Source organism: Luteolibacter rhizosphaerae, from assembly GCF_025950095.1.
GTDB classification, from domain to species: Bacteria; Verrucomicrobiota; Verrucomicrobiia; order Verrucomicrobiales; family Akkermansiaceae; genus Haloferula; species Haloferula rhizosphaerae.
Window position 1 is genome coordinate 1 of sequence record NZ_JAPDDR010000018.1, and the last position, 56,890, is coordinate 56,890.

Here is a 56,890-nt window from a genome sequence, read left to right on the forward strand (position 1 = left end):
CAATCCCGTCGTTTGATCCGCGACCACGAGGTAAGGATCGAACATTCGGAAGCGCTGATCTATCTCTCCATGACCAAGCGCATGCTCGCAAGAATCGACGCCTGACCATTTTTCAGACAGCTTCTTAACAAAAAACGGCCGGGCGATGTGCCCGGCCGCTTGATTTCGAATCGGTATCTCCGAGTTTCCTCAGCCGATGACTTCCGGCCACTCGGTGTGGAAGAACTCGCCGCGCGGCCTGTCCGTGCGCTCGTAGGTGTGCGCGCCGAAGAAGTCGCGCTGGGCCTGCAGCAGGTTCGCCGGCAGTACCGCGCTACGATAGCTATCGTAGTAGCCGAGCGAGGCGGAGAAGGCGGGCACCGGGATGCCCGCGAGCGTGGCCAGGCTGACGACCTCGCGCCAGTTCTCTTGGAACTCGTTCAGGAGGTCCGTGAAGTAGGGAGCAAGCATCAGGTTGCTCAGCTCGGGATCCTTGCGGTAGGCATCCGTGATGTCGTTCAGGAAGCGGGCGCGGATGATGCAGCCGCCGCGCCAGATGGCGGCGATCTTGCCGAGATCGAGGCCCCAGTTCTTTTCCTTGCCCATGGCGGCGATCAGGTCGAGGCCTTGGGCGTAGGAGATGATCTTGGAGGCGAAGAGCGCGTCGTGCACCTTCTTCACCAGCTTCTTCTTCTTCTCGTCGATCTTCGGCTTCGGTCCTTCCAGCTTCGCGCTGGCGGCCACGCGCTGGTCCTTCATCGAGGAGAGGATGCGGGCTTCCACCGCGGCGTTGATGGTGGAGATCACCACGGCGTTCTCCACCGCGTTCATGATCGTCCACTTGCCGGTGCCCTTCTGGCCGGCGGTGTCGAGAATCAGGTCGACCAGCGCCTTCTTGGTTTCCGGGTCCTTCTGGGCGAAGATCTTCGAGGTGATCTGGATCAGGTAGCTTTCGAGGTCTCCTTCATTCCATTCGGTGAAGACCTCGGCCAGTTCCTCGGCGTCGAAGCCGGCGGCCTTGAAGATGTTGTAGGCTTCGCAGATCAGCTGCATGTCACCGTACTCGATGCCGTTGTGGATCATCTTCACGTAATGACCGGCGCCAGCGGGACCGATGTGGGTCACGCAGGGCTCGCCATCCACCTTCGCGGAGATGCTCTCGAAGATCGGCTTCATCACATCCCAGGTCGAGGCAGGACCACCAGGCATGATGGAGGGGCCTTTGCGCGCGCCTTCTTCACCACCGGACACACCGGCACCAATGAAGCGGAAGCCCAGATCGCCGAGCCACTTGTCGCGGCGCTCGGTGTCCGTGTAGAGCGAGTTGCCGCCATCGATGATGATGTCACCCTTGTCGAGCAGCGGGATCAGGGACTCGATCACGGCGTCCACCGGACCACCGGCCTTGACCATGATCATGATCTTGCGCGGGGATGCGAGGGACTGGACGAACTCTTCCAGCGACTTGGCACCGACCAGTTTCTTGCCGGGATGAGCGGCGACGAACTCCTCGGTGACGGAAGTGGTACGATTGTAGACGGACACCTGGAATCCACGGGACTCCACGTTGAGGACGAGGTTTTGGCCCATCACGGCCAGGCCTACGAGGCCGAAATCGCTGTTGCTCATGGTGATGAAACGGTTCAGGAAACGGCGGGGGGTGTAGGGAACCCCGGCCTTCGGTGCAACCCCTTGTTGCCATCATGCCATGCATTCCCCACATTCGCGCCGTGAACTTACCGAATGCCATCACCGTCTCCCGCCTGATCCTCACGGCGGTTTTCGTGGCGGCGGTGGGTTTCCCCGGCACCACGGGCTACATGATCGCGCTGATCACCTTCTCGGTGGCAGCGGCGACGGATTGGCTTGATGGCTATCTGGCGCGGAAGCTCGGGCTGGTCACGCCGCTGGGCAAGCTGCTGGACCCGCTGGCGGACAAGATCCTGGTGTGCGCGGCCTTCGTGTATTTTTCCGCCCAGCCGGTGAATGGATACCACTGTCCGGTGTGGGTTACCGCCCTGATCATCGCGCGTGAGTTCCTCGTCACCGGACTGCGCCAGATCGCCGTAGAGGCAGGGCAGGTGCTCGCCGCGGACCGGCTGGGCAAATGGAAGACGACCTTCCAGCTCACCTTCTGCATCACCGGTCTGGTCTGGCTGACCTTTTCCTCGATGAAGGATGCGGGTGCTTTCGGTAGCTTGCTCCGTGATTGGGCGAATCCCAAGTCCTGGCTAATGCCGGTCTCCCTTTGGACGGCTGTGGCGCTGACCATGATCTCCGGCGCGAACTACGTCTGGAGCAGCCGCAAGCTGCTGGTGGCGGCACGCTGAGATTCAGATCCCGCCCCGTTCGGCGGCATGGATCAATTCCCTGCCGATGAAGCTAAGATCCAGCCGAGTCACCGAATCGCGAAGCCGCTCCGGGAGGGTATCAATCCCCATGCCCTTCTCGGGTGCAGGTTCTTGTTTCAGGCGATAGGGCCCCTCAAAGAGCTTCCAATCGAAACAGTAGATCGCGCGATGGCACCGGCTGGTCAGAAAGTCGGATTGTCCCGAGAGACCGGCTTGGATTCCGATGAGTCCCAAGAGTGCTTCCTGATCCCCGGCTGCCCGAAGGGCCTTGGCCGGAACCGGGCCGTATCCGGCCGAACAGAAGATTGCCAGCTGGCCCGAGATGTCGGCAGCCACCCAATCAAACTCCAGCCCGTGATACTCGTCGGTCCTCACGAAAAAAAGATCAGCGGCGAGCGTCCTCGGCATCCTTGGCCAAGCGGGCCTTGATCTGCCCGACAACCGAATCGAAGGCCAGTCCCTCTGCATCGGGCTGGCGGCTTGAGGAAACGAAGCGGGGGATCAAGCCCGGCGGCACGCCAAGCCGGGCATCCAAGCGGCCGGGATCCACCTCCGGATGGAGGTCCGCGCGGTGATACTGCAGCGCGAGCCCCACCGAGTGGAGGTCATAGCCGTTCCGCTTCGTATTGTCCGAGAGCCGCATGAGGCTATCCCAGGTCGCTTGGAACCGTGCCGGGTCCACATCGACCACGAAAACGATGCCGGCCACCTCCCGGAGGAGAAGTTCCTCCGCGGCATTGTATTCCACCGTTCCGCTGAGCGAGTGCGCGGCCACATGTAGGAAACGCCCGTCCGGCAGGGTTTCCGCTTCCGTCCACTCCACCCGGTGGACGCGGATCGAGCCCACCTGATGTTCCCGTACCGTGGCGGAAGAATAGCGGGCCGCCACTGCCCGCAAGATTGCCAGCTTGCCCGTATCGGCCGCCCCCGCGAGGGCGACCTTCACCGTGACTTGCCGGCCATCTTGTTGCACCGTCATGCGGACGGAGTGGCTTACAGTCGGCCCAGTTCGCGGGCCACGATCATCAGGGTTTCACGCACGCCGGGAGCGAAGCTGCCGTCGTTCTGCACCGCCAGGATCACGCCGCTCTCGCGGATGAATTCGATCGGCACGCTGCCGCAGTAGAGCTTCACCTGACCCACGCCGAAGCCGAGGCCGGCGATCACGCGCTTGAAGGAGTCCACCGTGGCGGTGTCTGCGGCCGGGATGCGCGCGACGTGGCGGATGCCCGGGAGCGAGCGTGCGCGCTGCAGGATTTCCTCGGCGCTGAGTTCGCGGTCCACGCCGAAGATGGCGCGCAGTTCGAGCTGGCGGATCGAGCGGGAGTCGGACTCGTAGGAAGAATCGGTATCCATGGTGGCTGGGGCGGGAGTGCTGGCAGGTGCCGGGGTCGCGGGAGTGGCGGCGACAGGCTCCGGAGCGGGCGCGGGCGCAGGAGCCGGGGCTGGCTCGGGAGCAGGCGTGACCACGGCGGCAGGAGCCGGTGCGGGAACGGCGGCAGCCTGCTGGACCGGGACAGCCGGGGGCACCGGCGGGGGCTCTTGGGAAAAAGCGAAGGGAGAAGAGGCGGGAGCCGCCGGAGTGGCAACTGCCGTGGCGGGTGCGGCGGTCGCGAAAGGAGAGGTCGCCGTTACAGGCGCCTCGAAGGGCGAGCCAGCGCTCTCCGCCGCGAAAGGCGAGCGGGCCTCGACCGGCGGCGGATCGCCCGCGGCCGGACGACGTTCCGGAAGCTTCACCGGGCGGCCCGGCTCCGGGCTCAGCTTCGGCGGGTTCTCGTCCCGCAAGGATGCGAATGGGGACTCCGGCTCGGATACTACCGCGAAGGGGCTGGTCGCCGGGCCGTCATCCGCGACGGCGAAGGGGCTCTTGGCGGGAGGTGCAGGCGCGAAGCCTTCTTGGGGTTCGAAAATACCGCGGCTGCTGTTCATGGCTTCGGACTTTGTTAGAGGAATGGTGCGATCCGCCGCGTCAATAGCTTCACGAATGCCGAAAGTCGAGCATCCAAATACCGGATCTCAACTTGCATATCTCGTTTCTCAGAAGGGGGATCGGGTGAACCATGTCCTATCGCTCACCACGTGCCCATACCCTGATTCCGTAGGGTGCCGGTGTGCCCTTCAGCCCAGGCCCAAGGCCTTCAGGAAGTCCGCCGCGCGGTAGTCGGGGCCCACGCCTTCCAGCAGGATGGCGCTGCCATCGCTGTTTTTCGTCCGCAGCGGTAGGATCGCCTGGTAGGCGGGTGAGTGATACCAGCCCCGCGCCCGCTCGATATCGGGGAACTCGATCAGCACGAGATGTCCCGGCCACTCGCCTTCCGTGACCTCCGGCGTCTTGCCGTGGCTGAGGAAGCGGCCCTCGAAGGGCGGCAAGGTGTCATCGATCCGGCGGAGATACTCGACGATCTCTTCACCCATCTGGACGGAACGGAGGTGTGCGGCGGCGTAGGCTGGCATGGCGCACCCTAGCCGCAAGATATGTCCTGTCCACGCAGGCTGACACAGATCCCGCTCAGTGTCCGGGCTCCGGAGCCGGGGTGGGCGCTGCGGGCGCCTTGGCAGGCGCGGCTTCTCCGGGACTCACGAGGAGCTCGAGCGGCTTGCCGGAGTTGCGGACCAGCACCACCGCCTTGTTCGGTTGGCAGAGCGCGCTGCCGTTGATCGTTACGTCCCGGTACTCGTAGTTGACGGTCTCCTTGTGGCTCGCGGTGACGACCTTGATCCGCATGCCGATGCTGTAGCTGACGAGGTAGTTTCCGCCCGATTCCTTTACCTGATAGTCGCAGCTCAGGATCGATTGATCCTCACCCACCACCTGTTGGGCGGAGAAAGAGGGGCCGGTGCCGGTGAGTTCCAGATCGATCCCGCTGCCGGTGGTGGTGGTCCCGGCGAGGCGAATGGTGATGTTCCGGGTGAGAGCCGGATCCTCCGGCGCAGCTTGCGCGGGGTAGCCGGGTTGCGGGGCCGGCGGAATAGGCTGGCGGGGGCGGGGATTCTGGGCGGAGAGCGGAAGGATCAGAGTGCTGGCCAGAATCAGTGCAATGGATTTCATGGTATGAAGTGAACTCCGCACGCCTCCGTTTCATTCAGTGGAAGATGAGTGATCAGATGAGATCGCCCCGCCCAAGGACATAGGAGAAGGCGTCACGGGGAATCCCCGGGGCGAGATTGGGCCGGATGGTCGATGCGTGGAGGATGCCGTCGCGCTTCATGCCGATCTTCTCCAGCACGCGGATGGAGGCGGTATTCCCGGTGTCGCAGGTGGCCCAGACCTTGTTCACCCGAGACAATGAGAGCGCCGTTGTCAGAACGGCGCGGGCTGCCTCCGTGGCGAAGCCCTTGCCCCAATGGCGGCGGTGCAGGAGGAAGCCGATCTCCGCGGCATCGCTCTCCAGGCTGCAGGAGATCCCGCCGATGGCGCGATCCTCTTCCGGCAGGGTGATGACCCAGTAGTAATCCGTGCCCGCCTCCCATTGCTGCGCCCGGCGCAGGATGCCCTCTTCCATGCCGTCCTTGCTGGTCCGCACCGGCCAGTCGGCATAGCGTGCCACCTCCGGGTCGCTGCCGTATTCGAACATGGCGTCCACGTCGGAGACGAGCGGGCGTCGTAGACGGAGGCGAGGGAGGTGAAAGTTCTCCGGAGGTTTCATCCGGGGCGCTTTCTAACCTTGGAGTGAGCTCAAGAGAAGTGCCGCTTCGTTCCGGACATCCCCCCAGAGTGACAGGGAGAAGATCTCATCCACGTCCGTAAGCTGAGGCATGACTCCAGCCCGCTGCATGGTCGAATCCAGTTCCGTATCGCGTGGATCTGGTCCTCCGTGAAGATCGAGGCGAACCATGGCGTGCCTTCGTGGAGAAGCCGGCGGTACTCGCTCCATTGTTCGAGCAGTTCATTCGGTATGTGAACGAATGGGACTGAAAGCTAGTAGCGGCGCTGCTGCTCAAAATCCGAGAGATACTCCAATGTCCTGATCACATGCTGGAGGTAGTTCCGTTGGAACTCGGTCATGTCACTTCTTAGAGGGATCGGAGTTCTCTCCTTCTTAGTCTTGGGCGGGATGATGTCTTAATGACCGAAGCAGCATGAGCAATCGGTATCCCGACAAGGTTGGCTATGACTCGGCTACCGGTCGTGTCGGCAACCGGTAGGATTCAGTCCATTTGTCGGACGGGATGTACTTGGACCAATCGAGCGATGCTTCCAATTCGATTCCCGGGGGGCCGAAGAACTTCCAATGCAGTGCTTCTTCGAGGGTGAGCTTTCTCACCCCGCAGTGCACGAAGCTGCAGCTCCGGGGGTAGGATCCGTCCACGAGGGATATCCCGCAGATCGTATCGCTCTCCCTGTCGCTCTCGACGCAGACACACGGATGGTAGGCGCAGTCTTCATAGAAGTCGCCGACCGCGATGGACGTGGAGATGGTCAGGTTTTGGGGCATTTAGGGAATCCGATGGTGGGCGCTCCTAATGCCTCATCAATGTTCAGCCCTCTTCCGTCAATCGCTTGAGCTTCCTGCGCAGGCTGATCTTCGTGGCCGGGGAGACGCGGTCGATGAAGAGCACGCCGTTCAGGTGATCGGTCTCGTGCTGGATTGCACGGGCTAGCAGGCCATCGGTTTCGATCACGGTCACGGTGCCATCAAGCAAGGTCAGCGTGGCTTTGACGGCGCTGGGGCGATTCACTTCGGCGCGGATGTCCTGGATGCTCAGGCAGCCTTCGGCATCGCGCTCCTTCGGACCGGTGAATTCCAGTTCGGGATTGATGAACTTGAGCGGCATGATCGAGGCCAGCGGGGCGTCCTTGCCATCCACCTTCAGAAAGCTGATGCACTCCGGATCGTGCGAGACATCGACCACCGCGAGACGGAGGGCGATGCCGACCTGGGGTGCGGCGAGGCCCACGCCATTGGCGTCGTACATGGTTTCCAACATGTCGTCGGCCAGGATGCGGATGCTGTCATCGACCTGCTCGACGCGCTTGCAGCGCTCGCGCAGGACCGGGTGACCGTATTGAACGATTTCGAGAATCATTGGCTTGAGCCGTCCGCTTCCTGCGGTAGGCGGATGCGGGCGGGCACGTCCTTAATCGGGATGCCGGCCCGGGTCAACGCGTCCCATACACCGAGCAATTTCTCCAGCGGGAGTTCCTTGTCGGCCTCCAGCTCCAGCTTGCGGCCGGGGTTTTCCTTCACGTAGGCCTTCAGGTAAGCATCCAGCAGCGCCAGATCCGGGACCGGCACGGCGTCGAGTGAGACCGAGCCAAGCTTGTCCACGGAGAGGATCGAACTCGACTCCACGACGGTGGAGGAAGGGACGTCCTTCACCGTGGGCAGCGCGATGCGGAGGACCGAGCGGGCCTTCTTCGGCACGGTGGTGACGATGAAGAAGATCAACACCACGAAGAGGATGTCGATCATCGGCATGATCATGATCCCGCGTGATCGGCGGGCGGGGCGTTCGAATTTCATGGCCTTTCCGGGACGCGGGGCATGGTGGCAGGAGCAGCGGCGGATCCAGCCATGACGGCGTCCCGGTTCGTGCCCGACGGAGTGACCGGCTCCGCGCCCTCGCAAACGCGGGCAACCCTCGCGAGCAGGGATTCGAGCCGCGAGATAAGAACTTCGATGCGGCGGGAGAACCAGCCGTGTGCCACCACCGCCGGCACTGCCACCGCCAGACCCACGATCGTGTTGTCCAAGGCCCGGCCGATACCCTTGGCGAGCAGGTTCTGGTCGGGCGAATCACCGAGGCCGTTGAAGATCACCACCAGACCGCTGGCCGTTCCCAGCAGGCCGAAGAGCGGTGCCACCGTGATGATCGTATCGAGGATGATCATGCCGGAGTTGAGCTGCACGATCTCGTCCCGCGCCGAGGCTTGCACGGCATCGGTGATCTCCGCGCGGGGCTTGCCGCGATGCCGTAGGGCCACTTGGCACAGACGTGCCAGAGTGCTGCTGCCGCTGTCGGAGCTGCTGGCGAGTCCGCTGACTTCTCCTCTGGCCTCGGCGCGGTGCACTTCCGCCTCCAGTTCGGCCGGGATCACCACCTTGCGGGAGAGCGAGAGGATTTTGAAGACGATGGCTGTGAGCGCGACGAAGGAAGTCAGCGCCAGCGCATACATGAAGATGCCGCCTTGGTTGAAGAAGTCGCCGATGGCTTTGAAATCGAGCGCGGAAAGCAGGGAAGCGGGCATGAGTGGTATCAGAAGGTAAAGCTGTAGGTGACTTCGAGCGGCTCGCCATCAAGCTGCTTCTTCAGCTCGGCCGGGAAGGGGGGAATACGAGCGGTGCGGATGCTTTCGGAGGTGAAGCCTTTCTGGATATTCCCCACGCCGAATTCCTCGACAAAACTCAGCGAGCGGACCTTGCCGCTGGGCTCCAGCACGAAGCGCACGATGATCTGGCCCGGAGTGATGTAGTCCCGGTTCCGCACGCAGTTCAGCTGCCACTCCTTCTCCACCGCGCGGCTCAGGCTCGCATGATAGCGGCCGAGCAGGGAATCTTCGACATCCAGCGCCGAGCGCCCCTGGCGGGTGATCGATCCCTGGATGTGGGTCTTCCGCTGAAAGCCGTTGAAGCCCGGAGTGGGTGTTTTCACCGCCGGGCGGGATTCCTGCTGGGCTTGGGCGCTTTGGGAGGTTGCATCCTTCGGTGCATCCTCCTGTCCCGGCGTCGCGGGTTTGGGTGCCTCCGGCGGTGTCATCTGGCGGGGGCGCTCTACGGGATAAGGTCCCTCAGCGATGGGGTCTTTCGCCAGGGGAGGAGCGGCACTTGCCGCTGTCTCCGGCGGAACCGTGGTATCCGAGCTGCCGGGGTTCACCGAACCATCTGGAACGCTGGTCCCCGGAGCATCGGGCACACCCCGGGCTGCGGCTCCCTCGGCGCCTTCGCGTGCTTCCGTGAGTTGCTGCGAGGGCTGAAAGGGATCCATCGCGGGCGGCGCGATGGCATCCGAGCCCAGATCGCCGTCCTGATAATTGCTTTCCGTGGTCTCCGGATGATTGTCCTCGTCTTCCTCACCGCGCTGGCTCGGCATCTGCGGGTCCGCAGCGGCTACGGGAGGAGCATCGCTGGTAGCCTTTGTATTCCTCTCGCCGATGAATGCGGCGGCTTCAGGGCGCACGGATTCCTGGTCCGGAGAGGTACGGGCGAATTGCTGCTCCCTGCCCTCCTCAGTCTTGGTTTCGCTGACGGGGGCGACTTCCGGAATGATAGTTGCCACCGATTCCTCAATGGCCGGGGGGCGGGGAGGAGGCTCGAAGACTGGGGGAGGAAAGGAAATCCCCAAGCTGCTGAAAAGCGATTGGAAGGCCAGGCTGATCACCTCCGAAAAGCTCATCCAAGCTAGCACGACGATGACGGCCGCCAGGTTCAGGAATGCAGAGATTCCGCAGGCCGCCGACCAAAGCCGGGCCTGTTGGCGGGACTGCGCTTCTACCGGTGTCATCGGAATCCGGGCGCGAGCTTCACCCGGATTCCATCGACCTGCAATCCGGGAAATCCCGGGAGGCTCACCAGTCTTCGGTCACGACGGGCTCATGTTCGCCGCTGCTCGCTAGAGAGCAGTTGAAATACAGTGAGCCCATCTGCGGGATCACATCGCCGCCGGAGGCATAGCTCCCTTCGCTCGGGCATACGGGCATGGTCTCCACGAAGCGACCGGCCCCGATGACCTGCGACTCCAAGCCGCTCACCGAGTTACCCGGCAGGTAGCCGTAGAGATTGGAGAAACTGCGGACGCCTTTCTGGACGGCCTGCAGGTTCAGGATGCACACCGAACGATCGGAACCTTCTTTCCAGGTTGCCGCGCCGATGGCGAGCAGTCCGATCAGTGATAGCAGGATCACGATCACTACGGTGAGCTCCAGCAAGGTCATGGCTGGAACCAGTTTTTTGACACGGCGGTATCCACGCACGGAGGACATGCGCCGCAAACGACTCGCAAGTTTCATAGGGCTGGGACGGTTATGTGCCGGGAGGCGGCTTCTTGCGGGGAGTGCGTCGTGGAGATTAGAAACTTCAGCTTGGATTACAAGCCATTTCTAAAAACTTCCCGGTCCTCCTGATCACAAACCCCTCGCGAGTTTCCAACATTCCAAAAAGCCGCTGGCGAAGTCCTCAGGCTTGGCCGCAATCCAGTGTCCCAGAACGTCGGGTGACATCCACATGGCGGCTTCCACCTCGGCGCAAGGAAAGCGCGGGGTTCCGTCCCAGCGCAGGAGATAGAGGGCGACGTGTTCCCAGCCGGTCGCTTCGCAGGGTTTGATCCGGCCGATCTCCTCCGGCACCCCTGCGATCCCCATTTCTTCCTCCAGCTCGCGCACCGCGGCTGCCGCGTAGTCTTCTCCGGAATCGAGGTGACCGGCCACGCTGGAATCCCAGACGTCCGGGTGGGCGTCCTTGAAGCGCGACCGCTTCTGGAGCAGCAGGTCCCCGTGACGGTTCACCACGAACACGTGGACCGCGCGGTGCAGCAGGCCTTTCTCGTGAACCTCGCGGCGGGTAGCTTGGCCGGTGACCCGGTCCTCCTCGTCCACTACATCGAAGATCTCCCCGTCCTTCTGCGGGATATCGCGCAGCGGGTGGGGATCGTAGATCCGGGCCAACTCGATCCACTGCGCCAGCGAGAGCTCTTCCGCCCGGGCGGTGGGAGGGGCGCCGATTGCCCCGGCGACTTCATCCCATGGCGGGCTATCCGGCATCTGGCGGCCCATCTGCTTCCGCCGCTGCGCGAAGCCACGCCGGATGAGTTCGTCGAAGCGCCGCGCATCGAAGGCTGGCAACTCTTTGCCGCGCGGCAGCAGCAGCGCGACCGAGGAATCGATCTGGGGCCGGGGATGGAAAGCCTCGGGCGGGACGGTTCTGAGGGACTTTACCGACCACTCGCTTTGCACCCGCAGGGTCAGAACCCCGTAATCTTTGGTCCGCGGCACGGCGGCCAAGCGCTCGATCACCTCCTTCTGGAGCATGATCACCGCCCGGCAAAATGGGTTCGGGCGGGATAGGAAATTCTTCAGGATGGCCCCGCCACATGAATAGGGGAGATTACCGAGAAACTTGATCGGCCGGTGTTGGAAAAGCTGGCGGGTGTCGAACTTCGCGCCGTCCGCGTGGTGGACCTCCACGCTTGGCTCGTTGGCGAAGCGCTCCTTGAGCCAAGCGGCGAGGCGGGAGTCGAACTCCACGAGGACAATACGGCGGACTTTCCCGACCAGGTGGCTGGTGAGGGCGCCGGTGCCGGGGCCGACTTCGACGATGCTGTCCTCCGGGCCGGCATCGAGCTGCTCGGTGATCCAGCGGGCCATATTCGGGTCGCAGAGGAAGTTCTGGCCGAGCTGGCGGCTGGGCATCACCCCGGCTGCGGCGAGGGCGTCGCGGATCTCGTGTCCTGTCACGCCGGGAGCGATGGCTGCGGCTCCTTCCGGGGGCAAGACCGCTTTCCGGACGGGGGGCGAAAAAAATCGCGAAAACAATTGAACGCCATCCGGACGCACCTGTCTGAAACACTGAAAACCGTACGCAAGTGCAGTTTTCATGTAAGGGTGAACAGCAGTTGTCAGCTCCAGCCAAGCCCGTTCCGCGGACTAGGTTTGGGTTGACGAACTTGGCCGCCAGGGAGTGGGTGCTCCCTGGCGGCTCTTTTTTTGCCCCCTTGACGGCGGGTGGGGCCTTGGGATCAAGGGGTGGCGATTGTCGCGGTTCCAACGTTTTGATCGCAAATAGGGGTTGATGCCCCCCCGGCGGCTCCTTTAACTACCGCGCCCCGCGGGCACACCCCAAGTAGCCGTCCATGATTGAAAATCTCCGCAAGTATACCGGCCTGATCATTTTCGTGGTCGCGCTGCTCTTCGTCGGCCTCGCATTCTTCGGCGATCCCGCGACCATGGGCCGGGCAAATGCCAACAATCCAGTCGTCCTCACCGTTGATGGCACCAGCTACACCGCCACCCAGTACCGCAAGCTGGCCGAGGCTCCCGCCTCCGACTACAGCATCGCCTTCCAGACCGGCACGATCCAGCTGATCGGCGAACTGGGTGCCGATGGCTCGCCGCAGGGTGTCCGCCGCTTCTTTGTCAACCGCCTCACCCTCCGCCAGGCCTGCGAAGACTTCGGCATCTACCCCTCCGACAAGGAGATCGAGGCGCACATCAAGGAAACCTTCACCGGTGCGGACGGCCAGTTCAGCCAAGAGCGCTACAACAACCTGGTCAAAGGACTCGGCCGCTACGGCATGCTGGAAAAGGATCTGCTGGATCTCATTCGCGACAGCATCGCCTCCCAGCAGCTCAAGGAGATTATCGGTGGCGGCCTGGGTGGCACCCGTGAAGCGGCACTCGAAAGCGCGGCCAGCACCGAGCAGCAGGTGAGCATCCAGATCGCCCGCACCGCCCTCGCCACCTTCCAGGAGGCGATCAAGCCGACCGACGAGGAACTCAAGGCCGCGTGGGAAACCACCAAGGAAAAGTACATGGTCGAGCGCAAGATCAAGGTGAGCTACCTGATCGCCAAGCCGACCTATCCTGAGCGGGCGGTCGAGCCGCCGAAGCTTCCGGACGCGGTGACCGAAGAGGCCAAGAAGGCCGCGGAGAAAGAAGCCGCGGACAAGAAGGCCAAGGAAGACGCCGAGTACGAGGAGGAGAAGCGCAGGATCGACGACGACGTGATCGGCAAGGTGGACGCGCTGATCCTCTCGATCCAGAACGAGGAAGGGAAGGATTTCGAGAAGCTCGTGACGGAAGACGGCTGGGCCTTGGTCACCACCGAGATGTTCCCGCGCAGCGCGGTGCCGGCCGAACTCCAGGGCAGCACGGCATCCCAGACCCCGAAGCCGGTCGCGGACTTCCTGTTCCAGTTGGTCGACAGCAAGGATCCTCTCACCCGCTTCAGCGAAGCGCTCCAGCTCAAGGACAATGCCTATCTGATCGCCCGTCTGGACGGTGAGGAAGAAGCCCGCCCGAAGACCTTCGAGGAAGCCAAGGAAGAAGTCCGCACGGATTACATCGCCCAGAAGGCGAACGAGGCTCTCAAGAAGGATGCCGACGAGAAAGCCGCCAAGATCCGCGAGGGCTTGGCTGCCGGGAAGCCTTTCGCCGATCTCGCGAAGGAAGTCGGTCTGGAGCCCAAGGCTCACGGCCCCTTCAAGGCGACTGACAAGCTGGAAGGCGAGCCCGACGTGACCACCCTCTTCCAAGCCGCTTCCACCGTGGAGTCCGGCAAGCTGGCCGATCCGGTGATCCGTCCGGACAGCGCGCTCTTCATCTTCGTCGAGAAGCGCGAACTGGTGAAGGATCCGGCCCGCGACGAGCGGATCAACCAAGCCATCACCCGCCAGGCCGAAGAGATGAAGCGGGACGCCTACATGGCTTGGCTCGCGGAGAAACTCGCGCAGGCCCAGATCGAGGAGCCTGCCACCAAACGCTAAGATCGCTCCGATGCCAGACGCCGAACGCGAGCGCTTGTTTGACGACGCGAACGGCTGTCTTGCTCTCGGCGAACTGGAGGAGGCATCGGCCCTCTACCGCCGCTGCGTCGCGCTCGATCCCGATTTCTTCGACGGCTGGCACGCCCTCGGCATGTGCCTGCTGAAACTCGGCGAGGTCAAAGAGGCGATCGGCTGCGGCCTGCAGGCCACCACCCTGCGCCCGAACGACCTGCTCGCCTGGACCGCCCTGTCCCAAATGTATGTAAGGGACGGCCAGATCGGGGAGGCAGAGGCGGCGAAGGCCAATGCGAGGATTCTCTCGCTAGGGGGCAGGGTCGTTAGGGAATGACGAATTGCGAATTTCCGAATGACGAATGTCTTGTGAAGGGAGTTCGGGGATTTGAGCATTGCTGCGGAGGCCTTTCCTTCGACATTCAATCATTCTGATTCGTCATTCTCCTTTCATGTTCTTCATCACCACCGCCATCGACTACACCAACGGCGCGCCCCACATCGGGCACGCCTACGAGAAGGTCCTCACCGATGTCATCGCCCGCTACCGGCGCCTGCGGGGAGAGGAGGTCTTTTTCCTGACCGGGGTGGACCAGCACGGCCAGAAGGTCCAGCAGACCGCCGAGCAGGAGGGGATCAACCCGGCGACCTTCGCTGCCAAGAAGACCAAGCTTTTCCTGAACCTGTGGAAGAAGCTCGGGCTGCAGTACGACGGCTGGGCGGCGACCACCGACGAGCGTCACAAGGCCTGCGTGCAGGCGATCCTGAGCGAGCTGAAGGAGCGCGGCGAACTCTACAAGAAAGGCTACAAGGGCTTCTACTCCGTGCGGCAGGAGCAGTTCCTCACGGATCGTGATCGGAACGAGGCCGGCGAGTTCGGTCCGGAATGGGGCCAAGTCGTCGAGATCGAAGAAGAGAACTGGTATTTCCGCCTGAGCGCCCACGCCGAGTGGCTGAAGGAATTCACCGCCAAGTATCCGGACTTCGTGATTCCCGGGTTCCGGCGCAACGAGTTGCTCGGCGCGTTGGCGAACTCCGGTGAACTCGACCTCTGCATCTCCCGTCCGAAGGAGCGCCTGCGCTGGGGTATCGAGATCCCCTTCGATCCCGAGTTCGTCACCTACGTCTGGTTCGACGCCCTGATCAATTATATCTCCTTCGCCGGGTATCGCGCGAAGGACGGTGGTGAGCTGCCTTCCTTCGAGAAGCTTTGGCCCTCCGCCGGCGGCTCGAAAGAGAGACCGGTCCACGTCATCGGCAAGGACATCCTCGTCCCCGCCCACGGGATCTACTGGCCCTGCATGCTGCATGCGATGGGCTTCAGCGACGAGGAGATGCCGCAGATTCTCGTCCACGGCTGGTGGAACATCAAAGGCGAGAAGATGTCGAAGTCGCTGGGCAACGTGGTCGATCCTGATGCCCTCGCGGACAAGTTCGGCGTGGACGCGCTACGCTACTATCTGGTGCGCGATATCACCACGGGCAAGGACGCGGACTTCGATCTCGATCGTCTCGTGATGCTCTATAACCAGGAGTTGGCCAATGAGCTGGGCAACCTCTGCAACCGCGCCCTGAACATGACCTCCCGCTTCGCGAACGGGATCGTTACGGTAAGCTCCGAAACCAAGGAAGAAGAGCAGAACCTCCGCGCCTCGCTGGAGACAGTCACCCGCGATTATCGCGCGGCGATGGACAGCTTCGACGTGGCGGAGGCGCTCAAGGCGATCAACCGCCATGTCACGCACTGCAATGCCTACGCCGAGCGGAACAAGCCATGGGAACTTTCGAAGGATCCCGCGCTGAAGGGGCGACTCGATACCGTGCTGCAGCATCTGGTGGAGAGCCTGGCCCATTGCGCGGTGCTGCTTTCACCGGTGCTCCCGGATCCCGCCGCGCGCATCGCGGCACAACTCCGTGCCGACGATCTGCTTTCCCTGAAGCTGGATGATCTGAAGTGGGGCTTGATCCCGGATGGCCATGAAACCGGCAAGCCGAAGCCGGTCTTCCCGCGGATCGTGATCGAAGAAAGCGAGGAAGGAACTGCGGGCTGACAAGTTCGGGTCGTGGCGGCTTTCTCGTGCTGCCGCCATGACCCATCGTTCCCCGGCCCGGACTGCCCTGATCGCAATGGCGATCTTGCTTCTGCTTGGAGTGGCTTGGCTGGCATGGCCGAACTTGCGGGCGGGGTCTGACTTGGTGAGCAAGGCAGGAGATGAAGAGCTTTCCCTGCCTGACGGAAAGGCTTCTGCCAGGGACGGATCACCGCGGAGTGCGAGCGCCCGCGAGGGTGAGAAGGACGGCACGGTGAAGCTGCGTTCCTTGCTCGAGTTGAGAGAAGGGGAAATGGCGGTCGTCGAGATTCCGCCGGAGAACTTGAAGAAGCTTTCGATCTCGGTCGGTGTCTCCGATCCGGCCGATGTGGCCGGGTCGAGACCCGGCGTCCTGGCTCATATAAGACAGGAAGAGCTGGAGAGCATTTTCGCGGGGGCGTCCGAGGATACCCGGGTGAGGGGAAAGCTCCAGATGGCGGATGGAAAGCTCGAGTGGGACGGCGCTCGCCTGAAGGTGGATGGAAGGATCCTGCGCGGTGATTCCGAGGCGACACTTATGCTGAACATGAGCCAGGAGGGCAGAGAAACCATGGTGACCACCTTCTCTGTCCGCGCGTCCTCGTTGGTTATCTTATATTCCTCATCGCCTGATCCGGAAGGTTTGGCGATCCTTGTGGGCGGGGCGGGAGGCGGTGGAGATGATGTTTCCAAAGGTCCCGGATCGGAGCGAAACCCGGGGGAATAGCCGGAATCGAAGCTGCGGGCCGCTGGTTTCCAATTCGTCACGTGTTCAGCCTGCGTTTGCTTTCAGTCCTCTGCTAAGTCGCGGTTTTAGTTATTTCATCCGTTGTGACTAATGTGATGAGGCGAAAGCATAGCCCACGAAATTGTCACGACATGACTGATGAATCGCCTGTTCGGGCACGTATGTTGCTCGCGTTCCCGCACCCACCCTGACACACCATGAACACATCCCACGAGTCCCTACCCTTCCCCGACTCGACCTCCCTGTCCCCGGAGCTTGTCTTCGGGGACTACTGGAGTCCCTTCGCGGTCTCCGAATTGATCCGCGCCAAGAGCGCCCATGGAGAAACCCCGGCCTTCCTCTACGTGGGAAGGAAAGAGGTCGCTCTCCTGCGCGAGCACTTGGCGGAGGTCTTCGGGATCGAGTCCGTATCCACGCTGCGCGATACCTACTACATGGGTCTCGAAGTCGTGGAGATCGAATGCGAGTCCTTCCTCTTCGCCGGCGGCCGCAAGGCCGTGCGCACCCTCCAGCAGCCGCTCGCCCGTCGTCCCGCAGGCTACGATTCCACGGTGGCGGCCTTGCTCCGGTTCCGGATCTGATTTCCCCTCCCTCTTGGGTGGCCAGCGCCCCATCCGGCCGCAAGGCGGGCGGGGCGACGGCGGCCCGATGGGCGTGTACGGGCGCGACCATTTTCTCCGAGCAAGCGGCGGAAAGCGGTCAAATTTCCCTCAATACGGCCCAAATCTTCCGATTGGATTGCGGCACCGGCCTTATGGCTTTTTCATAGCCGGACATGAACCCGCCTTCCCGACACGCCGATCTCCTTGCATGGGTCGAGGAGATGTCAGCCCTCTGCCAGCCCGAGCGTGTGGAGTGGTGCGATGGCTCGCAGGAGGAGTGGGATCGCTTGTGCCAGCTTCTGGTCGAGAAGGGGACTTTCACCCGTCTCAATCCCGAGATGCGTCCGAATTCTTATCTCGCCCGCTCCACCCCTTCGGATGTGGCACGGGTGGAGGACCGCACCTTCATCTGCTCGCGGCGCAAGGACCTGGCCGGCCCCACCAATCACTGGATGGCTCCGGCGGAAATGAAGTCGCTGCTCACCGGCAAGTTCACCGGCTCGATGAAGGGCCGTACGATGTATGTCGTGCCCTTCTGCACGGGCCCGCTCGACTCGCCGCTGGCGAAGATCGGCGTGCAGGTCACGGACAGCGCCTATGTGGCGGTGAACACTCGCATCATGGCGCACATGGGGCGCCGCGTGTTGGATCGGCTTGAAGCGGAGGCATCCGGACAATTGCCCGCGAAGCGTGACGGCCACGGCCGCTTCATTCCCTGCCTGCACTCGATCGGGGCTCCGCTCGAGCCCGGTCAGGCCGACGTGCCTTGGCCCTGCAACGAGGACAAGTACATCGTCCATTTTCCCGAGTCCCGCGAGATCTGGTCCTACGGCTCCGGCTATGGCGGCAATGCCCTGCTGGGCAAGAAGTGCCTCGCGCTCCGCATCGCCAGCAATATCGCGCGCGAGCACAACTGGATGGCGGAGCACATGCTGATTCTGGGACTCGAGTCGCCGAGCGGGGAAAAGACCTACGTCACCGCCGCCTTCCCCTCTGCCTGCGGAAAGACCAACCTGGCGATGATCGTGCCGCCGAAGACCTATGCCGAGGCGGGTTGGAAGACAACCATCGTGGGCGATGACATCGCTTGGCTGTGGCCGCACGAGGACGGTCGCCTGCACGCGATCAACCCGGAGACCGGCTACTTCGGCGTGGCCCCGGGAACCTCCTACGACACCAATCCGATCGCGATGGAGTCGATGAAGGAGAACACAATCTTCACCAACGTCGCTCTAACCGATGATGGCGACGTCTGGTGGGAAGGGCTCACAAAGGATGCGCCCGCCCACCTCATCGATTGGCAGGGTCAGGACTGGACGCCCGGCTGCGGTCGCCCCGCCGCGCATGCGAATGCCCGCTTCACCGCGCCAGCCAGCCAGTGTCCGACGATCGACCCGCAGTGGCAGAATCCGGAGGGTGTGCCGGTCTCCGCGATCATCTTCGGCGGCCGCCGGCCGAACACGATGCCGCTGGTCTATCAGGCCTTCAATTGGTCGCACGGTGTCTATGTCGGCGCGACCATGGGCTCCGAGGTTACTGCCGCCGCGATCGGTCTGAAGGCCGGAGTGCGACGTGATCCTTTCGCGATGCTGCCCTTCACCGGCTACAACATGGCGGACTACTTCCACCACTGGCTCGACATGCGCCGGAAGGTGACGCACCTGCCGCGTTTCTTCCACGTGAACTGGTTCCGCAAGGATGAGAACGGCAAGTTCCTCTGGCCGGGCTTCGGCGAGAACATGCGGGTGCTGGAGTGGATCGTAAACCGCTGCCGCGGGCGCATCCCGGGGCACGAGACCCAGATCGGCTGGACCCCGGATTGGGAGGACTTCAACGTGGCCGGTCTCGAGGGCTTCGACGAGCAGCGCTTCGACCAGTGCATGGCCTTCGACGCGGAGGAGTGGAAGGCGGAGATCCTCTCGCAGGGAGAGCTGTTCCTGAAGCTCTACGATTACCTGCCGAAGGAGATCGTGTTCCAGCGCGAGCTGCTCGCGGCACGCCTGAGCTGAAATGAAGAAGGCGAGGAACGGGATTCCTCGCCTTCGTTCGTTTGAGAGTCGTTGCGTAACTCAGCCCGCGATCACGAATTTCGGATCGTAGAAGTAGAGCGATTGCACCTCGCCGTCCGCGCCGTCGTAGATCACCAGCACGTAGTTGCCCGGATCATCGGGACGGAATGAAGTAAGGATCTTCTGCGGATTGCGCAGCCGTACGGTCACGTCGCCACCCGCATTGCCCAAGTCGATGGTGGTGGTCATCATGCGCTTCACGGAGGCTCCTTCCGGCTTGTCCTTGCCTTGGATCGAGGTCTCGAAAAGCACCTCCGGATTGCGGCAGACACTGAGCACGGTCATGCGGAATCCCTTCTCTTGGGCGCGTTGCTTGAGGCGCAGGATCTTCACGCCCCAGCGCTCCGGCTTGTCCTTGTCCGCCGGTATCTTCTCGGCGAAGGCGACCAGGCTGATCGTCTCGCCAGCCTCCACATTCAGCGTGGTGCTGCCTTCTTCCACGCCATCCTTGGACACGGTGATCTTCTTGGATCCGGCTTCCAACCCGATGCCGCCGGTGCGTTGGCCGAGCTTGTAGCCCTTCGGGTACATGTTCTCGCCATCGATCAGGAGTTTCGTGTTGCCGGTGCCCGGACCCACGGCATTGACCAGGCGGATGAATCCCACCTGAGGCCTGCCGCCCTGCGCCAAGGCGAGCGCGGGCAGCAGCGCGAAGAAGAGGCAAGCCAGCCGCGCGAGCAGGCCGGCGGGTCGCAAGGCCGGGCCCTGCAGTTTAGAAATCGTTCTCATGGGTTACGCGGGGCTGATATTCGGTTTCGAGGATGTCTTCGTTGTCATCGCGGTCGCCCGGATCGGCGAAGACGGTGAAGGCCTTCTTGGATTCGGAAAGGACCTCGACATCTTCCATGTTCCCGCCTTCGGGGAGATAGACCGCTTGGCCGACCACCCAGACGCGGAAGTTCCGCGAGCGCAGGGTGGAGGCTTCGTAGAGCCGGGAGAACATTTCCTCGCTGGCGGAGTCCGTCCATTCGATGCGGGTGTTCTGAGCGTAGACCTCGCGATTGCCGAAGACCGGGCGATCGGTCGCATCCTTGGCCTTGGCGATATCGGCGGCGCAGGCGAAAGGCCGCGAGCGGACGATTGCCTCCGCCACCCGGTCCGCGACCTTGGTGTTGGTGGGCGTGCCGAGATTCAGGGCGGCGATGGGCTGCGCCATCATCGTGCTCGTCTGGTGATTCGTGGAGGTGGTCTGGGAGAGGAGCGGGTCTTGTTTGAGATAGCCTGCGACCAAGGCGCGGATCGCATCCGGCTCGGCGGTGTTCAGGTTCACGTTGCCCTCGATGCGGATCAGCTTGCCCTCACGCTTGTCGACATCCCGCGAGGTGGAGATGCCGGTATGGAAGAGGTCGAGGAGATGCGCGGCATGCTGGCCCGGGGTATCGCGGAACCGCGGGTGCTCGGCGCGGCCGATGCGGAGCGTGTTACCCCCGCCGCTTTCGGTGGTGTAGGGAGAGTTCAGTTCCACCTCCGGCCATGACACCCGGCCGGGCGGCAGGCTGGGGCTTGCGGAATTGTGAGTCGCCGTATCCCGCGCGCCGCTGCCGGGAGAGCCGGTCAGATCCCCGTAGGTCGGCCTCCACATCACCGGATCATAGGCGCGGCCCAGCTCCGTGGCGCTGTAGAAGCGGCCCAGGTTCGACATCCGCATCGGCGCCTGCTCGGCCACGGGGGTTGGCAGATTGAGGAAGAAGCGCGGGTCATCCGGCACGGTGCGGCGATCCTCGGTGAAGAAGTTGTTCGAGCCGTAGGGCGAGTTGTGGCCGCCATCCGGCCATTCGGATGGCAGTACCCGCCCGTAGTGCTTGCGCTTCGCCGCGCTGTCGCTGGAGTAGATGCTGCCCCAGCGGATGGTGCGGCGGTTCGGGCTGTAGTTCTGCGGCCAGGAATTCGCGTCCTGCGGTGCGGTGATGTACATCGACATCCGCGGGTCGCCCATGTTGTTCACGAAAGACTCGGTCTTCAGCTTGTAGCTGTGGCCCGGGATCGTTGCAGAGACCTTTTGGCTCGAGTTGGTGGCATTGTTGCCGGGGTAATAGAGCAGTTGATCGTAGTGGCGCAGCTTGCCCTTGGAGTGATCTACCATCGTGTTGTTCCAGCGCATCTTGTAGCCGCTCTGCTGGTTGTCGTCGTTGCTCACCTCGAGCGGGCTCGGCACGAAGAGCGAGGCCGCCCCGACATCGATCCTCATCCGGGCTTCGCCGAGCTTGAAGACCTTGTACTCGTTCGCGCGCAGGCTGACATTGATCGAGGGGAACCAGAAGGAGTCGGGGCCCTCGCGCATGATGTTGGTCGCCGTTACGCTTGGATCGAAAAGCAGCTCGGGATCGCCCAAGCCGATCTCCGGAATCGCACCGACCTGCATCGAGTACTCCGTTTCGTAGGAGAACTGCGCCTGGCCGGAGACCGGCTGGTTGGTCATGTTCCAGAGCTCGGCGAAGACCGTGACGAGAATCGTGACATAGGTGCGGGACTGGTCGCGGGTAACGCTGTCCCACTTGATGGAGAACATGTGCTCGCTGACCAGCGGGAAGCCCTCGATGCCGCGGTAGCGACCCTCTACCACGCGAGGTGTGTCGTCGGTATCCGCGTAGTCGAATGCGTTGGCTGCGATCGTGCGCAGGTAATCCTCCGGGAAGCCGCCTTGGCGGTTCTTGAACTCCGGCAACGCGGAGTCGACCCAAGTGGCAAACTCGTCCACCGCTCCGCCGGGTGACTTGTTGAGCAGTTCGTTGAGGTTCCGCTTCGGCTGACCTGCGGCTTCTCCGGAAATGCCGCGTGCGTAGGGGACGACCGGATGCTCATCGTAAGGCTGGATGATTGGGCTCGTGCTGCGCTCCAGCGCGGCGGCGATGTCATCGTCCAGTTCACCTTCCTCGTTCCGCTTCAGGGGCGCTTCATAGCCGACGGCACCCACCACCGAGTCCGGCGAGAGCATGGCAGGGCGGCCATCGACGATCTGATTGGTCAGCTTGCCATCGCCATCTTCCGTTGCCTTCGGATCGAGAACGTGGATCGCGACTTGATCGAGCCGCTTGTCGGTAGGCTCTTCGGGAGGATTCGGGTTGATGCCGGAAACCGGGAAGGGATAGGCGTTGCGCGAGTTGGCGCCGCCATCGCCATCCTTGTTGCCCGCCGTCATGGCATCGACCTTGGATTGCAGGTCTTCCACCCAGTAAGCATAGCGGGCGACCATCTCGCCCTTTTCGTTCTTCACCGGCACCCACTCGACCTGGATGGGGTCTTGCCAAGGCAGAGTCTTGAAAGTGGCGTGGTCGGTATCGTCGTCGTCCACCTCGGGGATTTCGGGGGCGACCAAGGTTCCGCTCTGAGTCGGCATCTCGTTCGCGCTGAAGAGAGGCGTGTAGCGGTAGGTGACATTGGTGCCGCCGCCATCGCCACGCGCCACGTAGAGCTGCGAGGGTGCATCGAGCTTGCTGTTCTCGACCAGATTCGGCGAGGGGCGACCGATAATCAGAAAGTCGTCGTTCGCGGTCTCTTTCCTGAGGATCGCCCGGAAGTCTTCCAAGCCCGCGCGGGCAGCGAGCTCGGCGCGTTTGGCATCCGCGAAGGAGCGTGCGGTCTTCTTCTCAATGCTGATGATGGCGATCAGCCCGACCGCGAGAATCAGCATCGCGGCGGAGACGATCATGACGGCCGGCAGCGTGAAGCCCGGCGCGTGGCTGCGGCGTGGGTGGCGTTCAGGCATCGTTTCCAAATCTCTGGATCGCCTCGTAAGTTTCGAGGCCACGGTTGTGAGATGCTTCCTCCGGATCTCCGAGCAGAGGGTGGTTGCCCCAGTCGGCGGAGGTGGTGAGCTTTCCGAGCAAGTCGCGGCGGGCGACTGTCAGCTTGATGCGGAGGGCATCGGGAGCATTGCTGGTGTCGCCGTCCCAGTCTTCCCAGCGGCCGCTGCCATCGCGCATGAGGGGCTCGGCGGAGAAGGAAACCACGCCGAAGGCTACCGGTTCATCCGCGTCTTCTTCGGTGAAGAGGGAGTCGAAGCTGCCGCTGCCCCGGAGCGCGGGGAAGACATCGCCGCTGTCGCGGAAGCCGCGCATGAGGCAGCGCACCGTGGTGCCGGCCACGACCACGTCCTTGATGTAGTAGTGGATCGCGCAGAGGTCGCCATTGCGCTTCTTCTCGGTCTGGGCGTCGTCCGCTTGCAAGGAGATGAATCCGAGCTGCGCCTGCCTCCAGCCGGAACCGTCGTTCTCGAGGATCGTGTCCTTGTGCCACTCGGCCTTCGCGAGATCGCCGGAGAGCTGGGTCAGCAGCGCGCGGGCTTCGCGTTCGGCGGCCACGTTCCCGGAACCCCGGTCGTAGCCATCGCCGGCCCGGGACAGGATCGTCGCCGCGACGAAGAGGATGATCGAGCCGATGGCCATGGTGACCATCATTTCGACCAGCGTGAAACCGCTGCGTGGGGAGGCGGTTCCGGATTTCATGGCAGCTTGGTGTGGAAGTCCATTTTCCGGCGGCGTTCGGAGGGCGCGATGGCGGGATATTCGATCGAGACCTTCACGGTCAGCATGGACGGGAAGCCCTCGCGATCCTCCTCATCGGTCCCTTGGAGGGTCGCCAGGTAATAGGCCTCCTGAGTGCCGAGCTCTTCGATGCCGGCATCGTACTGCCCTCCATCCACGCGCCCGAGGAGTTTGCCATCTCCACCGAAGGCGAGGCAGAGCAAGTCGGTCTTGCCGAATTCCTGGCCCCGCAGCATCGCGGGCAGGTGCTCGGCGGCTCCGCGGCTCGCCATCTCCAGCTCGGACATGCTGTTCTCCACGATCAAGGGCGCCCGGGTTTCTGCACGGGCGGAGCTGCCGCCTTCATTCGCGCGCATCAGTGCGGCCAGCGCCAATGGAGCGACCACCGCCAGAACGCCGATCGAAACCATTGCCTCCACGAGGGAGACGCCGCGCTGCAAGCCCGGTCGTGGGGAGGGAAGTTTCATCAGTCGAGTCTCCAAGGCCGGGCGACCACCCGGCCGATCCGCAGCGAGCTGGCGCCGCCGCCGGTCACGGGCATCGCCTTGCCGCCGCGGTAGTTCCCGTTGCCAACCTTTAGGGCCACGGGGTCCGACCCGCTCGGCCAAGCCAGGCCGCCGCGGGGGTTGAAAGCGAGAACATGGACGGAGGCGGAATTCTGGCCATCCTTCCAGCTGAGCTGGACCTTTTCCTGTTCGAGCAGGTTGTCGAAGTCGCGGATCTTGTCGCCGAGGAAGACGACGCCGGTCGGGAGCACGCTCCAACGCTGGATTTGGATGGCTTCGACTTCCGAGCCTTCCTCGGGCAGGGCATCCACCTCGAAGAGGCCGAATCGGCAATGCTCGTCGACATCCCCGGACTGGGGTTCGGCTACGGCGAGGAGGATGGGCTTGCGCCGTGTGATCGCGGTGGTCCGCGCCTGCTCGATCGCGGCGACCACCTGGTCGGTGCCGGTGCGCTGGGCGTTCGCGGCGGTGTTCCCCATCACGGACAGGCCCGCCATGGTGAGGGCCCCGATGATGACCATCACGACCAGCAGCTCGATCAAGCTGAAGCCGGGTGCGGCGTGGGAAGGGAATCTGAGAGGCGGTTTCACGCGGGGACGGGGAATACGCGACTCCGACATTGCTCGGATGCCATCACGAAGTAAACACTCAAGGCGTCGGTTGCCGAGGCCTTTGCCACAAATTCGGGATTGTAACGATCCTGTCAGATTCACGCTCTTTGCCCCCGCTCCATGTGACGCGTACGTTGCAGGAATCATGCCGCCGGGGATCTTTCTCATCGACGCGATCGGACCGTTTTTCCGCGGTTTCGAGGGACGCCGGATCAATTGGTCCAAGATTCCCTTCACTTACCTGGCCACCGAGGGGGACCAGCGCAGCGTTCAATGGAACGCTATTCGTGAAGATATGCTCCGGTTTACCCGGGAAGCCGCTGCAGCAGGTTACAATGCGGTCACCTTCGACGATCTGGCCCATCTGGCGCCGCACTCCCTGCACGAGCCGGAGACGGCGGCGCGGATCGCAGTGTTCCGGGAGGAGTTCCGGGAGATCTTCCGGATCGCCCGTGAGGCCGGGCTGGCGATTTACGTGACTTCGGACGTTCTACCGGTGACGCCGCAGGTGGATGCGGTCCTCGGCAATCACCGGCAAAGGCTGGAGGATTTTTATGTCGAGTTGGTGAGCAGCTTTCTGCGCGACTTCCCGGAAATAAGCGGCTTGGTGCTGCGGATCGGCGAGAGTGACGGGGTGGATGTGAAGGATCCGATCCGCACCCGCCTGCATGTCCGGAGCGCCACCGAGACGAACCGCCTCCTGCGCACCCTGCTGCCGGTGTTCGAGCAACATGATCGCACCTTGATTCTCCGGACTTGGACGGTGGGGGCACACCGGGTGGGTGACCTGATCTGGCACCGCCGAACTCTGGCCCACGCGTTGGATGGCATCGAGTCCCCGAACTTCATTCTCTCCATGAAGTACGGCGAGAGCGACTTCTTCCGCTACCTGCCCCTGAACCGCGCATTCTTCCGGACCCCGCACCGCAAGATCGTCGAGCTGCAAGCGCGGCGCGAGTACGAAGGGGCGGGGGAGTTCCCGAGCTTCATCGGCTGGGACTGCGAGAACTACGCCCGCGAGCTGCAGGGCAATGCGAACCTGGCGGGGATCTCGGTGTGGTGTCAGACCGGGGGCTGGCACCGTTTCCGACGTCTCACCTTTCTTGAGGAGGGAGACCGCGATTTCTGGCTGAGGCTGAACACGGTGGTGGCGCTACGCATCTTTCGCGATCGCGAATCGGTGGAGGATGCCGTGGCGGGAATCGTCGGTGCGGAGCGCGCTCCGGCCGTCTTGGAATTGCTACGCCATGCCGAGACCGTGGTGAAGGAGTTGCACTACATCGGCGACTTCGCGACCCAGAAGCTCTTCTTCCGCCGCGTGCGCATCCCGCCTCTTCTCCACGTCTACTGGGACTGCCTGTTCATCAATCACGCGGTGAGGAAGGTGCTGCGGCATTTCGTCCGGGATCCCGAGCGGTCCCTTCGTGAAGGGGAGGCAGCCTATGCACTCTTTCCGCGGATGATCGAGCTCGCCCGCAGCGCGGAGTTGCCGGTGGCGGATATCGAGCATTGGCGCGACTTCTGCCATCTGATCCGTCTTGCCCGCCGCTATTACTTCCTGCCCTTCGATCCGGAACTGGCCGAGAAGATCCGCGCTTCGAAGAAGGCCTACAAGAAGGCTTGGCCGAGCGAGCGCCGCCAGCGCTACCGCATCAAGCTGTCTTTCGAGCCCTTCAAGGTGAAACGGCAGACCCTTGGCTGGCTCTCCTCGCTGTTACTCCGGCGGCAGCGCGGCTACCGGCTGATCGATCACGTCTTCACGCTGAATCTTCTCGGGCTCGCCTTCCGTTTGTTCCGTCCGGGGAAGAGCAAGGCGGTGCCGAAGTTCCTGCGGAAGAGCGCGATGGGGGTCGATGCCTTGTTCAGGTGAGGCGCACTTCGTGATACTCCAGCGCCCACTCCTTCATGAAACGGACCCGATTCGGTTCGATGCGGTAGATCAGGAGTTCGGGGTTATCCGGGGTGCCGAGGTAGGATCTTAGCAAGGGGTTCTTCTCCCAGATCGCTGCGAGCAACTCGGGGTCGTCTTCGATCATGGCGATCCCGGTGATTCTGACCTGATGGTGATCCGCATCGAGATAGCAGAGTTCCACCCTCGGGTTGGCAGCGATCTCGCCGGTCTTGTGATAGCTTCGCAAGTTCGCCACCCAGATGGTGAATCGTTCGGTTTTCACCGGTGAAACGGGCCTGATCCTCGGCTGTCCGGCATCGTCGCTCGCGAGCATCGGGAACTTGGCGGCTTTCATGGTGGCAAGTGCCAACTCCGGGAGTTGCGCGGGATCGACGGGCTCGGGTTTGGGTTGTGCCATGGTGCGAGACAATGCGCCGGATACGCAGCGCCTCCAGCGTGAACTTGCCGCAGGCCACGAGATCTGATCGGATGGCGATGATGAAACGGACCCTCGCCCTTCTCGCCTGTCTGATCTCCGTTGTTGCCGCAGAGGAGCGACCTGCCCTCTATCCCTTCGATGTGACTCTTGGAGGGACCAAGGCGGAGATGAAGGAAGGCAACGAGATCTTTGCCGAAGTGTCGAAGCCGGTTGCTCCGGACGCCGTGCTGGCGCTGGAGAAGGAAGTGCCGATGCTGATCGTGAACGCTTTTCCCTGCAAGGAAGACGGGACCGTGGAAGAGACGCAGGCGGCCGCCATCATCTTCGCGCAGAATGTGAAGGAGGTGAAGCTGGATGCCACCATGGACAAGAAGAAGCTCGTACCGGGCACCTACCTCGCGAACGTGGTGGCGGACGGCAAGACCTCGCGGATCGTGTTCGTGGTAGCGACCCCGGATCAGAAGCCGGTGGTGAACTTCTCGAAGGTGCTGGGCTTCCTGAAGAAAAAGGCGGGGGTCGAGTGAATGACGTACGTCCGCTTCGTATCAGGCACCAACCGTGAGGAGCCCCGGGACCAGCATGGCGTGGTCACGGAGTTGAGAATGCTCAGGGACTCCGGCACGCTCGCCGCGTATGAGGTCGAGCATATCAACGAACTATTCAAATGGTTCAACGAGGAGCTGACCTGTCCGCCCTTCAGGAAGAAGCGATGGTCTGCCGATGCGATCAGTTGGTTCAAGGGCAGTGCCCAGGATCTCATCTCACGTTTCCGGGATATGATCGCGATCCTGGAAATCCACGACCGGCCGGTGCGGATGATCACGACCGATGATCCGGGACGCATCCTCTACGAGGATGAGCACCAAGTGGTGGCCGAGTCTCCGGAATACTGAGAGGCCTTGGTTCAGGCTCCGACTTTCAAGCTCATGCCCATCTCGCGGAAGATCCGGTCGCGAGCCTCCAGGTAGCCGCGTGAGTCGAGGTCGCGGGGGCGCGGGATCTCGATCTTTTCGCTGAACTGGACGGTGGCGGGGCGACGGCTCATGACGAGCACGGTGTCCGCAAGTTGGACGGCTTCCTCGATGTCGTGGGTGACGAAGAGGATCGTCTTTTTCTCCTCCTGCCAGATGCGAACGAGGTCCGCGCGCATCTTGAGACGGGTGATGAAATCGAGCGCGCCGAAAGGCTCGTCCATGTAGATGATGTCCGGCGATGCGGCGAGCGCACGTGCGATCTCCACTCGCTGGCGCATGCCACCGGACAACTCGCGCGGATAAGATTTGTCGAAGCCGGTGAGGCCGACCATGTCGATGTAGCGTTTGACCACGGTACGGCGTTCTTCCTCCGTGCGTTCCAAGAGGCCGAAGCCGACATTGTCCTCCACGTTCAGCCAAGGAAACACACCGTTCTCTTGGAAGACGAAGATGCGTTTCGGGTCAGGTCCGGTGACCGGCTTGCCCTCTACAAGGATGCTTCCAGAGCTTTGCTGAAGGAAACCGCCGATGATATTCAGCAGGGTGGACTTGCCGCAGCCGGACGGACCGACGATGCAAACGAATTCACCCCTCTTCACGGAGAGATTTACGTCTTCCAGTACATGGACCTGTTCCCCCTTCTTCTTGCCGGGGAAGGTCATCCAGAGGTCGCGGATTTCGATTGCGTTGGATGAAGCGCTCATTTGTTGGCGTAGCCCCAGCGGACCTCGTCGAATTTTTCCAAACGTCGGACTGCAATGTCCAAGCCTAGGCCAATGAGGCCGATCATCACCATGCCGGCGACCACGAGGTCGTAGCGCTTGCCAGCATTGCGGGCGTCAATGATCAGGTAGCCCAATCCCGAGTTCACGGCGATCATCTCGGCCGCCACTACAACGAGCCAGGCAATGCCGAGGGCGATGCGAAGGCCGGTGAGGATCTGCGGCAGGCATGCGGGGAAGATCACCTTGCGGAAAAGCTGGGCATTGGAGAGGCCGAAGTTGCGGGCGGCCCGCACATAGACCGGCTGCATGTTCTGAACCGCGGCCATGGAAGAGACCGTGATCGGGAACACGCTCGCCAAGAAGATTAGGAACACGGGTGCCAGATCCGTAACCCCGAACCAGAGGATTGCCACCGGGATCCACGCAATCGGAGAGATCGGCCGGAAGACCTGGATCATGGGGTTGAGCGCGAGCGCCGCCGGTCTGAACCACCCGAGCAAGAGTCCAAGCGGTACGCCCACCATGATGGCTAGGAAGAAGCCCCAAGTCACCCGGAACAAGGAGGCGACGATATATTTCAGGAGAACTCCCTTCTGGACCAACTCAACGATCCCGAGAGCAACCTGCCAAGGGGTGGGGAAAAGATCGCTGCCGGAGATTTTCACGGCCATGTGCCAGGCGACCAAAAAGAGAACCGCGACGATGAGCGGCAGATGGATGTTCTTCATGGTTCGTCCAAATCCTTCAATGCCTGTTCCGCGGTATATTCGTAGGCCTTCTTCCTCGTTTCCGCCGCATCGCTGAAGCGGGTGTCCACGTAGTCTTCAAACTTCACGGTGCCTTGCAGGATGCCGGACTGCTTTCCAAGGGCCGCGATTTCTTCGAAGTTTTCTTTCTGCACTCCAAGGTTGCCGTATCTCACCCGATCCGGCGGCTTGCTCAGCACGAACTCCAGCAGGCGGGGGTGTTGGTTGTAGTAACGCTTCGATACGAACTGCGCGGCCGCCATGCGCTTGTCCATGCCGTCCTCCAGCCACATGCCGCTGTTCGCGATTCCATCCACCAGCTTCTGGACCCGGTCCGGATGGTCGCGGATCTCGTCCTCATGAACGGCAAGAACGCAGGAGATGAAGTTCGGCCAGATGTCTTTGGTCAGGTAAAGGACACGGCCGTAGCCGTCCAACTCGCACTGGCCCATGAAAGGCTCCCCGCTCGTCACCGCATCTACCGACTTGGTGGCCAGCGCGGTGGGCATGTCGGGCGGGGGCATTTCCAGCAGTTTGATGTCGTCGATGGTCATTCCCGCATTGTTGAGAGCGCGGAAGATGAGGAGACGCTGGTTGGAGTAGCGGTTTGGCACTGCGACCACCTTGCCACGCAGGTCGGCGATGCTGCGGATGTTCGAGTCCTTCTGCACCATCAGAGCGGTGCCGTCGCGGTGTCCCAAGTAGACGATCTTGATCGGCACTCCCTGCTCGCGCAGCGCGATCGCCATCGGTGCCAAAATGAAGGTGGCCTTGGTATGGCCGGAAAGGAAGGACTCCTTGAGTTCCGGCCAACCGCTGAATTTCAGCGGCTCGAAAATGCCGTCGCCCTCGATTTCCTTGTTAATGAAATTGGTAACCGGGCAGGTCAGGTGACAGGTGACCGGGAGAAATCCAATCCTGAGCTTGTCTTCCTTTTCCTCACCCCAAGTGAACTTCTCCATGTTCATTTGGTAGTGCATCGCGGAAATCGCACCGATCCAGACGGAGGCGGTTAGAAGCAGCGTGCCGCGTAGGGTCATGAGAGAAGGGAAGGGGTGGAGCGAGCGCGCTGGTAGCCTGCGGCTCAGGGCGATCTGATCCTAGCCGGGCGGCCCCTTCAATTCCTTTGTAGCGCCAAACGTGGCGATAGATTGCACTTTAGTAATGACGGAGGCCCGGGTAGGATCGAGCCATTCGAACCATTCATCGGTGATGCCCCGTCTCTCGAAAGATCAGCATAATCATTTGACCGTTACCTTGGACCGCTGGTTGAAGACCAACTTCCGGGATTCCCTCGATCTCCAGGCCTTGGCGAAGGAGATCGGGATCACGCGGTTCCTGCTATGCCGTCTCTACCGGGAGCGCTCGGGCAAGACCATCCGTCTCAAGCAACGGGAGATCCGAGTCAACCATGCAGCCAAGCTCCTGTCGAAGGGTGAACGGAAGATCAGCGATGTCGCCCGGGAGGTGGGCTATGCGAGCCTGAGCCACTTCACCAAAGCCTTTCAGGAGGAAAAGGGACGGCTGCCAAGCGCTTGGAGAAGCCATCCCCGGATCATCGCAATCCCCGACACCGCGGGCGGCTTGCCCGCACCGGGGCTGACCTTCGTGAGAGAGATCAGCGAAGTGCCTGCCGAGTTGACGGGTGGGTCCGGGCAGTGGGAGCAGGGTGAGAACGATACCGCACCGCCTCGCAGCTCCGGAACATCCCGCCGCAGCCGCGGGCGATGGAAAGCGGGAAATGCATTTGTCGATTGAGCTTTCTGCCTATTTGGCTGCGAGTTCCTTCTGGTCCTCGATGGCGGTCAGCTCCCATTTGCCGTCCTTGCCGATCTTGAGCAGCCAATCGTGGTGCTTCAGGAGAGTGGACCGGTGACCCACGCTCACGTAGGTGTAGCGATGCTTCCGGAGATACTGATAGAGCCGGTCTTCGTTCGGTTCATCCAGCGCGCTGGTCGATTCGTCGAGGAAGGCAATCGCGGGGCGTTTGAATAAAAGCCGGGCGAAGGAAAGGCGCTGTTGTTCGCCAAGCGAGAGCATGTTGGCCCAGTCCGCTTCACGGTCGAAGTCTCCCTCCACCCGGTCCGAAAGTTCCGGCAGGTTCACCGTCTCCAGTACTTCCTGCATGGTTTCGTTGTCGGTATCTCTCCGCGCCTCCGGATAGTCGAGCTGGGCGCGCAGGCTGCCGGGCACCATGTAGGGCCGCTGCGGCAGGAACATCATGTTGCGGTAGGGCGGTCGGCCGATCTTGCCCTCGCCCGTGCTCCATAGTCCGGCGATGGTCCTGAGGAGGGAACTTTTGCCCGAGCCGCTCTCGCCCATGATCAGCAGGCTCTTCCCGGGTTGGAGGCGGAAGTTCAGATCGTGCATCAGCTCTCGCCCGCTATCCGGGGTCTTCACCGTCAGATTTTCCAGAGCGATGGTTTTCTCGTCCTCGCTGATCTCGATCTGCTCTGCGTGTTCCGCCTCCAGGTCGTCCTCTGCATCGCGCTCGTCGAGGAAGTCCCACAGGGAACCGAGCCGCGTCACCCCTGCGGCGAAAGCGCTCAAGCGCTCGAACTGGGTGATGAACAGGGAGACAGCTGCGAGAAAGGTCGCGAAAGCTGCCGTGGCTTGCGCGATCTTCCCGAACTCCACCTTCCCCTGCATGAAGAGGGGGGCCACGATCACGAGTGGCAGGATCAGGGCGAGCGAATTGTAGCCCGTGGTGAAGAAGGCAAGATTCCGGTTCCAACGGATCAGAACGAGCATGTTTCCCACCACGCCGCCCAAGCGGGCCCGCAGGTCGCGCAACTCACGGCGCTCGCCGCGGTAAAAGGCGATCGATTCCGCGTTGTCCCGCACCCGCACCAACCCATAGCGCAGGTTCGCCTCGCGCTCATATTGGAGGTAGTTCAAGCCGATCAGCCGTTTCCCGATCAGGAATGCGACGAGGGATCCCACGAGAGCGTAGCTTACCAGCACGGCGACCAAGGTTCCGGAGATCGACCACAGGACGCTCGCGTAGCCGATGATCTGGATCACCGAGTTGATCACGAGCAGGGAGAAGGAGAGCGAGGTAGTGGTGAAATTCCGGGCGTCTTCCGAGATGCGCTGATCGGGGTTGTCGATTTCCTCATGCCCCTGCAAGCGGTAGTAGGCGCGGTTGTAAAAGTAGCGGAGCGTGAAGGTGCGGGTGAGGAAGTCCCGCCAGTTCAGAGCGAGGCGCTCTTCCACATATCGGTAGAAAGCGGCCAGAGGGATGGTGACGGCGATGGTCCCCAGATAAAGCCAGAGCTCCTTCTGGAAGGCGGCGGAGTTCCGCTTCTCCAGCGCCGTCATCACGTCGCTCATCACGAAGCCCGCCGCGATTCCTACGCCCGTGACCGCGATGGTCAGGACCATCAGGGAGCCGAGCTGCAGCCATGCCCGCCCCCAAGTGCGACCGAAAAAGTAGGGTCGGACCAAACGCCATAGCTGAACCCAGACGTGGCGGGTAAACTTCGGAGCCTGATCCATGAGTTCGCCACTTTTCGGCTCGGAACTTCATGATTGCCAGTCATTTTCTCGCATGCGCAAAAGTGCTTCAAGCGCGCGGCAAGCTCAGGACAAAGCAGGCCCCGGCTTCGTTTGCCGCCAACTCAAGATCGCCGCCGCCGGCCCGGGCCAAGCGCCGCGACAAAGCGAGTCCCAATCCGACCCCGGGCCTGCTCTCCGCCGCCGCCGCCGCCGATTTGTGAAAGGGGCGGAAGATCTGCTTGCGCTCACCGGCCGGGATGCCTTTGCCCTGATCTCTCACCCGGATCTTCAGGGTGCAGGCGCTTGCGGTGGCATCGAGCGTCACAGGCCCGGCGCCATACTTCGCCGCGTTGTCGATCAAGTTGAAAAGCACGTGCTCCACCGCCGCCGGATCGGCCTTTACCTCGCTCTGCCAAACTTCGCCGGAGGTATCCGCGATGAAGTCCACTCCTGCTTCCTTCAAGCGCCCGCGGAAGCGTTCCAGCATACTTTCCACCATCGGGCCTGCCTGCCGCCGGGTCGCGTTTGAGTGCTCGCAGCGGCGCTCGATGCGGGAGAAGGCCAGCACGTTTTCCACCAGATGCGAGAGTCGTTCGGCCTCGCGCCGGAGGGTGTTGAAGTAGTCGCCGCGCTTCTCTTCCTTCACCGCACCGCTGGCCAGCATGTCCGAGTAGAGTTGGAAGGTGGTGAGGGGCGTCCGCAGTTCGTGGGTTACGGCAGAGACGAAGGAAGCCCGGCGTTCGCTCAGGCGTAGCAAGCCGATCACGAGGAGCCATGCGGCCAAGATGGCCAGCGCCGCGGCCGCCCAGCCAGCCATCAGAGGAAAGGTCACGCTGCGGGGCAGGGATGAGGGGAGCTGGGTGTGATCCGCCACCGCCAGCTTCCATGGGAAGGATGCCAGCGTGGTGCCTTCCTCGAGATCACCCCTGTCGCTCGCAATCAGTTGCGATCCGGGGAAGAGATCCGCCACTTCGTCTAACAGCAGCGACTTGAGCGCCGCCTCGTCGAGCCAGACTCCTTGGATCGAGCGCAGGATCTTCTCACCCGGCTGCTTCCACTGCAGATGGCGGAGCAGGAGGAGCTCTCCCCCGATCCTGGCAGGCCGCGGCAGACTGCTGCGCAGCAGACTCCAGCTTCCCACCGAAGGGGTGGACATATTGTTGAAGTCGAACTGAGCCTTGCTGGTTTCCACCGCGCCTTTGATCACCTTGGAGCGGTTCGCCATTTCCTTGGCATTGGCCAGAGTCTGGTAAGTTTGGCTGGCCCGTGGATAGGCGCGCTGATCGAGCGGTGGCGCGCTTTCTTCCTGAGCTACCGGCTCAGCCTTATCGGGTGACTTTTTTGGAGCCTCCTTCTCGGCGGGAACCGGTGCGGGTTCTGGAGGAGAGATGGCCCATGATGACGGGATCTCCGGCATCTGTTCACACATGCTATCGAAGGCCGCGCGCGGTGCGGATAGTCCGAGTGCGCGGGATAGCATCGGTATTTTGTCCGGATCGTCCGCGAGCAGGATACCATCCTCCCGCGCATCGAAGCGCAGCTTGACCTCCGGTCCGGCGGGTTCCTGATTGCTGCCGTCCGGCACGGGGCGCTGGGCTTCCTCCGCGATCCACGAGGCCGCCGCCGCATCCATGCGCCACAATGCGAGCCGGATCTGCTCCTGCTCGTCCGCCCGGGCTTCCATCTCGGAGCGATGACGCTCGCCTTTGATGACTCCCTTCGTGAGCGCGGCCATGGCACCCAGAATCAGCACGGCGCACAGGGCGATCAGCCCGTGCACCATCCACACTGTTCTGCCGCGCGCGCTCATGGCTCGGCGTGGAACCTCCATCCTTTTCCGCGCACCGTCACCAGCATTTCCTGGCTGCGGTCGCGCAGTTTCGTCCGCAGGTGCATGATGTGCATGTCTAGCGTGCGGGTTTCCGTGCGATCCGGATCCAGCCCCCACACGTGGCGCAGGATCTCCTCGCGCGAAACGGTGCGGCCGGATGCGTCCAGCAGGTATCTCAGCAGGCCGGTCTCGCGTTCGGAGAGAGTGCTATCCGAGCCATCCTCGAAGATGATCCGGCCGCTGGTCAGATCGACTCGACCTCCCGGGAGAGGGCGCTCCTCGGCGGGTGCCGGGCGCTCGCAGGTACGGCGCAACACGGCTTCCACGCGTGCCAGCAGCTCCCGCACGCTGAAGGGTTTCATCACGTAGTCGTCCGCGCCGAGACTCAGGCCTCGAACGCGGTCGTTCTCCTCGCCACGGGCGGAGAGGATGATCACCGCCTGTCCGGGCCGGTGCTTCTTGAGTTCGGAGAGGATCGAAAAGCCGTCTCTACCGGGTAGCACCAGATCGAGCAAGAGAAGCCGGTAGTTCGCACGCAGGGCCAGATCCAGGCCGGTCATGCCCTCGCCCGCTTCCAAAGTACGGTATCCGCCGTACTCCAATGCATCGACGACCCCGCGTCGGATGGCGGGGTCGTCTTCGATGACAAGAATGGTCGTCTCCGGCATTACAGGATTCTATATCGGAATCGCGAACGGGGATCAAGGCGGCTACTTGACCGACTTCCCGGCGAAGGGGATCTTCGTCGTCTTCACGTCCAGCAAGGGTCCTAGCTCGTAGACGTTCGTGTAGCCGTAGGCGTGGAGGTTGATGAAGGTCGGGATGTTCAGCGCCACCGGGGCGCGTTTGTCCGCGAAGTTCGCCCGCTCCCCGGTGAAGTTGTTATTGCAGTAGATCAGGACCTTCGTGTCCTTCGCCGGGATGATCTTGGCAAGGGCTTCCTCCGTGAAGTCGGTGAAGGCCAGATGCACGGCACCCTTTATGTGGATCTGCTCATACTTGTCGCGGCTTCGGGCATCCAGGACGACCACGCCAGGCTTTTCGGCGGCGCGGAGGAATTCGTCCTCGGAAAGCCGGCGTTCCTGGCGGACCCGGTCGAGTCGCTTGGCCAAAGTCCTGAAGCCCGAATAGTCGATCTTCGGGTTCGGCGGTTCCTCGCCCAGGGAGACACCGGCGGCCATCAGCGCCAGACCGGCTGCGGCGAGCACGAGACAGGTCGTTTTCATTTCGGGAATATGGGTCTGGATCGGCTCCGCTGTCCGTCAATCGAGTGTAAATTCGCCGGGGCTCATTGGCCGAAGCTGTAGCCCACCGCCGTGGCTTGGCCTTTTACGGTCGCCACGATCGCTTGATCCAGCGTCTGTTCACCCGTCGTCTCCGCCTGCTTCTTCAGCGCCTCGGCCACGAAGGCCTCGCGCTCGCGGTTCAGCGTCATGATCTTCTGCTGTAGGCTGGCGCGGGTTTCCGTCATCTGTTTCACGTGCGCCTCGCGCTGCTCCGGGGTCATCGTCTTCATGGCTTCCGGAAGTTGGGCGGCGGGGATGTCGGCCAGCTTCACCGTGCCTTCCCGGCAGGCATCCACCAGGTCCCACGAGGTGTTGCAGTAGTTGAAGCTGGCCTTCGAAACGGCGCGTTGCTGGGCCGCGCCCGCTCCGGCATTGGCCGCCGCATTGTTGTCCTCGGACATCTGTTTGGCGGCACCTTCCTTGGCATGCACGCCGTAGCCCAGATAGGTCTTGTTCAGATCGATGCCTAGCGCGGCGATCTGCTTGTCCTGCGGGGCATCGATGTGGACCACCGCCTTGTCCTGGTTGATCGAGAGGAACTTTCCTTCGGCCAGTGCGGCGCCGTCATGCCAGGCTCCGGAGATGCCTTCCTCCCGGCTGCCGCAGTGAATGGTGTTCACCACGATCCCCTTCGCCATTGCATCGCGGCAGGCTTGGCGGGCATCGACGGGGCCTTGGGTGAAAGGCTCGTTGCCGGCGATGAAGACCGCCTTGTAGGTGCGGGGCGAGGGATCCCAGGAGAGGTCGGCCAATGCGCGTTGGATCACCGCGCCGCAGTACTCGTCGCCGCCGTTGGTGCGGAAGGCGAAGAGCTCGCGGCTGATCTCGTCCAGGTCGCGGGTCAAGGGCTCCACCTGGCGGATCCAGTTGTTGCCGATGTGCAGGCCGTTGTTGCCGTATTCGTAGAGCGCCACTTCCACGAAGGGGGCGCGGCCGCCGCGCTTGGCGTCGTTGAAGGAGTTCACGACTTTCCAGAGCTGCGTCTTCGCCTGTTCGATCAGGCCGTCCATGCTGTTGGAGGTATCGAGCAAAAGCGCGATCTGCACCTTGTCCTGCGGGTCGCTCGGAAGATGGGTGGGGAAGGGGCCGGCAGCATAGGAGCCGCAGGCGAAGGCGACCGAGGAGAGGAGTGGAATCGAGAATAGGATCTTCGTTTTCATAACGACCCATCCCTAGCCCGGTCGCCGCAGGCTGTCCGTCAAGGCCCGGTAAATTCGCCGGGAGAGCGGGCCGCGGTTTTGCCGAAATTTTGCACAAGCCTCATCGCGCTTTGGCGCAGCCTTCCGCAAGATACGCTTTCATGAACCCCGGAGCAAGGAACCCGCTCCATCACCACCATGAGATCCCATCTGTTAGTCCTGCTGGCACTTGTCCCGGGCCTCCATGCTCAGGAAGCTGCTCCCCAAACACCGAATCCCTTCGTGAAAAAGGGTGAAGCTGCCAAGACCGAGAAGCCGCCCGGGCAATCCTACACGTCCGTGGTCGAGCACATCCTCGTTCCGCCGGATGACATCGCCGCATGGATGCGCGGGAACAGTGTCGGAGAGGATGCGGAGAAGCTCAGGAGCTTGGTTCAGGGATGGATCGATGAAGGCAAGGCGACGCTCGAACACACCGTGGTCGCAACCGGTGTGGCGGATCGGAAGGCGCATTTCTCCTCCATCGTCGAACTGATTTATCCCACCACCTACGAACCCGCCGGGACGGGAGTCTGGCCTCTCTCCACCGCGTTCGAGACCAGGAACACCGGACTGACCACTGATATCGTCGCCGTCAATTTCAAGGAGGGACCGCGGCTTGCCGTGTGGGGCGATCATGTCGCTTATGCTGGTAGCAGGGCATGGGACATTCTATCGAACCGGACCAAGCATCCTGACGACATTTTCATGCCGGACTTTCGCTCGGCCCGGGCCACATGGGGCGTCTGGCAGGAAGATCCACCGAACCGGCACGGCAAGCCCACGCAGGATGTTACGGACTATCTGCCTGTCCCGCAGGCTCTTGCTCCGGACAAGATTCAGCTCCTGGCGCGGATCGAGCCTCCACCGGAAGCGTGTGGAACAGGGATACCGACGCGACTCGTTTTCCTGAGGGGCGGCTTTTTGGAGCCCGCGGAAACCGGGGGCGTCGCCGAATCGCCGAAGCATCTGGCGTACGAGATGGTGGAGGTTCCCCAAGCGAAGTTCTCCGCATGGCATCGTTCGCGGCCCTTGGCCGGGATTGCTTCCGGCGCTTGGGATTTCGTCGAGGGTGTTAGAAAAAACGGTGAGGCGACTACGATCACCGGTGGCGACGGCATGGCCAATGGTTCGGCGGAGTGGCGCTTGGAATCGATCTACGAGCAGATCTACCCGACCGAGTACATGCCGAGCAACAAGAAGACCGTGATGAACCGGTGGGAGGAACCAAGCCGCCAATCCCAGAATGGCAAGTCGGTGGTGGGAACCGGAGTTTTCGAGCGATACCAGATTCAGTCGCTTCCCGGCTTGGATGGGAAGAGCCTGGCCACCAGTTTCGAAACCAGGAATGCAGGTTTCTCATTGGAACTGACCCCTTCCCGCGACGAATCCGGACTTCTGATGAAACTGAGCGCGAGCAACGTGGTGCGTCTCGGAGACACCGTTTCGCGGAGGATCGAAGTGGACGGTGAGTGGGTTCCCGACTGCACCATGCCGCTGTTCACCTCGAACTCCTTCGAGACGACCTGCCGCATTCCTTCCGGAAAATGGACTTTGGTCGGATCTGGAAGCCGTTTCACGGGCTTGGGGAAAACGGACTCGTCCCGCTGCATGCTCTTCTTCGTGAAACTGGAGTGACAGCGGCTTCTTTCCCCGGTTGAGTCGATGGATTCCATCATGAGAAAAGCGTCCGCTTCCGAATCAACAACCACGCTGCGCAGGCCGTGGTTGTTGACCGGGGCGATGTCCCTCCTGGTCTCAATCGCGGTGGTAGCCGGAGCTTTCATGCTGGGCAGGCAGGAGACGCGGATTTCGCAGAAGCCGGAGGGCAACCGCGTCGAGGACTTCTTCCGCGAGTCGAATCGGCGGGTGGCGGAGATGGAGCGTCTCTGGGAGCAAGCCTTGGATGAAGAGGCGACCCGTCTCCTCGACAAGGGGCTCGGAGATCCACCGGATGGTTCCGTGATTGCAGGCGTGGTCCAGCGCTCCCTGCTCACGGTTACACTCAATGATCCCGCTCGATCTCATCTCGCCGCGGGCGGCGGGTCGCCACGCTGGATGCCGGTGCTTGACCGCTACGAGAAGAAGGAGAAAGGAGAATGGGTTCTGCCAGAGGGCAGGGTGCTCAACGGCAGCGGCTGGATCGAGATGGCCGATCGACCTCCGACATGGTGGCACGGAAACGGCCGCTCGGTTGCATTGCTGATGGTGGCTCCGGAAACGGCTGCGCAAGTGGTTGCCGATGATCTCAAGCCGAGGGCCGAGGAGGCAGGCATTGCTGGTGAAGCGGGAGCCTTGGCATTCATCGGGCCGCATGGGTCACCCTGGATGAGCAGCGGGAAGATTGACCAAGGCATCAAGCCGGACGAGATCCTCCGCCATGTGTCCCGTTTCGGCGATTGGAGCCTGCATCGCTATTATCCTGTGAGGGTAGAGATGGTTTACCGCCTGCCGGTTTTCGTGGGCTCATTCGCCCTTGCTCTTCTCGTTCTATCGGGGGGTCTCTGGGTGGCTGCGGCGCAGAAAAAGGCCTTCCGTCTTGCGGAGCAGCGCGTGAGCTTCGTGAACCAGGTCTCCCATGAACTTCGGACTCCGCTCACCAATCTCCTGCTCAATACCGATCTGGCGCTCGACGCCCTGCCGGTGGAAGACGGGAAGATCCGCCGCCGTCTCGGACTCATCCGCGAGGAGACATCGCGCCTCTCGCGCATCGTGGATAACGTGCTCGCGTTCGCCCGCATCGAGCGCGGGAAGGCGCTACTATCGCCGGTCCGCTGTGATCTCCGGGAGATGTTAGAGGAACTGAGGGAGAACTTCGCACCGCTCTTCGAGCGCAAGTCGATCGTCTGCGATTACAACAACGAAGTCTCCGCGGGCATCCTGGCCGACCGCGATTCGCTGGCACAGATTCTCTCCAATCTCCTCTCGAATATCGAGAAGTATGCGGGTGAGGGGGCCAAGGCCCGCGTCGCGCTGCGTGCCAGGGATGGCCAACTTCTCGTCGATGTGATAGACAATGGTCCGGGAATCCCGCGCGAGGCACGGCAGCGCATCTTCCTACCCTTTGAACGCGCGGGCTCCCGTGTGGATGAGGGAACCAGCGGCACTGGCCTTGGACTCGCCATCAGCCGTGATCTCGCTGAGCGCATGGGCGGTCGACTGGAGCTCCTCGCTTCGGAGCGCGGCGCCAGCTTCCGCCTCGTTCTCCCCTTGCACGAATCTCCCGTCGCATGACCATCCTCCTTGCTGAAGATGACGCGGTCACCCGCGAGGCTCTTGCCGAATTGCTCGTTGGCGAGGGGCATCAAGTCGTCGCGGCGAAGGATGGCCGAGAAGCGCTCGCCCATTGGTCCGCTCACCGGCCCGGGCTGGTCCTGCTCGATATCATGATGCCGCACGCGAGCGGCTACGAGGTCTGTCGTGCCATCCGGAGCGAGGACCGGCACACCCCCGTACTGTTCCTTTCCGCCAAGTCGGAAGAGGTGGATGTTGTCCTCGGCCTCGAACTCGGAGCCGACGACTTCCTGCGCAAGCCCTTCGGCAAGCATGAGCTGCTCGCCCGGGTCCGGGCGCTTTTGAGACGACAGGAGATGCCCGTCCGTTCCGAGATCTTCCATCTCGGTTTGTGGGAAGTGCATCCCAAACGGCTTCTCGCACGGAGGGACGATGCCGAGGTCGAGTTGACCGTCCGTGAGGTCAAGATGCTCACGCTCCTGGCCCGCCGCCGTGGCGAGGTGCTCACCCGGGATGAATTGCTGAACGAGTGTTGGGGGATGGAATATTATCCCGAGTCCCGCACCCTCGACCAGCACGTGCTGAACCTGCGGAAGAAGATCGAGGCTGATCCCTCCCGACCCGCCTTGATCGAGACGGTCCGAGGAGCCGGCTACCGCTATCCCGCGCCATAAGGCAGCTGATCCTTGATTTCCCCTTTGCAGGCGGCGGCCTTATGCACCACAGCTAGGCAGTGTCCTCCGTCCTGGATTGCAGCGGCCCCTTTGCCCATCGGAATCCGCGGCTCTACGTTTATTTCACCACCCTCTACAATGCCCGGGCCTATTACCCGGTGCTGGCCATCTTCTTCACGGACCTCGGACTGACGCTTGAGCGCTTCGTTTTCCTGAATCTGATGTGGGCGCTGGCGATCTTCGCACTGGAGGTGCCTTCCGGTGCGATGGCGGACACCATCGGACGCAAGAAGCTCTTGGTCTTCGCCTCCTGCATCATGGTGGTGGAGATGCTGATCCTGCTCATCGCCCCGAAGAACGGCGGGGCCCTGCTCTTCGCCTTGTGTATTCTGAATCGGGTTCTGTCCGGGGCTTCCGAGGCGGCGGCCAGCGGTGCCGATGAAGCGATCGCATACGATGCCTTGCCGGAAGAGGGGAGGGAGGATGCGTGGGACGGGGTCATGTCCGCCGCCATGCGCTGGCGCTCCGTCGGCTTCTTCATCACGATGATCCTCGGTGGACTGCTCTACGACACCGCGTGGCTGGCGCCGGTAGGTCTGCACATTCCTCCGGAGGTATCGCACCGCCTCCCGATTGCCGTGGTCTTCGTGCAGGCGATCGCCTGTGTTTTCATCACTCTCCGTCTGGACGAGACGCCATATTCCCACGCCGATCTCGGCCAACGTTGCCGCTCCGCTTTCCGTCTGACCTTGAAGACGGCCAAGATGGCCTTCACCACCCGAAACATCGCGGTGATCATCGTGGGCGGGCTGCTCATCGACTCCGTCGCGCGGAATTTCGCCACCATTACCAGCGAGTATTACCGCCTGATTCAGATCCCGGAATGGTCTTTCGGTCTTTTAGGCGCTCTCTCAGGGGCCATCGGCTTCTTCGTGCCCAGCTTGGCGCGCTATCTGAATGTCCGCTTCTCGCCCCTAGGCGTGCTCGGGATCGCGGCCGGGGTGACGATCCTCTCGCTTTCCCTGCTTGCCCCCGCGTGGCCGTGGTTCGGCCTGCTGCCGGCGATGTCGCTCATGACGATGCTGGGCTTGGTCGGTTTCACGGTCAGCCGCCACCTTCATGCATCGGCGGATTCTTCGCAGCGCGCCACACTCCTCAGTGTCCGCGGTCTGGCCTTCAATCTCGGGTATGGCAGCTTTTCGCTCGCCTTCTCGATGCTTCTGGCCGCGATGCGAAAGACCGCAGGTGACGATGCCTTCCGGGCCGCCCTGCTCTGGCAGCTTCCCTTTGTCGCCGTGATGATCGCCACCTTCTTCATCTGGGCCCGTCTCACAAAGCCGCGGGAGATCGCCAGTGCGGATTGAGCCGAAGAAAAGATCGCAATCCCGGGAAAGCAGCACCATGTTGCGATCCTGAGAAAGCCATGAAAACGGTCCTCCTCGCGGCATCGCTGCTGACCGCCACCACTTCGTTCGCAGCGTTCCCGACCCTGCAGCTCAAGCCGGTCGCGGTGGGGCAGTTCAACTCTCCCACTACGGTCACTCACGCCGGAGACGGTTCGGGGCGTCTTTTCATCACCGACCAGCGCGGGAAGATTCACATCCTTGAGGACGGTGCGGTGCTTCCCGCTCCGTTTCTTGATCTCTCCGCGAAGCTGGTGACCGAGCAGGCTGGCTTTGACGAACGCGGCTTGCTTGGTCTCGCCTTTCATCCCGGCTACAGCGGTGAGGGCCCGGGGGCGGGACGCTTCTATGTCTTTTACAGTGCGCCGTCGCCGGATTCTCCCGGTCCCGCCAATAATCCGGTCAACTGCCGTAGCGTGATTGCCGAGTATCGGGTCTCGGCCTCGAATCCCAATCTCGCCGATCCTCTCACCGAGCGGGTCCTACTGAGCTTCAACAAACCGCAGTTCAACCACAACGGCGGCGAACTCGCCTTCGGGCCTGACGATGGGTTTCTTTACATCTCCACTGGAGACGGCGGCAGCTCGAACGACGACGACGTCGGTCACACCGGTGGTTCCTCATCGCGTCCTCCCGGTGCATTGGGCAATGCGCAGGATGTCACCAGGCTTCTTGGAAAACTGCTCCGCATCGATCCGCTCGGCACGGATGGCCCGGGCGGGCAATACGGGATCCCGGCCAGCAACCCGTTCGTGCTCGCGGATATTCCCGCAGTCGATGAGCGCAAGGAGATCTACGCTTATGGCCTCCGCAATCCCTGGCGCTTCTCCTTCGATTCGGGAGGCGCTCACCGGATGTTCCTGCCGGATGTGGGGCAGGGGAAGTTCGAGGAAGTCAACCTGCTCGTCGCCGGTGGCAACTACGGCTGGTCGCGCTTCGAAGGCCCCTTCGACTTCGATGTAACCACGCCCTCGACGGGGCCCTACGTCACTCCCATCGCCGCCTATGCGCATCCGGGGCAGGCTGGTTCCACCGGTCTCTTGCCGATCGGTCTCAGCATCACCGGTGGTCACGTCTATCGCGGCAGCGAGATGCCTTCGCTGGATGGCAAATACATCTTCGGCGATTGGTCCACGAGCTTCGGCTCTCCGGCCGGGACGTTGCTCGGATTGGAGGAGACCACTCCCGGAAACTTCACGCTTTCGAAGCTCGATATCGTGGGAGGGAATCCGATCGGACGCTACATTCCCGCCTTCGGCATCGATGAAGCGGGCGAAGTTTACGTCGCAACCCGCACGATGCTCGCCCCCTCCGCCACTCTGTCGGATGGCACTCCGTCCGGCCAGCTCTTCAAACTCGTGGAGGCGGAGGTGGAGAATCTCCAGCTTCCCGCGGACCGCGACAACTCGATCTATTCGGAGCGCACCGAGAATTCGAACGGTCAGGGCGATCTCTTTGCCGGGCTCATCGCGAATTTCTCGGGCATGCGCCGTGCCTTGATCCGCTTCGATCTCTCCGGCCTACCTCCGGGTTCGTCTGTCGCCACCGCTGCCGTCACCATTGAGGTGAACAAGGTCGGCACTCCCACCGGAGGGAATTTCGATTTCACGCTTCACCGCCTTACCCGCGATTGGGGTGAGGGCAACTCGTCCGGCACCGGGACCGGTGCACCCGCCGCGGCAGGGGAAGCGACTTGGCTTCAGTCTGCTTTCGGAAGCCAGTCGTGGACTACCGCCGGGGGTGACTTTGTTGCCGCCGCCTCAGCCACTGCTTCGGTGGGCGCTCCGGACTTCTACACTTGGTCTTCACCCGGACTCGTGACCGACGTTCAGGGCTGGCTAAGCCAACCCGCCACCCGCTTCGGCTGGATTCTCCGTGGCAATGAAGTCACTCCGTCGGCGAAGGTCTTCACCTCCCGTCATTCTGCAAATGGTCCGGTTTTGACCGTGAGCTACTACACCCCGCCAGCGCTCACGCGGCGCGAAGCATGGGAGCGTCAGTTCTTCAAGCCGGGCCAGTTCATCGATCCGGATGGCGACGCCGATGCCGATCGCATCGCGGCCTTGCTGGAGTATGGGTGGGATCTGGATCCCACGCTTCGTCAGGACCTCTCCGCGTTCCTGCAGATCACTCTCTCGCCATCCAGCGCAGCCGTTGCCTTCCGTCGCGATCCCCGTGCGGTGGATCTGGAGTATCGTCTGGAGACTTCGCCGGATCTGGCCGTGTGGACCCCGGTGGTCACCTCCACCGCAGGTGCCCTTCCCACCGGACCGGCTTATGTATCCGAAGGCGCCGACCCTTTGAATGCCGCCACCCGGCGCGTCGTCGCTTCCATCCCGCTCACCCCGGCATCCCAGAAGGCCCTCTTCGTCCGTCTCAGCATGAGGCGTCTCTAACGCTTTCCTCCGGTCAAGGCTCGCACCACCAAGCCGGCGACAATCCCGGCTACCAGCACCAGCCAGAAGCCCGGTGCCTTGATCACTTCCGCGGGTGGACTCATCCCGAAAACGGCGACCAGCGTCGCGAGCGGGAAGAAGGTGGCAACCAGCCGGTTCAGCTTCCGGGCTTCCACCGCCGCATCATGGGCGAAGCGTGATTGCTCCTCGGTATTCTCCGCCATCGAGAATTCCATGCCGGCTTTCACATCCGCGGCTACCAGGTCGATCGCTCGTTCCAGTTCCACCGCCCGGTCACGGAAATTGATCAAGCGACGGTCTTCCTGTCGTGCCTCGCGGGCCTTTTGCATCACCGCCAGCATGTTCCGTGTGGCCCGCAGCAGGGGTGTCACGTGCTTCATCACCTCGAAGTACTGACGCGGTGTTTGCGCCGCTTCCACTTGGGTGTCCAGCGCATGGATGTTGTCCCGGTAGCGGGTCATGTGCGCGTCCAGCGCTGCCAGACCGCCGCCATCCGGTGTGCTTTTCCAGTCGCCGGTCGGTTGCTGCCAGAGCAGCACCGGCTTGCGGATTTCATCATCCTCCGGCTCGGGCGGATGGTGCAGGATGAGAAGGAGATGGCCATCCTCGTCCATCAGACGCTGGCGGCCGGCATCGTCTCCGAGGCGCTTGCGGATGGCCTCTGGCAGGTCCCACGACTTCGGGAGGAAGTTCGGTCGTTTTGTTTCCACGCATCCTGATCTAACGATTCCATTTGCGCCCGGCAAGTTCGCGACGATTGGGAGTTCCAGGTGTTTTTCCCATGGTGAGAGCGCTCTTCTTCCTGCTAATCCTAGCTTCCCTCGCGTCGGCACGGACCCTTCGCGATCTCCCCTACGCGGGTAAGAAGAGTCATCCTTATCAGAAGCTCGATCTCTACCTTCCCGATCAGCCGTCGAAGAAGGCCCGCCCGGTGTTCATTCTCATTCACGGCGGCGGCTGGTCGATGGGCGACAAGTCGAACAAGCATTTCGTCGAGCCCAAAACTTCATGGCTCGTGGATGGCGGCTACATTGTGGCCTCGGTCAACTACCGCCTGGCACCGACCGCCAAGCATCCCAAGCAGGTGGAAGACGTCCTCCGGTCGATCACTTGGATCCAGAAGCACATCGCCCGTCATGGCGGCGATCCGCAGCGCATCTACTTGCTCGGTCATTCTGCCGGTGCGCATCTCGCGGCGCTGGCTGCTGTCGATTCCGCGCGTCAGAAGACCGCGGGCATTGATCCGGCCGCGATCCGTGGCGTTGTCCTGCTAGATGGTGCGGGCTACGACATCACGCGCCAGTATCCGGCGCTCCGTGAAGGAGGGGCCATGCAGAAGATGTATCGCCACGCTTTCACGGATGACCCTACCACTCAGCGCGATGCCTCGCCGGTCCACCGTGTCACTGCGAAGGCGCCGCCATTCCTGATTCTCCATGTCGCGCGTCGGGCCGACTCGCGTCTGCAGTCGAATTTGCTCGCCACCGCTCTCCGAGAAGAGGGTGGCAAGGCCAAGGTGCTCGCCGTGGACAAGACCCACGCCACCATCAATGCCGACTGCGGCAAGAAGGGCGATCCGGTTACCAATGCAATCAGTGCCTTCCTTGCGCGCTGATCCGCGTCACTCGAAGAAGGTGTCTTCGTGACGGTAGGGTGGCGCGCAGCAGCAGAGCATGCGCACTCCGTGATCCGTGCGGATCTGGTGCCATGCCCCTGCCGGGATGAGGATGCCATCGCCCGGTCCTACCTCGCGCTCCTCTCCTTCGATCTCCATCGTGCCGCGGCCCTCCAGCAGGAAATAGAACTCCTCGCTGTCCTTGTGCCAGTGGCGCTGCGTCGAGCCGCCTGCGGGAATCGTCGCCTCTGCCAAGCTCTGCATCCGTACCGGCGCATTCGAGAGATCCAGGATGCTGCGGATGGTCGATCCGTCCTTGGTCGTGAAGGGTAGCTGTGAATCGAGAGAGCGGACTTCCATGGCCCGCTCATCTCACATCGCGGCAGGATCGGCAATCGCGGCCGAACCTACTCGCCCAGGAATACCAGTTCTTCCGCAAGCTTGTTGAGCGAGAGCCGGGCCACTGGAAGCGTATCCGCCAGTTTGCCGAAAAGCTTTCTCGGCGCATCCTGCGGTGCACTGCGATTGTCCGCCGCATCCCGGTAGGCCCGTCGGGCGAAATCCTCGTAGAACTCCACCCCCGGAGCGCCGCGCCTCTGGCAGCGCCGCAGGAGAAAGCCGGGAAACAGCCCGGTCAGTATGAGGAACTGGTTTCCCGCCTCCAACTGCAGATGGAAACGCATCCGTCCGTGAGCGGATTCCAAGATCGCCACGAAATCCGCGGCATGGGTCAGGCCGGCGGGCAGGCTCCGCAGTGGGTCGCCCGTATCGCTCGCCAGCCGCTGCACCATCACGCCCGCCACATAGTCGGCCATTCCCGGATCCGTGATGCCTGCATCCAGAAAGGAGTGACGCACCAGCACGTAGAAATAGAAGGCGGGTGACACGCCCAGTGCTGCGGGCGAGTCCAGCAACCCGCGCAGCACTTCCTTGAGGTCCAGCATCTCGCGCAGGGCCCCGGGATCCTCCCATAGGGTCCAGAGGTGACGCCGTTCACCCCCCGGCGACAGAACGCGGCTGAGAAACGAAAAGTCGGCCGGGGTGAAACGGTCGCGACTCGACGGAATCCAAGTGCTCATCCTGTCCCTCTCCATAGCAAAAGTGGGGCCGAAAGTGCGATAGAAATTTCGGTTTCGTTAAATACATCGGCGGGAATCCCCGAAAATACGGGGAATTATAGACGGATTTCTATTGACAGAAAGATGCGGATTGGGCTTGCCGCATGCTTTTCCTATCCGTACACCCCGCGGCCCCACGCCGTGCGTGGGGAGAACAACCGACAAGCAACCATGACCCGGACCCAAAGATCCGTGGCCCTGGCCATCGCCGGAGCCCTAATGCTACCATCCTGCGCCACGCAGGCCACCGCTTCTAGCCGTAACAACGGCCAGACCGAGTGGGAAGTATCCACCGTCCAACACGGGAAAGCTTCCTGGTATGGCATCCGCTGCAACGGCGGAACCCGCACCGCGAGCGGTGAGCGTCTCAGCAATGGTGCTGCGACCGCCGCTCACAAGACCCTACCCATGGGGACGAAGGTCCGCGTGACCAACATGACCAACGGCAAGTCCGAGGTCGTCCGTATCAACGATCGTGGTCCCTACACCAAGGGACGGGTGATCGATGTTACGGAGGGCGTCGCTCACCGCCTTGGTTTTTACTCGCGCGGTATTGCCTCCGTGAAGGTCGAGGTGCTCAAGAAGGCTGAAGACTGAGTCTCCAGCATCCTACACCCTTCCAGGAATACCAACACACCCTCTTCCGCATCCCGGGAGAGGGTGTTTCTGTTTTTAGGTCACGCCTGTGGACGAGGTATTGACGAACTCACCCGGAAAGAGCGGTTGGGTTCCAATACAACTCCCGCCGGGGGGACCTCCGTGGAGATCACACGCCCGGCGGGTGGTTGTATTGGATAGCGGGGTTTCTCAGGCCCCTATTGGTGTTCTCCCCCCAGAGAACAGCATTCTAATGGCATCCGCCGTGCCAAACGGCGAAGAGCCGGTGTAACTTACCTAGATCCAATTGATTTAATATTTTGTTGCATTATGCAACTAGCGGAAGTTTATAGTAAAGCCTGCAAAAGTTTCAGCGATTCCTGAAATTCATTCAGCGCATTGGTGCAAGAGGGTTTCGATCCATGGTCTCCACCGCCAGTGCTGGCGGAGGGGCCTACAGGATCGCCGTGACGACACTGTGAGCCAGCAGGTGAAAGCCCAGCAGTAGAAGGCAAACAAGAAGCAGCTTCTTCATTTGCAGTCGCGTATGGGACGGGCTGCTGGACTTTGCGCTGCCATACATCAGAGCCAGCACTAGGATCTGAATTCCGCTGTAACCCGCCAGTACCGGTAGAACCTCTTGACTGCCAGTGTGGCGGCTGAGGATCCGGCCGGCGAGGAATCCCGTTGCGAGCATTACCCCCGAAGAAATAGTGATCTCAGGTAGATAGATCCGAAACATGTCGATCACCGAATTCACCGACCAAGGATGCCGATGCGTGGCATACAGCTCAGGCTGCAGGGGCACGAAGCGAGGTAGGGGCTTGCGGCTGGGAGAGGATTCCGGGCGATGATCGAAGTCCTCCGCTGAATCGCCCCAATCACAAGCAAGCGGAACGGCATCCTGGCCGGCTTGCAGCGGCATCGGGCTTAGATCCCGGGTGCCTTGGCGGGCTCTGCGGACCGGGGCTTGTTCCACCGGGAGCAGGCGTGACGAATCGGCCACGGCTTGGATCGGCAGCGGGAAGGAGGGCAGAACAGGGAGGCTTCGCATCGGGCAGGGAGGTGGCTTGGCCCTGCGGGAAGAAACTCTCATCCAACCACGCCACTCCGCCGGGGGCGATCTCCCTCACGGGGAATTCACCTGCCCGGCGGATTGGTTGAAAGTGGATGGCGGAGCGTTGTGGCTCCTGTTCTCCCCCCAGAGAACGGAAGTCACTCGGCATCCGCCATGCCAACTATACCGACACTACGCCAATTACTTATGTTCAAGGAAATGTTGCCAGGCTGCCGGCTTGTCGGACAGGTCGGGGCGCTTTTGACCATGCAAAATATTCAGGAAATGCTGAATATCATTCAGGCTTCACTTTTCCTTGGGGTGGAGGTGGTCCAATTCTTCACGCAGTCTTCATCACCGGCTCACTGCATCCCCTGAAACCCACCCCGGCCGCCGGGCGGATCTACCTATGATTCCCCGGCCGCCCCGCACTCTCCCGCTGCAAAGCGCGGAGGCCGCCATTTTTCGTGCCCGTATCATCTCATCCAACTTGGCATCATGACGAATCGAGAACTCCTTCAAGCGTCCCTCCTGTCCCGAAGTCTTTCACCCACCGTGAAAGATGCTGACTCGCCGGCCTTGCATCCGGCCTCATCCCATGTCATGGCCCGCCGCATGAAACGGGCAGCAAAAGCGATTTTTCTCGCGGCGGTGGCAATCTTGCATGCCGGAGCTCCGGTGGCGGAGGCTGCGATCCAACACGTTCAACTTCCGAACGCCAGCGGCAACTCGAACAACTGGTTCTTCTTTCCCGATCAGAACGGACAGCCGCGGGTGGTGACGAAGGGTAACCAGAACAACTCGCTGGTTCCCCTGCAGGTGCTGGAAGCCACTCCTCCCACCTGGACCCTGAGTTCTTCGGAAACGGTGGCTGCCAGCAGTCTCGGGACTTTCGTCCCCACCGGCACCGGTACGGGCAAACTGGTGGCAGCTCATATCGATGGCACGCGTAGCATCAACGTGGTCGATTTCGTGGCAGGGGAACCGGTTGGACTCGAAACAGCCGTCAGCAACATTTCGACAAATCTTCATTTCGGGAACCTGAGCGCCGCGGTCGACAGCGCCGGCTTCTTGCACATTGTCTACACCTTGGGAGCCGGTCCCGGCGCTACCTCTTGCACGTTGGTCTATGTGCGGCGGAACGTTTCGACCGGGGACTGGGCGAAGCATGAGGTGAATATTCCCGCCCGCGTGCTCGGCACTTCCGTCTTGGCGCCCACCACTTCCAGCGCGGTCCTCTATTTCTCCACCTCGGCGCTTCATCGCTGCACGCTGGATTCCTTCGGAAACGGCCAGCCTTTGATGACCAATTTCTCCATCCTCCATGTGCCCGCCCAAGGGATCGTGTCCGGAGCGATCAAGGCCACGCGTGTTTCGGGAGAAGATCGCATCCTTTACTTCTACTCCACCGGATCCACGACCTGGCAGTTCGCGCGGATGGAGTTTACAAGCTCCTCAAACTTCGCGCCGGTCGACATCCAGGATGTGGCCGCGGTGAGCGGCAGTGTCGCGCTCCCGATCAGCATCCACGTCTCCAACGGTGCAAACGGGAAAGAGCATATCGCGTGGTATGACCTGCGCTCCCGGCGCATCCACTACCTCGCCCCGGGCAGCGGCTCGGATGGCATTCCCTACTCCGCTTCGCAGCCTGTGACCTTGCAGAACCAGCCGGCGGGTGTTCCTGATTCGGACCTCCAGGGGCTTCACATCCGGACCTCGGACGGCGTTCCCTTCTTCCTCTATCGCCGCACGACCACCGCCGGCTATGTGGCTTTCGAAGGAGAGAACATCCCGGCTCCGGAGATTGCCTTGGTCAGCCCCTCGAATACGAACATCAACGACAATGGCTCCCATGGCTTCGGGAGCATCGTCACCGGCCAGGAAACAAGCCTGACATTCACGATCAAGAATATCGGAGAGACGACCCTCAGCGGCTTGGTGCCGACGATCGTTGCGAGCGGTTCTTCCGGTGACTTCAGCATCACGGACATGCCGGACACCTCGATCGCGCCGGGCGGCTCCTCCACCTTCACGGTGCGATTCGCTCCCAGCGCGAACGGCAAGCGCACGGTGAAGATCCAGATCCCGAACAACGATCTCGACGAGAATCCTTTCGACCTGAATCTCACTGGCACCGGCGTCCCGCCGCAGATTCCCGAGATCAGCCTTTCGCAAGGCAAGCTGGTCCTGACCGACGGGGTTTCGGAGGCGGATTTCGGAAGCGTGCTGCGCGGGTCCAACAAGACGGTGGTCTTCACCATCAGCAATGTTGGCCTGGCCAGCCTGACCGGCGTGACCGCTACCATCGACGGTGCAAATCCGGGCGACTTCACGATCACGAAGGTCCCGCTTACCACTGTCGCCGGCCGGAAGAAGACGACCGTGAGTGTCGCCTTCACCCCTGCCGCTTTGGGCAATCGTACCGCTTTCCTCCGCATCGCCAGCAACGACGCCGATGAGAATCCCTTCGATCTCGTCATCAAGGGGGTGGGCACCGGCCCGGAGGTGGGCGTCGAGCAGCCTGCCGGGACCGACCTGACGGACAATGCTTCCCAGCGTGATTTCGGATCGGCGGATATCAACGCTACCGTTCCGCTCACCTTCACCGTCCGCAACACGGGCAACATCGATCTGAAGTCCATCGGCGTGAAGTTCATCGGCGGCTTCCCGAAGGACTTCCTTCTCACCGCCAAGCCGCCGAAGGTTCTGGCTCCCGGTGCCTCGGCTACCTTCACCGTCACCTTCAAGCCGAAGGCGGCAGGTCTCCGGACCACCACCCTGCGCCTGACGAGCACGGATGCGGATGAGAAGTTCTTCGAGGTCGCGCTACAAGGCACCGGGAATGCCGCGGCCGCGGCATTGGCTCTTTCCCGCACCTTGCCGGAAGGCAGCGATCATCCCATTCTCGCCGCGATCACCGCAGCCGGCCTGAAGGGTGATGCTGCTGCAGTTGATGCCATCGCCCACCAGGACGGCGTGGAGAATCTCCTCAAGTACGCGTTCAACCTCGACCTTTCGGGTCCCGATTGCCGCACCTTGATTGCAGGCACCGGCACTGCGGGCTTGCCGGTCGTGACCGCCACCGCCGCGGATGGCAGCACCGTGCTCCGCTTCGAGTACATCCGCCGCACGGGTGCAGGCTTGGTCTATCAACCCAAGTTCAGCGCCGACCTCAGCACTTGGTCGGCTCCCGGGACTTCGCCGACCGTCGTCGCAATTGATGCGGGTTGGGAGCGCGTGACCTACGATCTCCCCGCCTCCGGTCCCCGCTTCGCGGTTGTCGAAGTGGGCTTCGCCACCGAGTGAAGCGCGGCTGTAGATCTCCGGTGCCCGGTGTCGTCGGCTTCCAACGACACCGGGCATTTTTGCGTTCATGTCCGATAATTCCCCGCGCGGGGCTGGTGCCACGAGTGACCTCGCTGACGAATGATCGTGACTCTGCATGCAAAACGTAATGTCCTCCGGCCACCTCCCAGGGCAAAAGGACACGTTCCTTAGGCGCGATGAATCTTACAATGTCGGGGGATCACAAGGAGCAGAAACAGGGAAGGTGGGTAGAGGCTTTCTGGGCGGGGCAGGCGGAGGCGCTCGAACTCATTCTCAGTGGTCTTCCCCTTTCCCGGGTGCTCGAGCGGATCGCCTGCCGCATTGAGGAAGCATCCGAAGATGGTGCCCTCTGCTCGGTCTTCCTCGCGAACCCGGAAGGAACCTTGCTGCGGCTCGCCGCTGCGCCTTCCCTGCCTGGCGACTTCCATGATGCCGCTGCTGAAATCCCGGTGGCAGAAGGCGTGGGCTCCTGTGGAACCGCGGCCGCTCTCAAGCGCTTGGTGGCCATCGACGACATCGTCAGCCATCCCGCCTGGGCCTCGGCGCGTGACTTCGTTCTCCTCCATGGTCTGAGGGCCTGTTGGTCGGTGCCGGTATTCGGCAGGGATGGCACGCTGCTCGGCACCATGGGGATCTACTACCGCGAGCATCGCAAGCCGGACGCGGACGAGCGGGTGCGGGTGGAGTCCGCTGCCAAGCTGGTAGCCTTGGCCATCGAGCGTGGCAGGGTGGCCGAGAAGGCGCGCGCTGACGAAACACTCCTCCGTATCGCCGGTCAGAATGCCCGCTTGGGAGGCTGGACAGTCGATCTCCCGCAGGGGCCGATCAATTGGTCCGCCGAGGTTTGCGCCATCCATGAGGTTCCCGCCGGTTATCGGCCGGGCTGGCGGGAGGCCTTCGACTACTACGCGCCGGATTCCCGGCCCGTGGTCTACGAGGCCTTCATGCGCTGTGCCGAGCAGGGCACCCCTTTCGATCTGGAGCTTCCCTTGATTACTGCCCGGGAGCGGCGGGTGTGGGTCCGTGCGATCGGGGAGGCAGTGCGGGACGGGGACGACCGGATCATCCGTATTCAAGGAGCTTTCCAAGACCTTACCGACAAGCGTGAAGCGGAAGAGAAGAGCCGCCGTCTCATGGAGCGTCTCACGGCCACCTTGGAAGCGGTGACGGAGGGTTTCTGCCTTCTGACCCGCGACTGGCGCTACAGCTACCTCAATCGCGAGGCCGAACACCTGCTACAACGCTCGCGCGATCAGCTGCTTGGCCGCGTGCTGTGGGAGGAGTTTCCGGAAGCCGTCGGAAGCACCGTCGAGCGTGAACTGGTGCGAGCGGTCAAACAGGGCGTGGTGGTAGAGTTTGAGAATTACTACCCTCCCTTGGGCGCGTGGTTCGAGATCCGCGGGCTGCCTACCGAAGACGGTCTGGCCATCTACTTCCGGGATGTCACCGCCCTGCGCAAGTCGCGCCAGCAGGTGAAGCTCCTCGCCGAGTGTGTCTCGCGCATCACCGATATCGTCATCATCACGGAGGCGGATCCCTTGGATGAGCCGGGCCCGCGCATCGTCTTCGTGAATGATGCCTTCACCGCGAGCACGGGCTACACCGTCCGCGAAGCGGTGGGCCGCTCGCCGCGCTTCCTTCAGGGGCCGAAGACCCAGCGGTCCGAACTCGATCGCATTCGCATCGCCATCGCCAAGGGAGAACCCGTGCGGGCCGAGCTGATCAATTATCGCAAGGACGGCAGCGAGATCTGGCTCGAGATCGACATCGTTCCCGTGAAGGAGGCCGGTGGTCGGGTCTCTTACCTGGTAGCCGTGCAGCGCGACGTCACCGAGCGCAAGCGCGCCGAGGAAGAGAGTCGCATGAGCGAGGAGCGCTACGTGCGCCAGCGGAACTCGCTCATCACCCTCACCGGCATCCAGCCATTGGAGATGGCGGATCCGCAGGCCGCCTTCCGCCGGATTACCGAGGCGCATGCCCGCGCCCTCGGGGTCGCGCGGGTGGGCATCTGGCTCTACGGCAGCGACCGCAGTTCCATCCGCTGCGCCGACTTGTATGAACTTGGGGAGCATCGGCACAGCTCCGGGCAGGAACTCTCGCAAAGCGGCTGCCGAGCTTACTTCGCGGCAATCGACGAGATGGACGTGATTGCTGCGGACGAGGCACGTTCCGATTCGCGGACCCGTGATTTCGCGGAGAGCTATCTGATTCCTCTCGGGATCACTTCCATGCTCGATGCCCCGATCGCCATCGGTGGCAGCATCGTGGGAGTGCTGTGTAGCGAGCACACCGGGCCGCCGCGGCGCTGGACGGGCGATGAAAAGACCTTTGCCGCCTCCGTGGCGAACTTGGTTTCGCTTGCACTCGAGGGTGGGGAACGCCGTCGTGCGGAGGACGCGGTGCAAGAGATCCGCCGCCGCTTCGAGATCGTGGCGGCTGCGACCAACGATGCCGTCTGGGACTGGGATCTGGTCAGCGATGAGATCTGGTGGAGCGATGGCTTCGAGAAGCTGTTCGGCTACCGTGGCGACGAGATCGAACCCAGTTCGGATTTCTGGGTGCGCCGGATCCATGATGACGACCGCGAGCGCGTGATGCGGGACGTCCGGGCGACCATTGCCGGGCCCGAGGATCACTGGAACAAGGAATACCGTTTCCGTCGTGCCGATGGTTCTTATGCATATGTGTTAGATCGCGGCTTCGTCATTCGGGACGAGCGCGGCCGGGGAGTCCGGATGGTTGGCGGGATGAGCGATCTCAGCGCTCACAAGCAGGCGGAACTCGATCTCGCCCGTCTCAATCGTGCGCTCAAGATGCTCAGCGCCTGCAATGAGGCGGTAACCCGGGCGGCAAACGAGGGGGATCTGCTCACGGAGATCTGCCGCATGGCGGTGGAAACCGGCGGCTACCGCATGGCGTGGGTGGGATACGCCCGTCATGACGCCGCCCGCAGCATCGAGCCTGTGGCATGGGCAGGCGAGGAGGGGGGGTATCTCAACGAGATTCACCTGACTTGGGATGAAAATTGTCCCACGGGCCGCGGTCCAGCGGGACAGACGGTGCGCACGGGAGAAGCCGTGGTCTGCCGTGACGTGGAGGCGGAGGATTCCGGCATCGCGTGGCTGGCGCAGATGAAGATGCGCGGATATCGCGGTGTCATCTGCTTGCCGTTGCGCGATGGCGAGCGCGTCTTCGGCATGATCGGGCTCTATTCGGACGAGGTGATCGACGTGGGTCAGGATGAGGTGAAGCTGTTCCAGGAACTGGCGGATGACCTTGCCTTCGGGATCGGCACCTTGCGCGGACGGGAGGAGCGGCGGCGCGCGGAAGACGTCGTTTTGAAAGTTGCGCAGGCCGTTTCCACGGGCACCGGGTCGGAGTTCTTCGACCTGCTCACCCTGAACATGGTTGAGGCCTTGGGCGGGCATGGCGGCTTGATCGGCCGCCTCGATCCGGACGATCTTTCCATCACCACGCTCTCCTGGGTGCTCGGCGGCAGTGTCCAAGAAGGTGTGAGCTACAGCTTGCGGGGTACTCCCTGTGAGAATGTCAGCGAGGGGAAGGTGTGCGTCTTTGATCGTGGCGTGCAGGAGCTCTTTGCGGATGATCACCTGCTGGTGGAGTTGGGAGTCGAGGCGTATGCCGGCATTCCGCTCCTGAACCGGGACGGGACCGTGGCCGGAATCATGGTAGTCCTTTTCTCGAAGCCGCTTGAGGAGACCTCGCTGGTCCAGTCCACCCTCCAGATCTTCGCGGCGCGAGCCGCGGCGGAGCTTGACCGGCAGAAGGCGGACGAGCAGATCCGCGCGCAGGCCTCGCTCTTGGATCGCGCGCGCGATGCCATCTTCGTCCGCGGTCTCGACCAGCGGATCCAGTACTGGAACAAGAGTGCGGAACGCCTTTACGGCTGGACGGCGGCGGAGGCGATCGGCCGTTCCGCGGAGGAATTGCTCTACCGCGAAACCGGAGCCTACCGGGAAGCTTCCGCCACCGTCTTGAACACCGGCGAATGGACCGGAGAACTCGAGCAA

52 protein-coding genes (1 of these 52 cut by a window edge) are annotated in these 56,890 nt (G+C 62.4%); 20 read left to right on the forward strand and 32 right to left on the reverse strand.

Translation table 11 applies throughout. From position 1 onward, the window contains the following. Positions 1–189: 189 nt before the first annotated feature. Positions 190–1,608: a decarboxylating NADP(+)-dependent phosphogluconate dehydrogenase gene (gnd, locus tag OJ996_RS24190; RefSeq protein ID WP_264516296.1), complete on the reverse strand. Its 1,419-nt coding sequence runs from the start codon at positions 1,606–1,608 to the stop codon at positions 190–192. A 101-nt stretch (positions 1,609–1,709) separates the two neighbouring features. On the opposite strand from gnd, the gene pgsA reads away from it, so the two are divergent. Further along, positions 1,710–2,309 (forward strand): CDP-diacylglycerol--glycerol-3-phosphate 3-phosphatidyltransferase, encoded by a 600-nt coding sequence (gene pgsA / locus OJ996_RS24195; RefSeq protein WP_264516297.1) that lies wholly within the window; start codon positions 1,710–1,712, stop codon positions 2,307–2,309. Positions 2,310–2,312: 3 nt separating this feature from the next. Here the strand turns inward: pgsA and OJ996_RS24200 are convergent, their stop codons facing one another. From OJ996_RS24200 to rsmA, 13 genes are all read right to left on the reverse strand, one after another. Continuing rightward, positions 2,313–2,705 carry a hypothetical protein gene (locus OJ996_RS24200; protein WP_264516298.1) on the reverse strand — a complete coding sequence of 131 codons (393 nt, stop codon included), beginning with the start codon at positions 2,703–2,705 and terminating at the stop codon, positions 2,313–2,315. Between the two features lie 10 nt (positions 2,706–2,715). Next, positions 2,716–3,309, reverse strand: coding sequence for a hypothetical protein (locus OJ996_RS24205; RefSeq protein ID WP_264516299.1), 594 nt, complete (start codon positions 3,307–3,309; stop codon positions 2,716–2,718). A gap of 14 nt (positions 3,310–3,323) precedes the next feature. Then, a complete protein-coding gene (locus OJ996_RS24210; protein WP_264516300.1) occupies positions 3,324–4,259 on the reverse strand; it encodes a hypothetical protein in 936 nt (311 codons plus the stop codon). Positions 4,260–4,448: 189 nt separating this feature from the next. Next, the gene (locus OJ996_RS24215) at positions 4,449–4,784 is read right to left on the reverse strand and encodes a DUF1330 domain-containing protein (protein WP_264516301.1); all 336 of its coding nucleotides are present in this window, start codon (positions 4,782–4,784) and stop codon (positions 4,449–4,451) included. A 55-nt stretch (positions 4,785–4,839) separates the two neighbouring features. Continuing rightward, positions 4,840–5,379, reverse strand: coding sequence for a hypothetical protein (locus OJ996_RS24220; RefSeq protein ID WP_264516302.1), 540 nt, complete (start codon positions 5,377–5,379; stop codon positions 4,840–4,842). Between the two features lie 52 nt (positions 5,380–5,431). Further along, positions 5,432–5,977: a GNAT family N-acetyltransferase gene (locus OJ996_RS24225; RefSeq protein ID WP_264516304.1), complete on the reverse strand. Its 546-nt coding sequence runs from the start codon at positions 5,975–5,977 to the stop codon at positions 5,432–5,434. Positions 5,978–6,439: 462 nt separating this feature from the next. Beyond that, positions 6,440–6,766 carry a hypothetical protein gene (locus tag OJ996_RS24230; RefSeq protein ID WP_264516305.1) on the reverse strand — a complete coding sequence of 109 codons (327 nt, stop codon included), beginning with the start codon at positions 6,764–6,766 and terminating at the stop codon, positions 6,440–6,442. A gap of 43 nt (positions 6,767–6,809) precedes the next feature. After that, a complete protein-coding gene (gene def / locus OJ996_RS24235; protein WP_264516306.1) occupies positions 6,810–7,358 on the reverse strand; it encodes a peptide deformylase in 549 nt (182 codons plus the stop codon). Beyond that, positions 7,355–7,795, reverse strand: coding sequence for an ExbD/TolR family protein (locus OJ996_RS24240; protein ID WP_264516307.1), 441 nt, complete (start codon positions 7,793–7,795; stop codon positions 7,355–7,357). Before OJ996_RS24240 ends, def begins: the two co-directional genes overlap by 4 nt. Next, positions 7,792–8,520, reverse strand: coding sequence for a MotA/TolQ/ExbB proton channel family protein (locus tag OJ996_RS24245; RefSeq protein WP_264516308.1), 729 nt, complete (start codon positions 8,518–8,520; stop codon positions 7,792–7,794). Before OJ996_RS24245 ends, OJ996_RS24240 begins: the two co-directional genes overlap by 4 nt. Positions 8,521–8,528: 8 nt before the next feature. Further along, a complete protein-coding gene (locus OJ996_RS24250; protein ID WP_264516309.1) occupies positions 8,529–9,773 on the reverse strand; it encodes a hypothetical protein in 1,245 nt (414 codons plus the stop codon). A gap of 64 nt (positions 9,774–9,837) precedes the next feature. Next, positions 9,838–10,278, reverse strand: coding sequence for a type II secretion system protein (locus tag OJ996_RS24255; protein WP_264516310.1), 441 nt, complete (start codon positions 10,276–10,278; stop codon positions 9,838–9,840). Between the two features lie 114 nt (positions 10,279–10,392). Further along, positions 10,393–11,757 (reverse strand): 16S rRNA (adenine(1518)-N(6)/adenine(1519)-N(6))-dimethyltransferase RsmA, encoded by a 1,365-nt coding sequence (rsmA, locus tag OJ996_RS24260; protein WP_264516311.1) that lies wholly within the window; start codon positions 11,755–11,757, stop codon positions 10,393–10,395. A 359-nt stretch (positions 11,758–12,116) separates the two neighbouring features. Between rsmA and OJ996_RS24265 the strand changes: the two genes are divergently transcribed. The 6 genes from OJ996_RS24265 to OJ996_RS24290 all read left to right on the forward strand — a co-directional run bounded on the left by OJ996_RS24265 (position 12,117) and on the right by OJ996_RS24290 (position 19,188). Beyond that, on the forward strand, positions 12,117–13,748 hold the full coding sequence (locus OJ996_RS24265; protein ID WP_264516313.1) for a peptidylprolyl isomerase: 1,632 nt from the start codon (positions 12,117–12,119) through the stop codon (positions 13,746–13,748). A gap of 10 nt (positions 13,749–13,758) precedes the next feature. Continuing rightward, entirely contained in the window at positions 13,759–14,097 is a 339-nt protein-coding gene (locus tag OJ996_RS24270) for a tetratricopeptide repeat protein (RefSeq protein ID WP_264516314.1), read from the forward strand. Between the two features lie 115 nt (positions 14,098–14,212). Then, positions 14,213–15,811 (forward strand): methionine--tRNA ligase, encoded by a 1,599-nt coding sequence (metG, locus tag OJ996_RS24275; RefSeq protein WP_264516315.1) that lies wholly within the window; start codon positions 14,213–14,215, stop codon positions 15,809–15,811. A gap of 37 nt (positions 15,812–15,848) precedes the next feature. Next, positions 15,849–16,556, forward strand: a complete 708-nt coding sequence (locus OJ996_RS24280; RefSeq protein ID WP_264516316.1) for a hypothetical protein — start codon at positions 15,849–15,851, stop codon at positions 16,554–16,556. Positions 16,557–16,774: 218 nt separating this feature from the next. Next, entirely contained in the window at positions 16,775–17,158 is a 384-nt protein-coding gene (locus OJ996_RS24285; RefSeq protein ID WP_264516317.1) for a hypothetical protein, read from the forward strand. 194 nt (positions 17,159–17,352) lie between these two features. After that, positions 17,353–19,188, forward strand: a complete 1,836-nt coding sequence (locus OJ996_RS24290; protein WP_264516318.1) for a phosphoenolpyruvate carboxykinase (GTP) — start codon at positions 17,353–17,355, stop codon at positions 19,186–19,188. Positions 19,189–19,248: 60 nt separating this feature from the next. On the opposite strand, the gene OJ996_RS24295 is transcribed toward OJ996_RS24290, so the two are convergent. Genes OJ996_RS24295 through OJ996_RS24315 form a run of 5 tightly spaced genes read right to left on the reverse strand, consistent with a single transcriptional unit; the run spans position 19,249 to position 24,828 of the window. Beyond that, positions 19,249–19,977, reverse strand: a complete 729-nt coding sequence (locus tag OJ996_RS24295; RefSeq protein ID WP_264516319.1) for a hypothetical protein — start codon at positions 19,975–19,977, stop codon at positions 19,249–19,251. Next, entirely contained in the window at positions 19,961–22,954 is a 2,994-nt protein-coding gene (locus OJ996_RS24300) for a PilV family protein (RefSeq protein WP_264516320.1), read from the reverse strand. The genes OJ996_RS24295 and OJ996_RS24300 overlap by 17 nt, the downstream gene beginning before the upstream one ends. Continuing rightward, positions 22,947–23,693 (reverse strand): PulJ/GspJ family protein, encoded by a 747-nt coding sequence (locus OJ996_RS24305; RefSeq protein ID WP_264516322.1) that lies wholly within the window; start codon positions 23,691–23,693, stop codon positions 22,947–22,949. The genes OJ996_RS24300 and OJ996_RS24305 overlap by 8 nt, the downstream gene beginning before the upstream one ends. Further along, complete coding sequence (locus OJ996_RS24310) at positions 23,690–24,199, reverse strand: hypothetical protein (protein ID WP_264516323.1); 510 nt, start codon at positions 24,197–24,199, stop codon at positions 23,690–23,692. Before OJ996_RS24310 ends, OJ996_RS24305 begins: the two co-directional genes overlap by 4 nt. Beyond that, positions 24,199–24,828, reverse strand: coding sequence for a pilus assembly FimT family protein (locus OJ996_RS24315; RefSeq protein WP_264516324.1), 630 nt, complete (start codon positions 24,826–24,828; stop codon positions 24,199–24,201). The genes OJ996_RS24310 and OJ996_RS24315 overlap by 1 nt, the downstream gene beginning before the upstream one ends. A gap of 316 nt (positions 24,829–25,144) precedes the next feature. Between OJ996_RS24315 and OJ996_RS24320 the strand changes: the two genes are divergently transcribed. Further along, positions 25,145–26,719, forward strand: a complete 1,575-nt coding sequence (locus OJ996_RS24320) for a hypothetical protein (RefSeq protein ID WP_264516325.1) — start codon at positions 25,145–25,147, stop codon at positions 26,717–26,719. On the opposite strand, the gene OJ996_RS24325 is transcribed toward OJ996_RS24320, so the two are convergent. Further along, positions 26,712–27,158, reverse strand: a complete 447-nt coding sequence (locus OJ996_RS24325) for a pyridoxamine 5'-phosphate oxidase family protein (RefSeq protein ID WP_264516326.1) — start codon at positions 27,156–27,158, stop codon at positions 26,712–26,714. The genes OJ996_RS24320 and OJ996_RS24325 overlap by 8 nt on opposite strands. 80 nt (positions 27,159–27,238) lie before the next feature. Here OJ996_RS24325 and OJ996_RS24330 point away from each other — a divergent pair, with 80 nt between their 5' ends. Beyond that, the gene (locus OJ996_RS24330; protein WP_264516327.1) at positions 27,239–27,703 is read left to right on the forward strand and encodes a hypothetical protein; all 465 of its coding nucleotides are present in this window, start codon (positions 27,239–27,241) and stop codon (positions 27,701–27,703) included. Next, positions 27,704–28,072, forward strand: coding sequence for a hypothetical protein (locus OJ996_RS24335; protein WP_264516328.1), 369 nt, complete (start codon positions 27,704–27,706; stop codon positions 28,070–28,072). It begins immediately after the preceding gene. Between the two features lie 11 nt (positions 28,073–28,083). Here OJ996_RS24335 and OJ996_RS24340 read toward each other — a convergent pair whose 3' ends face one another. From OJ996_RS24340 to OJ996_RS24350, 3 genes are read right to left on the reverse strand one after another with little or no spacing between them, the layout of a single operon-like run. After that, positions 28,084–28,857, reverse strand: a complete 774-nt coding sequence (locus OJ996_RS24340) for an ABC transporter ATP-binding protein (protein WP_264516329.1) — start codon at positions 28,855–28,857, stop codon at positions 28,084–28,086. Continuing rightward, positions 28,854–29,606, reverse strand: coding sequence for an ABC transporter permease (locus OJ996_RS24345; RefSeq protein ID WP_264516330.1), 753 nt, complete (start codon positions 29,604–29,606; stop codon positions 28,854–28,856). Before OJ996_RS24345 ends, OJ996_RS24340 begins: the two co-directional genes overlap by 4 nt. Beyond that, positions 29,603–30,664, reverse strand: coding sequence for an ABC transporter substrate-binding protein (locus OJ996_RS24350; protein WP_264516331.1), 1,062 nt, complete (start codon positions 30,662–30,664; stop codon positions 29,603–29,605). Before OJ996_RS24350 ends, OJ996_RS24345 begins: the two co-directional genes overlap by 4 nt. Before the next feature lie 172 nt (positions 30,665–30,836). On the opposite strand from OJ996_RS24350, the gene OJ996_RS24355 reads away from it, so the two are divergent. After that, positions 30,837–31,382: a helix-turn-helix transcriptional regulator gene (locus tag OJ996_RS24355; RefSeq protein WP_264516332.1), complete on the forward strand. Its 546-nt coding sequence runs from the start codon at positions 30,837–30,839 to the stop codon at positions 31,380–31,382. A 9-nt stretch (positions 31,383–31,391) separates the two neighbouring features. Here OJ996_RS24355 and OJ996_RS24360 read toward each other — a convergent pair whose 3' ends face one another. From OJ996_RS24360 to OJ996_RS24380, 5 genes are all read right to left on the reverse strand, one after another. Further along, positions 31,392–33,122 carry an ABC transporter ATP-binding protein/permease gene (locus tag OJ996_RS24360; RefSeq protein ID WP_264516334.1) on the reverse strand — a complete coding sequence of 577 codons (1,731 nt, stop codon included), beginning with the start codon at positions 33,120–33,122 and terminating at the stop codon, positions 31,392–31,394. 67 nt (positions 33,123–33,189) lie between these two features. Continuing rightward, positions 33,190–34,932 (reverse strand): sensor histidine kinase, encoded by a 1,743-nt coding sequence (locus OJ996_RS24365; RefSeq protein ID WP_264516335.1) that lies wholly within the window; start codon positions 34,930–34,932, stop codon positions 33,190–33,192. Then, positions 34,929–35,621 (reverse strand): response regulator transcription factor, encoded by a 693-nt coding sequence (locus OJ996_RS24370; protein WP_264516336.1) that lies wholly within the window; start codon positions 35,619–35,621, stop codon positions 34,929–34,931. Before OJ996_RS24370 ends, OJ996_RS24365 begins: the two co-directional genes overlap by 4 nt. A gap of 42 nt (positions 35,622–35,663) precedes the next feature. Further along, positions 35,664–36,179, reverse strand: coding sequence for a rhodanese-like domain-containing protein (locus OJ996_RS24375; protein ID WP_264516337.1), 516 nt, complete (start codon positions 36,177–36,179; stop codon positions 35,664–35,666). Positions 36,180–36,241: 62 nt separating this feature from the next. Then, positions 36,242–37,399, reverse strand: a complete 1,158-nt coding sequence (locus tag OJ996_RS24380) for a vWA domain-containing protein (protein ID WP_264516338.1) — start codon at positions 37,397–37,399, stop codon at positions 36,242–36,244. A 177-nt stretch (positions 37,400–37,576) separates the two neighbouring features. Here OJ996_RS24380 and OJ996_RS24385 point away from each other — a divergent pair, with 177 nt between their 5' ends. The 5 genes from OJ996_RS24385 to OJ996_RS24405 are packed head-to-tail and all read left to right on the forward strand — an operon-like array spanning position 37,577 to position 45,124. After that, positions 37,577–39,055, forward strand: coding sequence for a hypothetical protein (locus tag OJ996_RS24385; RefSeq protein ID WP_264516339.1), 1,479 nt, complete (start codon positions 37,577–37,579; stop codon positions 39,053–39,055). A 39-nt stretch (positions 39,056–39,094) separates the two neighbouring features. After that, positions 39,095–40,651: a sensor histidine kinase gene (locus OJ996_RS24390; protein WP_264516340.1), complete on the forward strand. Its 1,557-nt coding sequence runs from the start codon at positions 39,095–39,097 to the stop codon at positions 40,649–40,651. Further along, positions 40,648–41,325 carry a response regulator transcription factor gene (locus OJ996_RS24395; RefSeq protein WP_264516341.1) on the forward strand — a complete coding sequence of 226 codons (678 nt, stop codon included), beginning with the start codon at positions 40,648–40,650 and terminating at the stop codon, positions 41,323–41,325. Before OJ996_RS24390 ends, OJ996_RS24395 begins: the two co-directional genes overlap by 4 nt. A gap of 59 nt (positions 41,326–41,384) precedes the next feature. Then, a complete protein-coding gene (locus OJ996_RS24400; RefSeq protein WP_264516342.1) occupies positions 41,385–42,689 on the forward strand; it encodes an MFS transporter in 1,305 nt (434 codons plus the stop codon). A 59-nt stretch (positions 42,690–42,748) separates the two neighbouring features. Continuing rightward, on the forward strand, positions 42,749–45,124 hold the full coding sequence (locus OJ996_RS24405; protein WP_264516343.1) for a PQQ-dependent sugar dehydrogenase: 2,376 nt from the start codon (positions 42,749–42,751) through the stop codon (positions 45,122–45,124). On the opposite strand, the gene OJ996_RS24410 is transcribed toward OJ996_RS24405, so the two are convergent. Next, the gene (locus OJ996_RS24410) at positions 45,121–45,855 is read right to left on the reverse strand and encodes a magnesium transporter CorA family protein (protein WP_264516345.1); all 735 of its coding nucleotides are present in this window, start codon (positions 45,853–45,855) and stop codon (positions 45,121–45,123) included. The two genes, OJ996_RS24405 and OJ996_RS24410, sit on opposite strands and share 4 nt — an antisense overlap. Positions 45,856–45,929: 74 nt before the next feature. On the opposite strand from OJ996_RS24410, the gene OJ996_RS24415 reads away from it, so the two are divergent. Then, entirely contained in the window at positions 45,930–46,760 is an 831-nt protein-coding gene (locus tag OJ996_RS24415) for an alpha/beta hydrolase (protein WP_264516346.1), read from the forward strand. 6 nt (positions 46,761–46,766) lie between these two features. Here OJ996_RS24415 and OJ996_RS24420 read toward each other — a convergent pair whose 3' ends face one another. Together OJ996_RS24420 and OJ996_RS24425 are read right to left on the reverse strand one after the other, a co-directional pair. Continuing rightward, positions 46,767–47,120 carry a cupin domain-containing protein gene (locus OJ996_RS24420; protein WP_264516347.1) on the reverse strand — a complete coding sequence of 118 codons (354 nt, stop codon included), beginning with the start codon at positions 47,118–47,120 and terminating at the stop codon, positions 46,767–46,769. Between the two features lie 47 nt (positions 47,121–47,167). After that, positions 47,168–47,839: a hypothetical protein gene (locus OJ996_RS24425; protein WP_264516349.1), complete on the reverse strand. Its 672-nt coding sequence runs from the start codon at positions 47,837–47,839 to the stop codon at positions 47,168–47,170. A 210-nt stretch (positions 47,840–48,049) separates the two neighbouring features. Between OJ996_RS24425 and OJ996_RS24430 the strand changes: the two genes are divergently transcribed. Beyond that, positions 48,050–48,475, forward strand: coding sequence for a septal ring lytic transglycosylase RlpA family protein (locus OJ996_RS24430; protein ID WP_264516351.1), 426 nt, complete (start codon positions 48,050–48,052; stop codon positions 48,473–48,475). 454 nt (positions 48,476–48,929) lie between these two features. Here the strand turns inward: OJ996_RS24430 and OJ996_RS24435 are convergent, their stop codons facing one another. Then, entirely contained in the window at positions 48,930–49,529 is a 600-nt protein-coding gene (locus OJ996_RS24435) for a hypothetical protein (protein WP_264516352.1), read from the reverse strand. A 618-nt stretch (positions 49,530–50,147) separates the two neighbouring features. Between OJ996_RS24435 and OJ996_RS24440 the strand changes: the two genes are divergently transcribed. Further along, positions 50,148–52,838, forward strand: coding sequence for a choice-of-anchor D domain-containing protein (locus tag OJ996_RS24440; RefSeq protein ID WP_264516354.1), 2,691 nt, complete (start codon positions 50,148–50,150; stop codon positions 52,836–52,838). 197 nt (positions 52,839–53,035) lie between these two features. Then, positions 53,036–56,890, forward strand: the 5' portion of a protein-coding gene (locus tag OJ996_RS24445) for a PAS domain S-box protein (protein WP_264516356.1). It continues 1,269 nt past the right edge of the window; the window shows 3,855 of its 5,124 coding nt (coding positions 1–3,855); the start codon lies at positions 53,036–53,038; its stop codon lies beyond the right edge, outside the window.

Coding starts and splice junctions, on each gene's coding strand:
- def (WP_264516306.1), bottom strand. CDS start 7,358: ATGATTCTCGAAATCGTTCAATACGGTCACCCGGTCCTGCGCGAGCGC.
- OJ996_RS24290 (WP_264516318.1), top strand. CDS start 17,353: ATGAACCCGCCTTCCCGACACGCCGATCTCCTTGCATGGGTCGAGGAG.
- OJ996_RS24265 (WP_264516313.1), top strand. CDS start 12,117: ATGATTGAAAATCTCCGCAAGTATACCGGCCTGATCATTTTCGTGGTC.
- OJ996_RS24370 (WP_264516336.1), bottom strand. CDS start 35,621: ATGCCGGAGACGACCATTCTTGTCATCGAAGACGACCCCGCCATCCGA.
- metG (WP_264516315.1), top strand. CDS start 14,213: ATGTTCTTCATCACCACCGCCATCGACTACACCAACGGCGCGCCCCAC.
- OJ996_RS24255 (WP_264516310.1), bottom strand. CDS start 10,278: ATGAAACTTGCGAGTCGTTTGCGGCGCATGTCCTCCGTGCGTGGATAC.
- OJ996_RS24425 (WP_264516349.1), bottom strand. CDS start 47,839: ATGAGCACTTGGATTCCGTCGAGTCGCGACCGTTTCACCCCGGCCGAC.
- gnd (WP_264516296.1), bottom strand. CDS start 1,608: ATGAGCAACAGCGATTTCGGCCTCGTAGGCCTGGCCGTGATGGGCCAA.
- OJ996_RS24240 (WP_264516307.1), bottom strand. CDS start 7,795: ATGAAATTCGAACGCCCCGCCCGCCGATCACGCGGGATCATGATCATG.
- OJ996_RS24325 (WP_264516326.1), bottom strand. CDS start 27,158: ATGGCACAACCCAAACCCGAGCCCGTCGATCCCGCGCAACTCCCGGAG.
- OJ996_RS24250 (WP_264516309.1), bottom strand. CDS start 9,773: ATGACACCGGTAGAAGCGCAGTCCCGCCAACAGGCCCGGCTTTGGTCG.
- OJ996_RS24230 (WP_264516305.1), bottom strand. CDS start 6,766: ATGCCCCAAAACCTGACCATCTCCACGTCCATCGCGGTCGGCGACTTC.
- OJ996_RS24365 (WP_264516335.1), bottom strand. CDS start 34,932: ATGAGCGCGCGCGGCAGAACAGTGTGGATGGTGCACGGGCTGATCGCC.
- OJ996_RS24420 (WP_264516347.1), bottom strand. CDS start 47,120: ATGGAAGTCCGCTCTCTCGATTCACAGCTACCCTTCACGACCAAGGAC.
- OJ996_RS24405 (WP_264516343.1), top strand. CDS start 42,749: ATGAAAACGGTCCTCCTCGCGGCATCGCTGCTGACCGCCACCACTTCG.
- OJ996_RS24245 (WP_264516308.1), bottom strand. CDS start 8,520: ATGCCCGCTTCCCTGCTTTCCGCGCTCGATTTCAAAGCCATCGGCGAC.
- OJ996_RS24360 (WP_264516334.1), bottom strand. CDS start 33,122: ATGGATCAGGCTCCGAAGTTTACCCGCCACGTCTGGGTTCAGCTATGG.
- OJ996_RS24435 (WP_264516352.1), bottom strand. CDS start 49,529: ATGCGAAGCCTCCCTGTTCTGCCCTCCTTCCCGCTGCCGATCCAAGCC.
- OJ996_RS24385 (WP_264516339.1), top strand. CDS start 37,577: ATGAGATCCCATCTGTTAGTCCTGCTGGCACTTGTCCCGGGCCTCCAT.
- OJ996_RS24440 (WP_264516354.1), top strand. CDS start 50,148: ATGAAACGGGCAGCAAAAGCGATTTTTCTCGCGGCGGTGGCAATCTTG.
- OJ996_RS24310 (WP_264516323.1), bottom strand. CDS start 24,199: ATGAAACTTCCCTCCCCACGACCGGGCTTGCAGCGCGGCGTCTCCCTC.
- OJ996_RS24330 (WP_264516327.1), top strand. CDS start 27,239: ATGAAACGGACCCTCGCCCTTCTCGCCTGTCTGATCTCCGTTGTTGCC.
- OJ996_RS24375 (WP_264516337.1), bottom strand. CDS start 36,179: ATGAAAACGACCTGTCTCGTGCTCGCCGCAGCCGGTCTGGCGCTGATG.
- OJ996_RS24210 (WP_264516300.1), bottom strand. CDS start 4,259: ATGAACAGCAGCCGCGGTATTTTCGAACCCCAAGAAGGCTTCGCGCCT.
- OJ996_RS24285 (WP_264516317.1), top strand. CDS start 16,775: ATGAACACATCCCACGAGTCCCTACCCTTCCCCGACTCGACCTCCCTG.
- OJ996_RS24220 (WP_264516302.1), bottom strand. CDS start 5,379: ATGAAATCCATTGCACTGATTCTGGCCAGCACTCTGATCCTTCCGCTC.
- OJ996_RS24320 (WP_264516325.1), top strand. CDS start 25,145: ATGCTCCGGTTTACCCGGGAAGCCGCTGCAGCAGGTTACAATGCGGTC.
- OJ996_RS24390 (WP_264516340.1), top strand. CDS start 39,095: ATGAGAAAAGCGTCCGCTTCCGAATCAACAACCACGCTGCGCAGGCCG.
- OJ996_RS24350 (WP_264516331.1), bottom strand. CDS start 30,664: ATGACCCTACGCGGCACGCTGCTTCTAACCGCCTCCGTCTGGATCGGT.
- OJ996_RS24295 (WP_264516319.1), bottom strand. CDS start 19,977: ATGAGAACGATTTCTAAACTGCAGGGCCCGGCCTTGCGACCCGCCGGC.
- OJ996_RS24380 (WP_264516338.1), bottom strand. CDS start 37,399: ATGAAAACGAAGATCCTATTCTCGATTCCACTCCTCTCCTCGGTCGCC.
- OJ996_RS24305 (WP_264516322.1), bottom strand. CDS start 23,693: ATGAAATCCGGAACCGCCTCCCCACGCAGCGGTTTCACGCTGGTCGAA.
- OJ996_RS24215 (WP_264516301.1), bottom strand. CDS start 4,784: ATGCCAGCCTACGCCGCCGCACACCTCCGTTCCGTCCAGATGGGTGAA.
- OJ996_RS24205 (WP_264516299.1), bottom strand. CDS start 3,309: ATGACGGTGCAACAAGATGGCCGGCAAGTCACGGTGAAGGTCGCCCTC.
- OJ996_RS24430 (WP_264516351.1), top strand. CDS start 48,050: ATGACCCGGACCCAAAGATCCGTGGCCCTGGCCATCGCCGGAGCCCTA.
- OJ996_RS24225 (WP_264516304.1), bottom strand. CDS start 5,977: ATGAAACCTCCGGAGAACTTTCACCTCCCTCGCCTCCGTCTACGACGC.
- OJ996_RS24280 (WP_264516316.1), top strand. CDS start 15,849: ATGACCCATCGTTCCCCGGCCCGGACTGCCCTGATCGCAATGGCGATC.
- OJ996_RS24300 (WP_264516320.1), bottom strand. CDS start 22,954: ATGCCTGAACGCCACCCACGCCGCAGCCACGCGCCGGGCTTCACGCTG.
- OJ996_RS24355 (WP_264516332.1), top strand. CDS start 30,837: ATGCCCCGTCTCTCGAAAGATCAGCATAATCATTTGACCGTTACCTTG.
- OJ996_RS24270 (WP_264516314.1), top strand. CDS start 13,759: ATGCCAGACGCCGAACGCGAGCGCTTGTTTGACGACGCGAACGGCTGT.
- OJ996_RS24395 (WP_264516341.1), top strand. CDS start 40,648: ATGACCATCCTCCTTGCTGAAGATGACGCGGTCACCCGCGAGGCTCTT.
- OJ996_RS24340 (WP_264516329.1), bottom strand. CDS start 28,857: ATGAGCGCTTCATCCAACGCAATCGAAATCCGCGACCTCTGGATGACC.
- OJ996_RS24345 (WP_264516330.1), bottom strand. CDS start 29,606: ATGAAGAACATCCATCTGCCGCTCATCGTCGCGGTTCTCTTTTTGGTC.
- OJ996_RS24335 (WP_264516328.1), top strand. CDS start 27,704: ATGACGTACGTCCGCTTCGTATCAGGCACCAACCGTGAGGAGCCCCGG.